The following is a 56,623-nucleotide window of genomic DNA, read 5'->3' on the forward strand; positions in this document are numbered from 1 at the left end:
CTGCGTGGCGCAGAGCACGCGCGCCTCGGTCTCGGGCAGGTCCTGCGCCACGTCCTCGATCCAGCCTGCCGCGCTCAGCGTCAGGAAACCAGCGCCATCGTCGATGATCTTGCCCAGCGCCGGTGGGGCTTCGTGGCGGCCGACCTGGTCGCCCACGGTTTCACCGGCCTTGGGCGCGAATGCGGCGACATAGACCAGCGCCTTGACCTTGGGATCGTTGCCAGCCTGGGTGATCACCGCCCCGCCCCAGCTATGCCCGACCAGCACCACTGGCCCGGCAACCGTGGCCAGCGTGCGCGCGGTGGCGGCCACGTCATCGGCCAGCGAGGTCGTCGGGTTCTGCACCGCCACCACCGGCACGTCAGCCGCCAGCAACAGGGGAATGACGCGCTGCCAGCTCGATCCATCGGCCCAGGCGCCATGGACAAGAACGACGGTCGGCATGGTGGGGGACGCGGTCATAATGGTTGGCTCCGATCAGGAGAGAGGGATGCCCGCAGGCCTGCAATGTTTTGCAAAACCACGCGTGCCGACAAACCCCCGATCGGGTGAATCTCAACGCCCCAACCGGGGCTTGGGCTGACGGCCCCAGATCATGCCCAGCTGGCGGCCAGCCGGCCCCAACTTGCCACCAGTGCCGGGTCCAGCGCCTGGCCGCCGCCCACCAGACCCAGCCGACGGCGGAAATCATAGCCGGCCAGCGGCACCGCCACCACGCCATCGCCGGCCAGGCTCACCGGCCCGGTGGTCACTGCCAGCCCTTGCCGCACCAGGTCCATGCAGCGTTCCTCGTTAGCGCTGCGCAGCAGGAAGTGCGGGCGCACGCCCTGGGCGGTGAAGAAGCGGCTGGTTTCGCCCAGGATCTCGCAGCTGCGCCGCGCCACCATGATATCGGCCGCCAGGTCCAGCGCGCTGACCATGGTGCGCGCGGCCAGCGCATGGCCCTGCGGCAGCAGCATGGCATAGCCTTCCTCGACCACCGCTCCTTCCGCTGGCGCGCCATGCAGCAGGGTGAGAATGGCATCGAGTTGCCCTTCGCCCAGCCGGCGGCGGAGATCGGCATCGCTGCCTTCCAGCAGCACCAGCGGGCGCGTGCCCTGCATATCACGCGCCAGTTGCACCAGCGCCCGGCCGGGCAACGAGGCCAGCACGCCCAGGCGCAGCGGCGCGGCCACCGGGGCCAGATCCTGCGCCGGGGTTTCGGCCAGGCGAAACTCCCGCTCGATCGTGCGGGCATGGGCGAGCAGGCGCGTGCCCGCCGCCGTCAGGCGGATCTGCTTGCGATCGCGCATCAGCAAGGGCGCCCCCACCAGCCGCTCCAGTTCGGCCAGGCCGGCCGACAGCGTCGGCTGGCTCAGGTTCAGCCGCCGCGCGGCCGCGCTGATACCGCCGGTTTCGACGATGGCCAGGAACTGGCGCAGGTGGTTGCGTTTCAACATAGGTTTTTTCTATGCAAATCCGCTGCGAAAATCAATTTCCTGCGCAGCCAGCGGCGCGGTATCATGGCCACAGAAAACAGTGGGCGGGAAGAGGAGACAAAGCCGTGCGTGCAACCCCCGAACTCGATTTCGGCCTGGATGAAAACGCCCAGATGATCCGCGAGGCCGCTGGCCGCTTTGCCGACGAGCAGATCGCGCCGCTGGCCGCCGCGATCGACACCGAAGACCGCTTCCCCCGCGAATTGTGGGAGCCGATGGGCGCGCTCGGCCTGCATGGCGTGACCGTGGAGGAGGAATTCGGCGGACTGGGCCTGGGCTATCTCCACCATGTCATCGCGGTGGAAGAAGTCAGCCGCGCCTCGGGCGCAGTGGGCCTGTCCTATGGCGCGCATTCCAACCTGTGCGTCAACCAGATCCGCCGCTGGGGCAATCCCGCGCAAAAGGCCAAGTACTTGCCCAAGCTGGTATCGGGCGAACACGTTGGCAGCCTGGCGATGTCGGAAGCCGGCGCCGGTTCGGATGTTGTGGCGATGAAGCTGCGTGCCGATGCAGTCGATGGTGGCTTCCGCCTTAACGGCACCAAGTTCTGGATCACCAACGGCACGTATGCCGATACCCTGGTGGTCTATGCGAAGACTGCGCCCGATGCCGGCGCCAAGGGCATTACCGCGTTCCTGATCGAGCGCGGCATGCCGGGCTTCTCGATCGGGCAAAAGATCGACAAGATGGGCCTGCGCGGCAGCCCCACGTGCGAGCTGGTGTTCGACGATTGCTTCGTCCCGGCCGAAAACGTCATGGGTCCCGTCAACGGCGGCGTGGGCGTGCTGATGAGCGGGCTGGATTACGAGCGCGTGGTTTTGGCGGGCATGCAGATCGGCATCATGCAGGCCTGCCTCGACACGGTGATCCCCTATGTGCGCGAACGCCAGCAGTTCGGCAAGGCGATCGGCACGTTCCAGCTGATGCAGGCCAAGGTGGCCGATATGTATGTCGCGCTGCAATCGGCGCGGGCCTATGTCTATACCGTGGCGCGCGCCTGCGATGCCGGGCAGACCACGCGGTTCGATGCCGCCGGCGCCATCCTGCTCGCCAGCGAAAGCGCATTTCGCGTCGCGGGCGAGGCGATCCAGGCGCTGGGCGGCGCCGGCTATACCAAGGATTGGCCGGTGGAACGCTATCTGCGCGATGCCAAGCTGCTCGATATCGGCGCGGGTACCAACGAAATCCGCCGCATGCTGATCGGCCGCGAACTGATTGGAATTAAGGGATGAGCGCGCCAGTCCTACCCACCGCCATCGATCTGGCCAGCCCGGACGCGCAGGCGCGCGCCGCGCACAACCGCGCCCTGGCCGAAGACTTGCGCGCCCGCGTCGCCAAGGCAGCCCTGGGCGGCGATGAACGCGCACGCGCCCGCCACACCGCGCGGGGCAAGCTCTTGCCGCGTGACCGGGTAGAGCGGCTGCTCGATCCTGGCTCGCCGTTTCTCGAAGTGGGCCAGTTGGCGGCCAATGGCCTCTATAACGACGAAGTGCCCGGCGCGGGCATCATCGCCGGCATTGGCCGCGTTTCCGGGCGGCAGTGCATGGTCTTTGCCAACGATGCCACGGTCAAGGGCGGCACCTATTTCCCGATGACGGTGAAAAAGCATCTGCGCGCCCAGGAAATCGCGCAGGAAAACCGCCTGCCCTGCGTCTATCTGGTGGACTCGGGTGGCGCCAACTTGCCCAACCAGGCAGAGGTGTTTCCCGATCGCGATCACTTTGGCCGGTTCTTCTACAATCAGGCGCGGATGAGCGCGGCCGGCATTGCCCAGATCGCCGCCGTGATGGGATCGTGCACCGCCGGCGGCGCCTATGTTCCGGCGATGAGCGACGAGACCGTGATCGTGAAGGATCAGGGCACGATCTTCCTGGCCGGCCCGCCGCTGGTGAAGGCTGCCACGGGCGAGGAAATCAGCGCCGAAGATCTCGGCGGCGGCGATCTCCACGCGCGCCAGTCGGGCGTGGTCGATCACCTTGCTGAAAACGACGAACATGCCCTGTCGATCGTGCGCGATATCGTCTCGCACCTGGGCGCGCCCGATCGCGCGCGGGTGGAACGCCGCGAGAGCCGCCCGCCGCTGCATGATCCGCAAGGGCTCTATGGCGTGATCCCGCAAGATGTGCGCGCACCCTACGATGTGCGCGAAGTGATCGCGCGGATCGTCGATGGCAGCGAATTTCACGAATTTAAGGCGCTGTTCGGCACCACGCTGGTCTGCGGCTTTGCCCACATCCACGGACTGCCGGTGGCCATCCTGGCCAACAACGGCGTGCTGTTTTCACAATCCGCGCAAAAGGGCGCGCATTTCATCGAGCTGGCCTGCCAGCGCGGCATTCCGCTGCTGTTCCTGCAGAACATCTCGGGCTTCATGGTCGGAGGCAAGTATGAAGCCGAAGGTATCGCCAAGCATGGCGCCAAGCTGGTGACGGCCGTCGCCACCGCGCAAGTGCCCAAGATCACCGTGCTGATCGGCGGCAGCTTTGGCGCGGGCAACTATGGCATGTGCGGCCGCGCCTATGGCCCACGCTTCCTGTTCACTTGGCCCAACGCGCGCATTTCGGTGATGGGCGGGGAACAGGCGGCCAGCGTGCTCGCCACCGTGCACCGCGATGCCGCAAGCTGGACGCCCGAACAGGCCGAAGCCTTCAAGGCGCCGATCCGCCAGAAATACGAAGACGAAGGCAATCCCTATTACGCCACCGCCCGCCTGTGGGACGACGGCGTGATCGATCCGGTGCAGACCCGCGACGTGGTCGGCCTGGCGCTGGAAGCCTGCCTGGAAGCCCCCTTTGCCGATCGTCCGTCCTTCGGCGTGTTTCGGATGTAAGCGCGCATGATCCAATCCATCCTTATCGCCAACCGTGGCGAAATCGCCTGCCGGATCATCCGCACCGCCCGTCGCCTGGGCCTGCGCACGGTGGCCGTCTATTCGGAAGCAGACGCCCAGGCCATGCACTTGGCCCAAGCCGACCAGGCCGTGGCCATCGGCCCGGCGGCGGCGCGCGAATCCTATCTGGTGGGTGAAAAGATCATCGCCGCCGCGCTGGAAACCGGCGCCCAGGCGATCCACCCCGGCTATGGCTTCCTTTCGGAAAACGCTGCCTTTGCGCAAGCCGTGCTCGACGCGGGCCTGGTGTGGGTCGGCCCGCCGCCCGCCGCGATTTCGGCGATGGGCCTCAAGGACGCGGCCAAGGCACTGATGCAGCAGGCCGGCGTGCCGACCACGCCGGGTTATCTGGGCGAAAACCAGGATGCCGAATTCCTGGCGGCCGAAGCGGCCAAGGTCGGCTATCCGGTCCTGATCAAGGCCGTGGCCGGCGGCGGCGGCAAGGGCATGCGCCTGGTCGAACAGCCGCAGGATTTTGCCGACGCGCTCGCCTCGTGCCAGCGCGAGGCGGCTGCCTCGTTCGGCAACGCGCATGTGCTGATCGAGAAATACATCCTCTCACCCCGCCATATCGAAGTGCAGGTGTTCGGTGATGCGCACGGCAACGTGGTCCACCTGTTTGAACGCGATTGCTCGCTGCAACGCCGCCACCAGAAGGTGATCGAGGAAGCCCCGGCGCCCGGCATGGACGAAGCGACGCGGGCCGCGGTGTGCCAGGCGGCGGTGCGCGCGGCGCAGGCCGTGGGCTATCAGGGCGCCGGCACGATCGAATTCATCGCCGATGGCTCGGAAGGCCTGCGCGCCGATCGCATCTGGTTCATGGAAATGAACACCCGGCTTCAGGTGGAACACCCGGTGACCGAGGCGACCACCGGGGTCGACTTGGTCGAATGGCAGATCCGCGTGGCCAGCGGCGAACCGCTGCCCCGCCGCCAGGACGAACTGACGATCCAGGGCTGGGCAATGGAAGCGCGGCTCTATGCCGAAGACCCGGCCAAGGGCTTCCTACCCTCGATCGGCCGGCTCGACCATCTGCAGTTCGGGATGGTTGAGGGCGGGCGCATCGATACCGGCGTGGCGCAGGGCGACACGATCAGCCCGTTCTACGATCCGATGGTCGCCAAAGTCATCGCCCATGGCCCCAGCCGCGAAGACGCGCGCCAGCGTCTCGCCAAGATGCTCGACGAGACGGCCATCTGGCCGGTGCGCACCAATGCCGCGTTCCTCGCGCGCCTGCTGCACCATCCGCAGTTTGTCGCCGGCGACGTTGATACCGGCCTGATCGGCCGTGACGGTGCCGCTCTGGCAGAGCCGCTTGCACCCTCGGCAGCGGCCCTCGCCAAGGCCGCTGCGCGGCTCGTTGTGCCCAGCCTGGCGCCAGGCCTGCGCCTCAATGCCGCGCCCGTTCGCACCGGGCATTTCCTGCTCGATGGCGCGCCCATTGAAATCGCCTTCGCTGGCGCCGCAACCAATCCGGCACCGTTCACCCTGGTCTGCGAACACGGACAGGTGTGGCGGCTCGAACCCTGGCACCACAAGCCGAGCGACGGCGCCACGGCCGGCGATGGCGCGATCCTGGCGCCCATGCCGGGCCGCGTCATCGCGGTGTCCGTGGCGCAGGGGGAAACCGTCACCAAGGGCCAAAAGCTCTTGACCCTCGAAGCGATGAAGATGGAACACACGCTGGTTGCCCCGTTCGATGGCGTGGTCGACGCGCTCGAAACCCAGGCGGGCGCGCAAGTGCAAGTCGATGCGCTGCTGGCGCGCATCACGCAGCAGGACGATTGAACCATGACCGGGCGCTTTTTCGATGCATGGGCCGTGGGTGACCGGATCGAACACCCGATCCGCCGCACCGTGACCGAGACCGACAACCTGCTGTTTTCGTGCATGACGCACAACCCCCAGCCGCTGCACCTCGACGCCGAGGCTGCGCGCGCCAGCGAGTTCGGCCAGATCCTCGTCAACGGCACTTTCACATTCGCGCTGATGGTCGGGCTGTCGGTGGGCGAAACCACGCTCGGCACGCTGGTGGCCAACCTGGGCTATGACGCAGTGGTCATGCCCAAGCCGGTGTTCATCGGCGATACGCTCCACGCCACCAGCGCAGTGCTGGAAACGCGCCCCTCCCGCTCGCGCCCGGGCGCCGGCATCGTCACGTTCGCGCATGAACTGATCAACCAGCGCGGCGAAGTGGTGTGCAAATGCACACGCAGCGCGCTGATCGCGGGAACGCCGGCATGAAGCTGCGCTCCTTGCTGTTCGTGCCGGCCGACCGGCCCGAACGCTTTTCAAAGGCAGCGGCGAGCGGCGCCGATGCGGTGATCCTTGACCTGGAAGACTCGGTCGCGCTCGCCGCCAAGGATGGGGCACGCGACGCCGTCGCCGAGTATCTGGCCGGCCCGCGCCCATGCCCGGTCTTCGTGCGGATCAATCCGGTGGACAGTGGAATGGCCGCTGCCGATCTGGCGGCGGCGCTGCCCGGCCGGCCCGACGGGATCATGCTGCCCAAGGCCGAAGGCGCGGAAACCGTCGGCACGCTTCTGGCCATGATGGGCGCGCAGGCCGTGCCGATCCTGCCGATTGCCACCGAAACGCCGGCCGCCGTGTTCGAACTGGGCAGCTATGGCGATGTGCGCGCGGCGTTGTGCGGGCTGACCTGGGGCGCGGAAGATCTGCCCGCCGCGATCGGCGCTGCCACCGCGCGTGAAGACGATGGCCGCTATACCCCGCCCTACGAACTGGTGCGCAGCCTGGCGCTGTTCGGCGCGCACAAGGCCGGCGTGGCCGCGATCGAAACGGTCTATCCCGCGCTGGCAGACCTCGACGGCCTGGCCCGCTATGCCGCGCGGGCGCGCCGCGATGGCTTTACCGGGATGATGGCGCTGCACCCCGCGCAAGTGCCGGTGATCAATCAGGCCTTCACGCCCACCCCGGCCGAGATCGACCACGCCCGCCGCGTGGTGGCGCTGTTCGCCGCCGATCCCGCGCTGGGCGTAGTGCAACTCGATGGCCGGATGATCGATCGCCCCCACCTCAAGCAGGCAGAGGCGATCCTGGCGCTGGCAGCACGCAGCCAGCGGTAGCGAAACCCTGGCGTGCCAAGTTCAGCCCACTGTCACGCCTGCCACCTGCCATGCGCCATCGACGTGTTCCAACGTGACCGTCTCCACCACCTCGCCCTTCTTGGCAAAGAGGCTGCGGAATTTCACCACTTCATAGCCGTTGGGGGGTGCGGGCAGGTTCTGTTCGCTGAGCAATTGGCGCGATTGCACCGTGCCCAGGTCGGCATGGACCTTTTCCGAAACGTTCGCCCAGACCTGCTGCGTGTTGGCCTTGCGGAAACGCATCGTGGTCATGCGATAGGTCTGGGCCCAGTCGTGCTGGTCGGCAAGCTCGAGGAAACGGCGTGCGGTGGCGATAATGGCGGGATCGCTGGTTTCGACCGTGGCGGCGGGTTGCGGATCTGACGACGCATTCATCAGCGGCAGCGCCACAAGCGCGGCCAGTCCCATCAGCAATGACATGGCGATACTTCCTGTCTTGATCCAGCCGTGACGAGACATTCGTCCGGCCAGACCAGGCTGTTCCATATCGCCGGGGTGCGGGGCTTCCCCCAATTCGCTGTCCCCTGAATTTTTGGGAGGCTCTCCCTCGGCATCGAAAAGCAGCCGCGCCGCTTCCCGGCTGCTCGAAACCGCAAGCTTTCGCCGTGCATCCCGCAGGCGCTCGTTGATCGTGTGCACCGAAAGATCGAGGCGGCAGGCGATCGATTTGGCATCGTGCCCGCGCACCATCAGACGCAACACCTGCCTTTCCTTTTCGGTCAGCGAGTCAACGGCGGGGGTGATCGGCGTGGTCATGGCCGGGCCACGACTATGGCAGGCGATCCGCGCCAACCACCCCTAAATTCTTGTACTGCCGTTCCCGCTGGCAACCAGTGGCGATCCGAGCGCGCGGGAAGGATCAGGCGAGGAACCCGCCCAGCCGCCCACGGATGACGTCCTCTGCCTCGGCCACCATGCGGCTCAGCAGCTGCGCGCAAGTCGGGATATCGTTAATCAGGCCCTGCACCTGCCCGGCCCAGACCAGCCCGGCCTCGACATTGCCGGTTTCCAGCGCCTCGCGCCCCTTAGCGCCTGACACCAGCGGGCGGATATCCTCGAAAACCGCCTCGGGCCGGGCGGAAATTTCCACCACGCGATCAGACACCGGCGTTGCCGCGACGCGCCCGGTGTTTTGAAACCGGCGGAAGATCAGGCGCGTATCGCGCTCGCTGTTGGCCACCAGCAACTGCTTGATCGCATCGTGGATCGGCGCTTCCACCGTGGCGCAGAACCGCGTGCCCATGTTCACCCCTTCGGCGCCCAGCGCCAGCGCGGCAGCCAGCCCGCGCCCGTCGCCAATGCCGCCGCTGGCCAGCATCGGAATGCTGATCTGGTCGGCCGCAGCAGGGATCAGAATCAGGCCCGGGATATCATCCTCACCGGGGTGGCCCGCGCATTCAAAGCCATCGATGCTGATCACGTCCACGCCCATCTTCTGCGCAGAAACGGCATGGCGCACGGCGGTGCACTTGTGCAGCACGGTCACGCCGTGGCTTTTGAAATCCTCGATATGCTCGCGTGGGTTGTGCCCGGCGGTTTCCACGATCTTGACCCCGCTATCGATGATCGCGCGGCGATATTCGGCATAGGGCGGCGGGCTGACCGAGGGCAGGATCGTCAGGTTCACGCCAAACGGCTTGTCGGTCATGGTGCGGCAGCGGTCGATCTCGCGCCGCAGATCATGGGGCGTCGGCTGGGTCAGCGCAGTCAGGATGCCCAGCCCCCCGGCGTTGGATACCGCGCTCGCCAGTTCGGCGCGGCCCACCCACATCATTCCCCCCTGCACAATGGGGTGGGCAATGCCCAAAAGCTGCGTAATCCGGGTCTTGATCGCCATGATTGCACCTCACATCGGAACGGCACGGCCCAGCGCCGTCCCTAACGGGACGCGCCGTGGCCAGGATTGGGGAACGGGGGCTGGGCTTCAGGTAAAGCGCGGCGGACGCCGTTCGGCAAATGCGGCAATGCCTTCGGCCGCTTCGGCCCCGGCGCCGGCATCGGCAATGCGCACCACTTCCAGATCAAGCTGCGTGGCCAGATCATTCTGCATGCTGGCCGCGAGCAGGGCGCGCGCGCCGGCAATCGCGCCAACCGGCCCCTGGGCGAGCCGCTCGGCCACGGCCAGGCCTTCGTCGAGCAGCGCCTCGGCCGCGACCACGCGGGTCACCAGGCCGATCTGCGCGGCCTCGTCGGCGCCGATGCGGCGGTTGGTCAGGATAATTTCCTGCGCGCGGCGCAGGCCCACCACGCGCGGCAGGGTCCAGCTCATCCCGCCATCGGGCGTCAGGCCCACCATGCCATAGGCGGCGGTGAAATGCGCGGAGGGCGCGGCCAAGGCCACGTCGCCCAGGATCGCCAGGCTCAACCCGGCGCCAGCGGCCGGGCCGTTGACCAGCGTGACCAAGGGCTTGCCCATGCGCGCCAAGGCCAGCACCGAACGATGCACCGAGCCGGCCAGGGCAAACAGGAACGCCGATGGCCCCTCACTCGCGCGGCCGAACGAACCCACGTCACCGCCGCCGCAAAAGAGCTTGCCCGTCCCGGTCACGACCACGCAGCGCACGCTGGCATCGCCCGCCACGCTCGCCACCACCTGCTCCAGCCGGGTGGCCGTGGGCATGTCGAGCGTGTTGCCCGCCGCCGGGCGATTGAGCGTGAGGATCGCAACGGCGCCGCGGCGCTCCACCAGAACCAGATCGTCGCTCATGCGCAGGCCTCCATCGCTTCGCGCCCCAGCCGGGCCAGGCGCGGAAAGGCTTCCGCGCGCTGCGCCGCCTGGGCATTGGCCGCCGTGCCGCGCAGCACGCGGCCCTTGATGCCGTGAAAGATCGCCGCCAGCCGAAAGAACTGGAACGCGACGTAGAAATCCCAATTGGCAATGCCATCGCGCCCGGTGCGCGCGCAATAGCGGGCGATATAGTCCGCCTCGCTCGGCAGGCCCAGCGGCTGCGGATCGGCCCCACCCAGCCCGGCAACGATATCGCCCGGCATGCGATACATCATCGCATGATAAGCAAAATCAGCGAGCGGATGCCCCAGCGTCGAAAGCTCCCAGTCGAGCACGGCCAGCACGCGCGGCTCCGTCGGGTGAAAGATCATGTTGTCACAGCGGAAATCGCCATGGACCAGGGTGGTCGTGTCATCATCGGGAATGGCCGTGGGCAGCCAGGCGACCAGCGCATCCATGTCGGGATCGCGCCCCGCCAGTTCGTCTTCCAGGTATTGCCGGGTCCAGCGGCCGATCTGCCGGGCGAAATAGTTGCCCGGCTTGCCATAATCGCCCAGCCCCACAGCCACATGATCCACCCCGTGCAGGGCGGCGATCACCCGGTTCATCTCGTCGAAATAGGCGGCGCGATCATGCTTGGCCACTTCGGCAAAGCTCGCGTCCCAGAACACGCGGCCATCCACCATGTCCATCACATAGAACGCGCTGCCGATCACGGCATCGTCATCGCACACACCCAAGATGCGCGCCACCGGCACGTCGCTGCCCGCCAGGGCCTGCTGCACGCGCGCCTCGCGCAGCACGTCGTGCGCGCCTTTCAGCACGGTGCCCGGGGGCTTGCGCCGCAAGACATAGCGCGCCGCGGGCGTTTCCAGGCGATAGGTGGGGTTGGACTGGCCGCCATTGAACTGCGCCACGCGCAGCGGCCCGGCAAAGCCCGCGACATGGGCGGAAAGCCACGCCGCCAGCGCCTGTTCGTCCAGCGCGGTCCGCACCGCGCCAACGCCGGCGTTGGCCTGGGCAATCTGCGCCGCATCAAGCTGCGCGGGCGGTGCCGATTGCTCAGTGCGCATGGGCCTGCTTCCAATCGCGCTTGATCTTCTTGGCCAGGCTCCACTTGTGCACTTCGGTCGGGCCATCATAGATGCGGAACGCGCGGATTTCGCGGAACACCTGCTCCACGATGGTCTTGTCGGTCACGCCGGTGCCGCCCATCACCTGGACGCAGCGATCGGCCACGCGCATCAGCGCCTCTGACACTGCAACCTTGCTCATGCTGCTTTCGGCCGTGCCCAGGCTGCCGGTATCGAGCACGCTGGCGCACCAGTCGATCATCAGTTCCGCCTGCTTCAGGTCGATCAGGTTTTCGGCCAGCATGAAGCCCACGCCTTCATGATCGATCAGCGGCTTGCCAAAGGCCATGCGGCGGTTGGCATAGTCGCTGGCGATCTCGTTGGCGCGCTGGCAGGCGCCCAGCCAGCGCATGCAGTGCGACAGGCGCGCGGGCGAAAGGCGGATCTGGGCATATTTGAACCCTTCGCCCGCCTGGCCCAGCATCTGGTCGGCCGGCACGCGCAGATTGTCGATCGTGACCGTGGCATGGCCGCCGGGCATCGAGCTGTCGATCGTATTGGGCACATGATCGATGCGGATCGCCGGATCGGGCAGATCGACCAGGAACATGCAGGCCCCGCCCGCGCTGTCGGCCTCTTCCGATCGCGCCATGACGATGCCCACCTGCGCGCCATCGGCGCCGGTGATGAAGCACTTGGTGCCATTGATCACCCAATGGTTGCCATCCTTGCGGCACGTGGTGATCATCATCGAGGGGTCAGACCCGGCGCCTTGCAGCTCGGCCGGCTCGGTCATGAAAAAGGCCGATCGCGCATGGCCTTCGACCATCGGCTTGAGGAAACGCTCGCGCAGCGCAGCGTCGCCCACCTTGCCCAGGAGGTACATGTTGCCCTCGTCGGGCGCGGCCGTGTTGCAGGCCAGCGGCCCCAGCGGCGAAAGACCGCTGGCCGCCAGGACCACCGCCGTCTCGCGCTGGGTCAGATGGCCGCCGTCGGGCATGATGTGCGGGGTCAGCACGCCGGCCGCACGGGCCTTTTCACGCAGTTCATGCACCAGCGCATCGGTCGGCGCGCCGTGATGGTCGCGGCGCGGGTCTTGTTCATAGGGCGCGACCACCTCGCGCACAAAGGTTTCCACCTTGCGCGCCAGGTCTTGCGCCGCTGCCATGCCGATCCCGCTCATCACCCTCTCCTTGTGCTTTTGGTCTGGTGTCTGCGCGCTCAGCGCGGGGCCATGCGGATCGCGCCGTCGAGGCGGATAACCTCGCCATTGAGCATGGAATTGCCCACGATCGCTTCCACCAGCTTGGCATATTCGGCCGGCTGGCCCAGGCGGCTGGGGAACGGCACCTGCTGCCCCAGCGAATCCTGTGCATCCTGCGGCAGGCTGGCGAGCATCGGCGTCCAGAAGATGCCCGGCGCAATGGTGTTCACGCGAATGCCAAAGCGGGCCAATTCACGCGCGATCGGCAGCGCCATGGCGGCCACGCCACCCTTGCTGGCGGCATAGGCGGGCTGGCCGATCTGGCCATCGAACGCGGCAACGCTGGCCGTGTTGACGATCACCCCGCGCGCGCCATCGGCATCGAGCGGTTCAGCGTCAAAGATGCGCGCGGCAAACTTGGACAGCACGTTGAACGTGCCGATCAGGTTGATGTTGATGATCTTGGCAAAATCAGCCAGCGGCAGCGGGCTGCCATCGCGGCTCAAGACCTTGGCTGGCGGGGCAATCCCGGCGCAGTTGACCAGGATGCGCGCCTTGCCGTGCACGGCTTCGGCCTGGGCGATAGCATCGCTCACCGATGCTTCATCGGTCACGTCCACCGTCTTGAACAGGCCGCCGATTTCGGCTGCCTTGGCCTCTCCGGCTGCCGCGTTGAGATCGAACAATGCCACCTTGGCACCGCGCGCGCTGAGCATTTCTGCTGTCGCGGCACCCAGGCCCGATGCGCCGCCGGTAACGATGGCCGCAAGGCCGTTGATATCCATGAACCTGTCTCCCGAACTCTGTCGATTTGCTGTTGTCTTTAGGATGCTTTGCCGCGCGGCCGCACTGGCCGAAACACTAGCGCGCCTATCCCGCCCCAGTCATCCAGCCAGGGCCCGCGCAATCACCATGCGCTGGATATCCGATGTGCCTTCATAGATCTGGCACACCCGCACATCGCGATAGATCTTGGCCACGCCGTATTCCTCGAGATAGCCATAGCCACCCAGCGTCTGGATCGCGCCGGAAACCACCGCCTCTGCGGTTTCAGAGGCGACCAGCTTGGCCATCGAGGCTTCCTGCAGGCAGGGTGCCCCGGTCTGTTTTACCGCAGCGGCGTGCAGCACCAGCTGGCGCGCCGCCTCCAGCCGCGCGGCCAGGTCGGCCAGGCGGTGGCCCACGGCCTGGTGGGCAATGATCGGCTGGCCAAAGCTTTTGCGGTCCTTGGCATAGGCCACGGCAATGGCCAGCGCGGCGTCGGCCATGCCGATGCACTGCGCGGCAATGCCGATCCTCCCGGCCTCCAGGTTGGACAGCGCGATGCGATAGCCCTGCCCCGGCGCGCCCAGCACCATGTCATCGGGCACGAACACATCATCGAACCGGATCGCGCAGGTATCGGATGCCCACTGCCCCAGCTTGTGCTCCACCTTGTCCACGACATAGCCGGGGCTGTCGGTGGGCACGAGGAAGGCGGTGATGCCCTTCTTGCCGGCGGCCGGATCACTGGCGGCAAAGACGATCGCCACCTTGCCGATGCGGCCGTTGGAAATGAACTGCTTGGCGCCATTGAGCGACCAGCCACCATCCACCCGCGTGGCCCGCGTGCGCAGCGCCGACGCATCCGATCCGGCATCTGCCTCGGTCAGGGCAAAGGCGCCCGTGGCGCGTCCGGCCACCAGATCGGGCAGGAAGCGGGCGCGCTGCGCGGCACTGCCATAGGCGAGGATTCCCGCCACGATCAGGCTGTTGTGGATCGACACGATCGTCGAAAGCGCGCCATCGCCCGCCGCAATCTCGATCAGCGCCAGGGCATAGGACACCGCATCGAGCCCGGCGCCGCCTTCGCTTTCCGGCGCGGTCATGCCCATCAGGCCCAGTTGCGCCATCTGCGCGAACAGTTCGGGGGGATAGCCCCCCGCTTCCTCGAACGCGCGGGTGTTCGGGCGCAGCTGCTCCTGGGCAAAGGCGCGAACCATGTCGCGCACGGCCATCTGGGTTTCGTCGAGAATCATGGATACTGACCGGACTATTGTTTACTCACGAGTAGATTGCCTTCTGTTCGGTATCATGTCAACACGTCCTCGCAGCCGATGGAGCCGAAAAGTTGCCGCCAGCCGATTCCCCGTTTCAATCCCCGCAACAGCGCAGCAAGGCGCGCGCCGCCAAGCGCGAGGCCGTGCTGCGCGCGGCGGTGCAGATGTTCAACGAACGTGGCTTTCACCAGACCTCGCTGGATGACGTGGCGGCCAGCCTGGGGATCTCCAAGCCGACGATCTATCACTACCTCGGCAACAAGGATCAGGTGCTGCTCGAATGCGTGACGATCGGCCTGTCGCAACTGCTCGAAGCGGCAGAGCAGGCGCGCCAGACCGACGGCAACGGGGCCCAACGGCTGCGCCTGTTCCTGACGCGCTATGCCCAGGTCAACATGGACGATTTCGGCCGCTGCGTGGTGCGCACCGGGGCCGAGGCGCTGGGCCCTGACAGCCGCGCCCAGTTCCAGGCACTCAAGCGCAAGATCGACAGCGCCATGCGCGAACTGATCGAGGAAGGCGTGGCTGATGGCTCGCTGGCGCCGACCAATACCAAGCTGCTGGGCTTTGCCCTGGCCGGCGCGCTCAACTGGCCGGGCCGCTGGCACGATCCCCAGGGCGAACTGCCCCCGGCGCGCATTGCCGAAGAACTTGTCACCATGCTCGCGCAGGGTTTTCTGCCGCGCTAGGCGCTCGGCCGTTCCGCTTCCCGGCGCCACAGGCGCGGATCAGCCAGGTGGATCGGCAGCGATAGTGCCAGCGGCAGCGCGATCCACGGCCAAGGCGCGCCCACCAGTGCAGCGCGCAGCCCCAACACGATAAGCGCGGCGGGCCCCAGCATGATCATCACCAGGCCCAACCCCCGCCCGCGCGCCAGCAGCCAGGCCGCCTCGATCACCAGCGCCGCCAGCATCACATCGGCAGCATGGCCACTGGCGAAATAGGTGCCCATCTTGCCTGCCCTAGAACGGGCCGTTCAATTGAACGACCTGCCAGTTGAGCATACCCGCGACGCTCACCCACGCTAGGTAAGGCAGCAGCAGCACGGCCGCCAGGCGCGAGATGCGCAGGCAATAAAGGATCAGCACCGCGATCGAGCACCATAGCGCGACCAGCTCGAAAAAGGCCCAGTCCGGCCGCTGGACGCGAAAGAACAGCAGGCTCCACAAGATGTTGAGAAAACCGTTGAGGGCAAAGAGCCCGATCACCGTGTCAGACGTGCGCACATCACGCGCGGCGCGCCAAGCATTGACCCCGGCGGTGGCCGCCAAGGCAAAGATCACTGTCCAGGCGATCGGAAACACCGGGCGCGGCGGGGTGAACGCCGGCTTGTGCAGCGCTTCATACCATGGCCCAAGGTCGGTGATCGTGCCGCCCAGCAGCGCGACCACCAGCGCCGCGACCACGGCGATGCCCACGGGCATGGCCCAGGGCCGGCTCATGGCGCGGGACTTTCGGTGGCGGGCCGGGCCAGGCCGAGCAGGTGTGCGCAATCTTTCAGGAAAATGCGCAAGTGCGCCATGGGTCGCTGCCGCACCAGTCGCTTGTTCATATAGGCCTGCCAGGTCAGCTGTTGCACATCGCGATCGGCGCACATCGCCACAAAGCGCTCGCGGCGCTTGTCGCTGGAATACCAGAAATACTGCATCATCCCGAGAATCCAGAACACACGGCCATGCGCGCGCAGGAACGTGCGCCGCGCCTGGCGCAAGACCGCAGGATTGCCACAGGCGAGGAATTCCAGCGCGGTCTGCGCGGCAATGCGCCCACCGGCCATGGCGTAATAGATGCCCTCGCCCGAAGCCGGCGCCACCACCCCGGCGGCGTCGCCCGCCAAGAGCACATCGCGCCCGTTGTCCCACCGCCGCAGCGGCTTGAGCGGGATCGGCGCGCCTTCGCGGCGGATCGTCTCGCAGCGGGAAAGGCCCATGTCCTGGCGCATCAATGCCACCGACTGGCGCAGCGAAAAGCCCTTGCGCGCCGAGCCCACGCCAATGCTGGCGGTTTCACCATGGGGAAAGACCCAGCCATAGAAATCGGGCGAGACGCGGCCCTGATAGAGCACGTCGCAACGCGTGGCGTCGAAATCCTGCCCACCAGCGACGCCTTGCGCGGTGGCCGGCGCGCGGATCACCTCGTGATAGGCAAAGACGCAAGGGTTGCGTTCCGCTCCCGGCACATGCGCGCGGGCCACGGCAGAGCGGGCGCCGTCGGCCCCGATCACCAGCCGGGCGCGCACCCGTTGCATCGCGCCGCCGCGCGTGGCGCGATAGCGCACGATCGCCCCGCCGTCCGCGTCGCGCTCCAGGCTGTCATAGGTACCGGTACGCCGCACCGCACCGGCCGTGGCGGCACGCGCGCGCAGCCATTCGTCAAATACCTCACGGTCGACCATGCCGACATAGCCGATCTCGCCCACCGGCATGTCCACCGCGCGGCGCGAGGGCGCCACCATGCGCGCGGCGCGCGCCCGCGCCACCAGCAGCGATTGCGGCACCTCGAACTCTTCCAGCAGGCGCGGCGGCACCGCCCCGCCACACGGCTTGATCCGCCCGCCACGATCGAGCAGCAGTACCGAACGCCCGGCGCGCGCCAGATCCCAGGCCGTGGTGGCGCCGCACGGGCCGCCGCCGATCACCACGACATCGAACTGTTCGTCCTGGTTCATATCGCCACAGACCTCAGGCTGGCGACCGGCCGGGCCACGCCGCGCGTGCGCATGGCCAGGAGCGCGGAATAGAGAAACAGTCCCGCCTCGGCGGCAAAGATCAGGGCAAAGGCCTTGCCCGGCGTGCCAAAGGCGCCGCGCGCCACATCGACGCCCAGCGCCCCGATCAGCCCACCCAGGCCAAAGGCAATGGCCTGCGCAGTGCCCCACACCCCCATACGCACGCCTTCACCCTGGCGGCGGCCGGCGCCGGCCAGGCCCATCATCGATCCGATGGCGGACACCGCAAAGGCGCCGTTGCACAGACCCAGGAGGGCAATATTGGCCGCAATCGGCCAGCCCGGGCCAACCCAGGCAGCCATGGCCAGCCCGGCCAGCGCCACGGCCGAACCCAGGCAGCCGACCATGGTCCAGGTGCGCAGCTCGATCGGCAGGCGCCCGCGAAACGCGCTGCCGCCCACGCCGGTTGCGATCATGCCGATCAGCACGCCGCCGTTCTGCAATCCCGACAGGCTGGTCGATTGCCCCGGCGTCATCGCAAAGACCAGGCCGGTGAACGGCTCCAGGATCAGATCCTGCATGCTGTAAGCGAGCATCGATACGAAGATGAACAGCGTGAAGCGCCGCGCTTCATCGTCGGCGAAAATCTCGGCCAGTGCCTCCTTGAGCGAGAGCGGCGGTCCGGCCACTGGCGCCGCGCTGGCGGGCAGCAGCGGACCGCGCCCCTCCAGGCGGAACGTGGCCAAGACCGTGACCAGCAGCGCCGCGCCCACCACGCCGGCGGAAACGGCGGTCAGCCGCTGTTCGGAATAGGGATCGAGCAGCGCCCCGGCCGTACCCGCTGCCACCACGATGCCAAAGACCATCATGATCCAGGTCACGGCAGCGGCCGCCGCGCGCCGTTCGGGCGCCACGCCCGTGGCCAGCAGCGCCAACACCGAGGTGCCCGCCGCGCCCACGCCGGCGCCGATCAGGGTAAAGGCAAAGACCGACAGGGCAATACCCTTGAAGCGCGATTCATCGAGCATGGTCACGCCATGCACCGCCAACAGCGCGCCCAGCCCCAGCGTAACCATGCCGGCCAGTATCCACGGCGTGCGCCGCCGGCCAATATCCGATCCATGGCCCCACAGCGGGCGCGACAGTTGCACGCCATAGTGCCAGGCCACCAGCCCAGCCGGAATGCCGGCGGCGAGGCCATATTCCAGCACCATCAGGCGGTTGAGCAACGAGGTTGCCAACATGGTGATCGCCCCGATCGCCGCCTGCACCGCGCCCAGGCGCAGGATGGACCACCAGCCGAACGCGTGCTGTCTCACAGGTATCCTCCCAGGCCGAGCGCGGCGGCCATCATGCCAAAGACATAAAGCGACACGCCGGTGGCATTGTACCAGGGCGCGCGCGCCGCGGGATCGGCCACCAGCCGGGGCATCAGCGCCAGTTGCGCGGCCAGCAGCACCGCCACGGCCAGCGCCGGCACCGCCAGATGCCAGCGCCACAGCAACAGCACGACCACTCCCTGCGGCACGGCCATCACCGCGCTGGCCAGCAGCGCCGCGCGGCGTTCCCCCAGAACCACCGGCAAAGAGCGCAGCCCGGTCAGGCGATCACCCACCACGGCCTTGAAATCGTTGAGCGTCATGATGCCATGCGCGCCCAGGCTATAGAGCGCCAGGACAGCCAGCACCCGACCCGAGGGCAGCGCCCCGGCCATCACCGCCGCCCCGGTGAACCAGCTCAACCCTTCATAGCTGAGCGCCACAACTGCCGGGCCAATCCAGCCGCTGGTCTTGAAGCGCAAGGGCGGCGCGCTGTAGGCCCAGGCGCAGGCGAGGCCCAATGTCGTGGCGGCCAGCACCCATGGCCCGGTGAGCGCCGCCACCAGCAGCGAAACGCCGCTCCAGATGATCGCGATGGCCAGGCCCCAGCGTCCGGCGATGCGGCCGGAGGGGATCGGGCGGTGCGGCTCGTTGATGGCATCGACATGGCGATCGAACCAGTCGTTCACCGCCTGGCTGGTGCCACATACCAGCGGGCCGGCCAGCGCAATGCCGGCGATCAGGAAAGACCAGCGCGAGGCAACCGGCACGCCCGATGACAGCACGCCGCACACCATCGCCCACATCGGCGGAAACCAGGTGATCGGCTTGAGCAGGGTGACAACGTCCCGGAGCGCCGGAAGTGGCGCCATCGCGGGAAAGGCAGCAGAGCGAGCCATGCCCGAAGACTACGCCCATGGCGCGCCATGCGTCAAATTAAATTGACAGAATTTATGTCAATCTTCCGCGTCAGCCATGTTGCCCAAGCCATAGCGATGCAGCTTGGAATAGAGGCTCTGGCGGCTCAGCCCGAGGATCTCGGCGGCCGAGGCGCGGTTGTTCGAGGTATATTCCAGCGCCGCCTCGATACACAGCCGCTCGATCAGGTCGGTACTCTCGCGCACGATGTCGCGCAAAGACATGCGGCCGACCAGTTCGGTCAGCTGCTCGACCGAGCGCGGCGAGTCGCTGGTGGTCGGCAGATCGCGCAGGCGGCGGCCGATCGGGCGGATGACAAAGCCATAGCAGATCTGCTCGCTGCCGGTACGCACGGCCGAAAGCTCGACCGGCTCGCCTTCAAAGCCATCGCTGGCGCCCACCACGGTCACCACGTTGCGGGCGCTGTCATGCTTGGTCAGCTGGCCCTCGATCAGATCGAGATCGATGCCCGGACGGCCCACGTAATCGCCCAGCGGCTGGCCGCGCAGCTGTTCGGCACTGGCGGCAGCCACCAGTTCGACAAACGCGGCATTGGCCTCGCGGATGATCATCGTCGCGTCGGTCAGGACAAAGGCATCGGGCATGGCCTCGATCACCCGCACCGTCACCCCGGCATCCGGCCGTGCCGCGCCGACCGGGCTGGACAGCCGCACCAGAATGAACTGGCCGCCGCGTTCGCGGAAACCGCTGGCGGAAATCTGCACCTTTTCGCCATCATGGGCGAGCGCGGCATCGAGCGGCTGCAGCCCGTGCGACACCATCGCCGATCCCAGGAAGGCAATGATGTGTTCGCGCGCGGCATTGGCAAACAGCGCGGTCAGCTTGCCACCCTGCAACGATCCGGGACGGCTGTGGAACGCGCGATGCGCGGCCTGGTTGGCCTCGCGGATGCGGAACCCGTCGGCATCGACGATCAGCACCGGCTCTACCGACTGTTCGAACAGCAGGCGATAGCGCGCCTCGATCTGGCGCAGGCGGATATAATCGCGTTCAAGCGACTGCTGCGCCTGCAACAGGCGCTGCTGCAGCGCGGCTTCGTCGCGCATGTCGCGGCCGATGGCGATGCAGCCTTGGCCGCCCGCGCCCAGGCTGACCGTGACGAAGCGCACGGGAATGTCCCCCTCGCCCGACAGCAGGTTGACCTGGCGCCAGTGCTGGGTCACGCCCTTGCGCATCCCGGCGAGCATTTCCATCACCTTGGGCCGGCTTTCGATAGTCACCGTGTCCAGCCATTCGCGGCCAACCCAGCTGCCTGCTTCGGGAAATTCGCGGGGATCGGCCGAGACGTCAACGATGCGGCCATCCGCGTCCAGGATCAGCGCAATCTCGCCAGAGACCATCGCCAGGCGGGCAGCGGCATCACCGGTCAGCGCGGCAAAATGCCGGGTGGCAGAGGTGAAAGGCAGTTTGCCTTCGATGCTGTTCCTGCGGCTGGACATGGGCGTGGCCAGCTATGCGCCGAAGCGGGCGGGCAACGCCTGCATCGGCACCAGGCGCTCGGCCAGATCAAGCGCGCCACAGGCATCCTGTGCGCTGCCATCGGCACCGACCTCGTCGACGAGCGCGGGATTGGCGTTCACCATTCTTCCACCAATGAGAATCTTCAGATCGGGCGATCGCGATACACTGCGCATGGCGGAAATCAGGCTCGCAAGCTTTGCGTTAGGACAATCACAACTGATGGTCAAGCCGACCAGATCCACGCTGTGATCGGCAATATTCTGGAGCAATTCCTTGCGTTCCGGGTCGATCAGAACCTCTGTCTGCCAGCCGGCACGGGCAAATACTTCTTCCACCATCAGCGCGCCAAAGCTGTGCGGATCGCCAGGCATCGGCGCAAACAGGGCCGAGCGCGTGCGAAACGGCACGGCGCGCGGCGGGGGATAGCGCATGGTCACCTCGCGCATCACTTCCTGCAGCCGCCACAGGCCCATCGTCACATCGACGAAATCGCAGTCATCGTCTTCCCAGTGCTTTCCCAGGCGCCGCGCCGAGGGCGCCAGCAGATCGACGAACACGGATTCGACGCAGGCCCCGCGCGCCAGGATGCTTTCCACCAAGGCCAGCAATTCATCGGCTTCGAGTTGCAGCGGCAGCGAGGCAAAGCGCGCCGCCTCGGCCGCGTCCACCGTGGCCGTACCTTGTGCGGCGATGCGCGGCACCGGGCCATGGGACTGGGCCATGAGCAGGCGGGGAATGATATGTTCGCTGATCAGGGCGTCAACGGCGGCGGGGGGGAAGGCCCGCGCACTATCGCGCGCCTTGGCCATGGTTCGGCCGGATGCGGCGTTGCGGCCGTCCTTGGCGCGCGGGGCCCCTTCCCCACGACCGGCCCGCTTTGCCGCGCCTGCACCTAAAACAGTAGCCATGTCAGACCCCTCCGGTCCGGTTTGGCGCAGATCGCGCCTTGCCCGGACTGCGGGATCGATACGGCCACTGCTGTTCGGGACCATGAGCGTACGCCCTTTTCGGCGATCTGACAAACGGCAAAGTGTCATATTTTCTTGTCGTCAAGTTTGATTGACACTTGTGCGAAGTGAGGCGTAGTCTCCCCTCAACAACAAAGGTGAGCATCGACACATGAGAGGGGATGCGATCAGTTCCGGCACCACAAGTGCGAACGGTCAGGGCCGCCAGCCACGGCGCATGCTCTACACCGCGCAAGAGCGGGCGCGCCGCGACTCGACTCGCTGGACCCTGGTGCAAGGCCTGCTCGCCCCGTTCCAGTTCTTCGTCTTCCTCACCAGCCTCGCCCTCGTCCTGCACAGCCTGGTGACGCACACCGGCACGGCCGCCGCCGATACCTCGGTCGTGGTCAAGACGCTGACGCTCTATGCCATCATGATCACTGGCTCGATCTGGGAAAAGGTCGTGTTCGGGCGCTGGCTGTTTGCTCCGGCATTCTTCTGGGAAGACGTGTTCTCGATGCTGGTGATCGGCCTGCACACCGCCTACCTGGCGATGCTGCTGGGCGGCAGCGGCACGTTCGAACAGCGCATGTACGTCGCTCTTGCCGGCTATGCCGCATACCTCGTCAATGCCGGACAATTCCTGCTCAAACTGCGCGCCGCCCGGCTCGATGCAGAGCGCGACGGTCAGCCCGGCCTGGCCCATTCTCCGATGGCCACATCATGAGCGGCGAAACCGGCCTTGCCCCCGCAATCGCCCCGACCGACACCGGCTGCGCCGATGCACCCGTGCTGCGCGAACGCGGACAGCGCGCGGTGTTCTGCGGGTTGACCGGGATCGTGTGGCTGCACCGCAAGATGCAGGATGCGTTCTTCCTGGTGGTCGGCTCGCGCACCTGCGCCCATCTGCTGCAATCGGCCGCTGGCGTGATGATCTTTGCCGAGCCGCGCTTTGCCACCGCGATCATCGAGGAACGCGACCTGGCCGGCATGGCCGATTGCCATGACGAACTCGATCGCATCGTCGCGCAATTGCTCGCGCGGCGCCCGGAAATCCGCACCCTGTTCCTGGTCGGCTCGTGCCCGTCCGAAGTCATCAAGCTCGATCTGGGCAAGGCGGCGCAACGGCTCGACCGCACGCTCGGCACGCACAGCGGCGCCGCGATGGGCACCCGCGTGCTGCACTATTCGGGCAGCGGGATCGAAACGACTTTTACCGAGGGCGAAGACGCCTGCCTCGCCGCCCTGGTGCCGCATATGCCGGCCGCCAGCGCCGGGACCGCACCTGCGCTGCTGGTCGTCGGCACGCTGCCCGATGTGGTGGAAGACCAGTTCCGCCGCCTGTTTACCGAACTCGGCATCGATCAGGTCGGCTGGCTGCCCGCACGCCAACTGGCCGATCTGCCCGCCGTGGGCGCCCATACCCGTTTCCTGCTGGCCCAGCCGTTCCTGGGCGAAACCGTGCGCGCTCTGCAGAATCGCGGCGCGCGCCACCTGCCCGCACTGTTCCCGTTCGGGGCCGAGGGCACGACCGAGTGGCTGCGCGCCGCCGCCGATGCCTTTGGCTTGTGCCCGATGCAGTTCAACCGCGTGGTGGCGCCGGGCCGCGAACGCGCCAAGCGCGCCATTGCCCACAGCCAGGATCGCCTGCGCGGCAAGCGCATCACGTTCCTGCCGGATTCGCAGCTGGAAGTGCCGCTCGCGCGGTTCCTCTCGACCGAACTCGGCATGGTACCGGTGGAAGTGGGCACGCCCTATCTGCATCGCGAGCTGATGGCGCGCGAGCTGCCGCTGCTGCCCAGCGCCACGCGGATCAGCGAAGGCCAGCATCTCGATCGCCAGCTTGACCGCGTGCGCGCCGATCGCCCCGATCTCACCGTCTGCGGCCTGGGCCTGGCCAATCCGCTCGAAGCCGAAGGGCTGTCCACCAAGTGGGCCATCGAACTGGTCTTCTCGCCCATCCACGGGTTCGACCAGGCCGGAGACCTTGCCGATCTTTTCGCCCGGCCGCTGCGCCGCCGCGACGTGTTGAGGGTATAGCGCCATGCAGCTCGCCGTCTGGACATACGAAGGCCCGCCCCATGTGGGGGCCATGCGGGTGGCCACGGCGATGGACGGGGTGCACTATGTGCTGCACGCGCCCCAGGGCGATACCTACGCCGATCTGCTGTTCACCATGATCGAGCGGCGCGATCGCCGCCCGCCGGTTACCTATACCACGTTCCAGGCGCGCGACCTGGGCAAGGATACCGCCGCCCTGCTGCAGGATGCGATCCGCGAGGCGGCCGTCCGCTTTGCCCCGCAGGCCCTGCTGGTGGGCGCATCGTGCACGGCCGAGCTGATCCAGGACGATCCGGCGGGCCTCGCCGAAGCGCTGGACCTGCCCTGCCCGGTCATCCCGCTGGAACTGCCGAGCTATCAGCGCAAGGAAAACTGGGGCGCCGCCGAAACGTTCTATCGCATGGTGCGCCAACTGGCTGATCCGGCCGTGCGCCCTGCCCCGCGCGATGGGTGCCGGCCGCTGGCCAACCTGCTCGGGCCCTGCGCGCTGGGCTTTCGCCATCGCGACGATGTCGTCGAAGTGGTCAAGCTGCTCGACAGCATGGGCATCGGCGTCAATTGCGTGGCCCCGCTCGGCGCTTCGCCCACGGACCTGCGCACATTGGGCCGGGCCGATTTCAACGTGGTGCTCTATCCCGAAATCGGTATGGAAGCCGCGCGCTGGCTGGGCCGCACATTCGGCCAGCCAATGATCGACGTGGTGCCGATCGGCATGGGCGCCACGCGCGATTTCGTCCAGGCGGTGGCCGCGCTCACCGGCATCGATCCCGCTCCCGCGCTCGCCAATCCCACCGCGCGCCTACCGTGGTGGAGCCGCTCGGTCGATTCGACCTATCTCACTGGCAAGCGCGTCTTCATTTTTGGCGATGCCACCCATGCCATTGCCGCCGCCCGTATCGCGCGCGACGAGCTGGGCTTCACTGTCTGCGGGCTGGGTTGCTACAATCGCGAATTCGCCCGCGAGATGCGCGCCGCTGCTGCCGACCACGGCCTCGATCCGCTGATTACCGACGACCACCTGGCGGTCGAAGCGGCGATCCACGCCGCCGCGCCCGAACTCGTGCTCGGCACGCAGATGGAACGCCATATCGCCAAGCGCATGGGCCTGCCCTGCGCGGTGATTTCCGCGCCGGTCCACGTCCAGGATTTCCCCGCGCGCCACAGCCCGCAGATGGGCTTTGAAGGCGCCAACGTGATCTTCGACACCTGGGTGCATCCCTTGGTCATGGGGCTGGAAGAGCATCTGCTCGCCATGTTCCGCGACGATTTCGAGTTTTCCGACGCGGCCGGCCCTTCGCACCTTCATGCCCAGCCCGCCCCGGCCCAGGCGGCGATGGCACCGGCGCCCGCCATCGTCTCGCAGGCCGATATTCCCTGGACCAGCGATGCAGAGCGCGAGTTGCGCAAGGTGCCGTTCTTCGTGCGTGGCAAGGCTCGCACCAACACCGAACGCTATGCCTCCCTGGAAGGCCGTGTGCAGATCGATATCGCCACGCTCTATGATGCCAAGGCGCACTATGCCCGCTAGCGCCGCCCCGCCCGTGCGCGTCGCCATCGTGACGCTGGACAACCACCTCAAGGGCGCGGTGGAACGCGCCGGCGTGCGCCTGGGCGATAGCAACATCGCCATCACCCTCCACGCCGCCGCCGATTGGGACCGTGAGGCCGGCGCGCTCGATCGCGCCAAGGCCGCCGTTGATCGCGCCGATATCGTCATCGCCACAATGCTGTTCCTTGATGACCATATCCGCGCGATCATGCCCACGCTGGTCGAGCGGCGCGAAAGCTGCGACGCGATGGTCTGCCTGATGTCGGCCGGGGAGCTGACCCGGCTGACGCGGATGGGCGCTTATCGCATGGATGCCCCGGCCAAGGGGCCGCTCGCCCTGCTCAAGCGGCTGCGCGGCTCGACCAAACCAGGTGGCAAACCGGGCAGCAATTCGGGCGCCGGGCAGATGCGCATGCTGCGCCGCCTGCCCAAGATTCTGCGCTTCATCCCCGGCACCGCGCAAGATGTGCGCGCCTATTTCCTCACGCTGCAATACTGGCTCGCCGGGTCGGACGACAACGTCGTGGCGATGGTGAGCAGCCTGATCGACCGCTATGCCGCCGGCCCGCGCATCGGCCGGCGCGGCACCATGGCCGCAGCGCCGCCGCGCGACTATCCCGATCTGGGCGTCTATCACCCGCGCACCGCGCAAAAGATGTCGGAAAGCCTGGCGCTGCTACCCCCGCCGGCCAAGGGCACGCGCGGCACGGTGGGGCTGCTGCTGCTGCGTTCCTATCTGCTGGGCAACGATGCCGGGCATTATGACGGGCTGATCGCCGCGATGGAGGCCACTGGCCTGCGGGTGATCCCGGCGTTTTTCAGCGGGCTAGACGCACGCGCCGCGATGGAGCGCTTCTTCCTGCGCGATGGCGCGGTGACGGTCGATGCCATCGTCAACTGCACCGGCTTTTCGCTGGTCGGCGGGCCAGCCTATAACGACGCTGGCGCGGCGGTGGAAACGCTCTCGCGCTTTGACGTGCCTTATATCGCCGCCCACGCGGTGGAATTCCAGACGATCGAGGAATGGCGCGAGCGGCGCACCGGCCTGGTCCCGCTGGAAGCGACGATGATGGTTGCCCTGCCCGAACTCGATGGCGCGATCTGCCCCAGCGTGTTTGGCGGGCGCAGCGCGGGCAAGGCCCAAATCCAGGCCATGCGCGGCGACGAGGAACGCGCCGCGGCGCTGGCGGCCAAGGTCGCCAAGCTGATCGCGCTGCGCCAGGCCGCGCGGCGCGAACGCCGCCTGGCGATCACCATCTTCAACTTCCCGCCCAATTCCGGCGCCACCGGATCGGCCGCGCATCTGGCGGTGTTCGAATCGCTGCACGCCACGCTCCAGCGCCTGGCCGATGAAGGCTATGCCGTCGCCGTGCCCGAAAGCGTCGCCGCGCTGCGGGACGCGATCCTGCACGGCAATGCCGCCCGCTATGGCAGTGATGCCAATGTCGCCGCGCGGATCAGCGCCGATGAACACGTCCGCCGCGAGCCGCATCTCGCCCAGATCGAGGCGCAATGGGGCCCCGCGCCGGGCAAGCTGCAAAGCGATGGCGGCCATATCCAGATCCTCGGCGCGCATTTCGGCAATGTCTTTGTCGGAGTGCAACCCGCGTTCGGCTATGAAGGCGATCCGATGCGCCTGCTGTTCGAGGGCGGCTTTGCCCCGACCCATGCCTTTGCCGCGTTCTACAGCTATATCCGCCACGATTTTGCCGCTCATGCCGTGCTCCATTTCGGCACCCATGGCGCGCTGGAATTCATGCCGGGCAAGCAGGCGGGCCTGAGCGGCGAATGCTGGCCCGAACGCCTGATCGGTGATCTGCCCAATTTCTACCTCTACGCGTCCAACAATCCATCCGAAGGCATCCTGGCCAAGCGCCGTTCGGCCGCCACGCTGATCAGCTATCTCACCCCGGCCCTGGCGCGCGCCGGGCTCTATCGCGGGTTTGCCGAACTCAAGTGCAGCGTCGAACGCTGGCGCTGGTCGACGCCGGGAGCAGAGCAGGACGCCCTGGAAGCGCTGATCCGCGAACAGTGCGCCACGCTCGATCTGGATTGCGGCGCCATCGCCGATCTGGCGCCCGCGCTCTATGAACTGGAACGCACGCTGATCCCCACCGGGCTGCACGTGCTGGGCCAGGCGCCGCAAGGGGCAGAGCGCGCCGAACTGGTCGACGCCATGGTCGAGGCCGATGCCCAGGCAGACCGCGCCGGCATCGAAAGCGCGCTCGATCGCAGTGACGAGATCGGCGCGGTGATCCACGCGCTGGACGGTGGCTATATCCACCCGGCGCCGGGCGGTGACATCCTCGCCAATCCGCAAGTGCTGCCCACCGGCCGCAACATCCACGGCTTTGATCCCTTTGCCATGCCCAGCCGGTTTGCCTGCATCCAGGGCCGTGAACAGGCCGAGTGCATCATCGCCCGCCATGTCGAAGGTGGCCAGCCGTTCCCCGAAAGCCTGGCCATGGTGCTGTGGGGCACCGACAACATGAAAAGCGAAGGGCTGCAGATCGCCCAGGCGATGAGCCTGATCGGCGCGCGCCCGCGGATCGACAGCTATGGGCGCGTCGTCGGCGCTGAACTGGTGCCGCTGGCCGAACTCGGCCGCCCGCGCGTCGATGTGGTGATCACCCTCTCGGGCATTTTCCGCGATCTCCTGCCGATGCAGACGCGCATGCTGGCCGAAGCCTCGCTCTTGGCGGCCAGCGCCGACGAGCCGCTGGAGCAGAACTTCGTGCGCAAGCGCAGCCTGGCCCACCAGGCGCAGCATGATTGCGACCTGGAAACGGCGGCGCTCCGCGTGTTCTCCAATGCCGAAGGCGCCTATGGCGCCAACGTCAACCAGATGATCGACGGCGGCGTGTGGACCAGCCCCGATGACCTCGCCAATGCCTTCGAAACGCACAAGGGCTATGCCTATGGCGTCAAAGGCCCGCCCACGCAGCGGCGCGAACTGCTGCACAGCGCGCTGCGCGATGTCGATTTCGTCTATCAGAACCTCGAAAGCGTCGAAGTCGGCATCACCGATCTCGATCAATATGTCGATGGCCTGGGCGGGGTCAGCCGCTCGGTGGCGCGGGCCAAGGGCAGCGAGGCGCTCGTCTATATCGTCGATGCCACGCAGGGCGCGGCCAAGGTGCGTACCTTGGCGGAACAGATCGATCTGGAAACCCGCACCCGCACGCTCAATCCCAAGTGGTTCGAAGGCATGCTCAAGCACGGCTTTGAAGGCGTGCGCAGCATCGAACAGCATGTGACCAACACCGTCGGCTGGTCGGCCACCACCGGCCAGGTCGCGCCGTGGGTCTATCAGCGCATCAGCGAAACTTTCGTGCTCGATCCGCAGATGCGGGCGCGGCTTTCACAGCTCAATCCCAACAGTTCCGCCCGCGTGGCCGGCCGCCTGCTCGAAGCCTGCGAACGCCACCTGTGGGAACCCGATCAACAGACGCTCGAGGCCCTGCGCATGGCCAGCGACGAGTTGGAGGACCGCCTCGAAGGCGTGTTCGCGGCGCAATGAGGAAACCGGCATGACCTTGATCGACACCCCCACTCGCTTCACGCCGTCAGATGGCGAAGGATCGGTGCAGGTCCGCCTCGATCCGCAAGACCGCATCGGCACGGCCAAGGTCTTTGCCGTCTATGGCAAGGGCGGGATCGGCAAATCCACCACCTCGTCCAATCTTTCGGCCGCGTTTTCCAAGCTAGGGCACCGCGTGCTGCAGATCGGCTGCGATCCCAAGCATGATTCCACGTTCACTCTCACCAAGAAGCTGATGCCCACGGTCATCGACGTGCTCGAACAGGTGGAGTTCCATTCCGAGGAACTGCGCCCCGAAGACTATATGTTCGAAGGCTATAACGGCGTGATGTGCGTGGAGGCCGGCGGCCCCCCGGCGGGCACGGGCTGCGGTGGCTATGTCGTCGGGCAGACGGTCAAGCTGCTCAAGCAGCACCACCTGCTCGATGATACCGACGTGGTGATCTTCGATGTGCTGGGCGATGTCGTCTGCGGCGGCTTTGCCGCGCCGCTGCAGCATGCCGAGCGGGCTCTGGTCGTGGCCGCCAACGATTTCGACTCGATCTTTGCGATGAACCGCATCGTTGCCGCCATCGGCGCCAAGGCCAAGAACTACAACGTGCGCCTCGCGGGCGTCATCGCCAATCGCTCTGCCGCCACCGACGAGATCGACCGCTTCAGCCAGGCCATCGGCATGCGCCGCCTCGCCCATTTCCGCGATCTCGACGCCATCCGCCGCAGCCGCCTCAAAAAGTGCACGCTGTTTGAAATGGAACCCTCGCCCGAGGTCATCGCCGCGCAGCAGGAATACCTGCGCCTGGCGCAGATGCTGTGGGACGGGGTGGACCCGATCGCGGCGGCACCGATGAAAGACCGCGATATCTTCGATTTTCTGGGGTTCGAATGATGAGCACGCACCCAACCTCTCCCTATGAACTGCAACGCGAACGCCTGGCGCACTATTTCGATGGCAGCGCGCGCAAGGCGTGGATCGACCTGACCTCCAACGCCAAGGTCAGCGGCATCCGCGCCACGGTGCGCGCCGGGCGTGATGCCATGCGCGCGCAGTTGCTCGGCTGGCTGCCGCAAGACCTGCGCCGCTGTGCCGTGCTCGATGCCGGCTGCGGCACTGGCGCGCTCAGCGTGGAAGCGGCCTGGCGCGGCGCGGCGGTGACGGCGGTGGACGTCGCCGGCGGGCTGGTCGATATCGCGCGCCAGCGGGCCCCGGCGTTCCTTGGCCATGGCCGGATCGACTGGCACGTGGGCGACATGCTCGATCCGCCGCAGGCCTGGTCAGACACCGGCACGTTCGATCACATCGTCGCGATGGATTCGCTGATCCATTACAAGCTCGATGACATGGCCTGGGCGCTCGAACGGCTGGCGGCGCGCTGCACCGGCTCGATCGTCTTCACCTTTGCCCCGCACACGCGCCTGTTGGGCATGATGCATGCCGTGGGCCAGGCTTTCCCCCGCGCCAATCGCTCGCCTGCGATCGTGCCGATTGCCGAAGCCGCGCTGCGCGCCCGGCTGGCCCGGCTCGATGGCTGGCGCGTGGGGCGCAGCGGGCGCATTTCCAGCGGCTTCTACATTTCCAACGGCATGGAACTGGTGCGCCGGTGATGGCCCGCCGCACGCCCCTTGCCAGCAGGTGGAGCCGGGTGGCGCTGACCTGGCTGCCGTTTGCCGATGCGGCCAGCGTCGACATTCCGCTGTCACGGCTGCTGCGCCTGTCGCTGTTCCAGGTCAGCGTGGGCATGATGACCGTACTGCTCAACGGCACGCTCAACCGCGTGTTGATCGTGGAACTGGGCATCCATGCCTGGCTCGTCTCGCTGATGATCGCCATTCCCCTGCTCGCCGCGCCGTTCCGCGCGCTGATCGGCCACCGTTCCGATGTGCACCGCTCGGTGCTGGGCTGGCGCCGCGTGCCGTTCATCTGGTTTGGCACGCTGATGCAGTTCGGCGGGCTGGCGATCATGCCCTTTGCCCTGCTGCTGATGCGCGATCCGCATCTGTTCGCTGTCGGTCTGGCCGCCAGTGCGCTTGCGTTCCTGCTGGCCGGCATCGGCATGCACACCACGCAGACCGCCGGCCTTGCCCTGGTCGGCGATCTCCTGCCCGATGATCGCCGCGCCCGCGCCGTCGCGCTGCTCTACCTCTCCCTGCTCGCCGGGATGATGGTCTGCTCCACCATCCTCGGCGGGCTGCTCAACCATTTCACCCCCACCCGGCTGGTCCAGGTGATCCAGGCCTGCGCCGTGACCACCTTCGTGCTCAACGTTGTGGCACTGTGGAAGCAGGAAGCGCGCAGCCCCGCGATCGCCTCTCCCGAAACGCCGCGCCCGCCCTTTGCCCAGGTATGGCGCCAGTTCGCCGCCCAGCCGCTGACCATGCGCCTGCTCGCCACGGTAGGCCTGGGCGCAGCCGCCTTTGCCATGCAGGACCCGCTGCTCGAACCCTATGGCGGCGAAGTGCTGCGCCTGTCGGTGGGCGCCACCACCAGCCTGTCGGGTGCCTGGGCACTGGGCGCGCTGGCCGGCTTTGCGCTGTCGGCGCGGTGGCTGGGCCATGGCATCGATGCGCTGCGCATCGCCGGCTATGGCGTGGTGCTGGGCATTGCCGCGTTCATGCTGGTGATCTTCGCCGCCCCGCTGCAAAGCCCGCTCACGCTGGGCCTCGGCGCGCTGGTGATCGGCGCGGGCGCCGGGCTGTTTTCGGTGGGCACGCTGACGGCGGCGATGGGCCAGGCCGGCAGCGATACCGCCGGTCTCGCGCTAGGCGCCTGGGGCGCGGTGCAGACCACTGCCGCGGGCCTGGCCATCGCGTTTGGCGGGGTCTTGCGCGATCTGGTGTCGAGCTTTGCCGTGGCCGATGGCCTGGGCCTGACGCTCGCCCACCACGCCACCGGCTATGGCGTGATCTACGCGATCGAGATCGCCCTCTTGCTGGTCACGCTGGTCCTGATGGGGCCGCTCGTGGGCCAGTTGTCGGGCGCACGCGCCACGCTTTCACCTGCCGGAGCGCGTCGCTTTGGCCTGACCGAGTTTCCGACATGAGCAGCCGGGAAGGAGAACTCCCATGAGACACGGCAATATCGTCGGCACAGTGGATGCCGCGCAACTCGCGCTGATCGCTTTCGTCCTGTTCTTTATCTGCCTGATCTTCTGGCTCAGGCGCGAAGACCGACGCGAGGGCTATCCGCTGGAAGACGCGCTGACCGGCCGTGTCGATAGCGACGGCGGCCCGCTGTCCACCGCCAGCGCCAAAACCTTTGTCCTGCCCTTCGGCATGGGCACGGTTACCGTGCCGCTGCCCGCCAGCGAAAACCGCGAGCCGGTGGAAATCAAGGCAGCGCGCCGCGAAAACTTCGGCGGCGCGCCCTATTCCCCGGTGGGCGATGTCTTTGCCGCTGGCGTCGGGCCGGGCGCCTATGCCAATCGCGCGCGCTTTCCCGATCGCGATGCCCATGGCAACGCGCGCATCGTGCCGATCGGCAGCGTGCCGCAGATCACCGTGGCCAGCGCCAGCACTGATCCGCGCGGGCTGTCGGTCTATGGCGCCGATGGCGCGCGGGCCGGGACGGTGGCCGATCTGTGGATCGACCGCGCCGAACACATGATCCGCTACCTGGCGGTCGATACCGGCACGCGCATCGTGCTGGCGCCGATGGCCATGGCCGTGATCCGCCGCGAAGGTGTGATCATCAGCGCGATCAACGCTGCCGATTTCGCCAATGCCCCCTTCCCCGAAAACCCTGGTGAAATCACCCGGTACGAGGAAGAGCGCGTCGTCGCCTATTTCGGCACCGGCTATCTCTATGCCAATGCCGACCGGCTGGAGCCGTTGCTGTGAGCGAATATGATTTCGAGCCGGTGCGCGGCCTTCCCGGCGATCTGCCGGCGGGCGAATGGATCGTGTGGCAGGCCGCACCGCACTGGCAGACGTTCAAGCGCAGCGCGCTGTTCGCGCCATGGCTGGCCGGCTATTTCGCGGTACTGGCGCTGCTGGCGCTGGCCAGCGGCAACCTGATCGGCGCAGGCGCGATTCTGGCGGCCGGCGCCGTGCTGCAAGGCTTGCTCACCCTGTTTGCCGTGCTGGTGGCGCGCACCACGGTCTATACCCTGACCAACCGCCGCGTCGTGCTGCGCGTCGGCATTGCACTGGGCAAGTGCATCAATCTGCCGCTTTCGCTGATCGCCTCGGCCGATCTGCGCGGCCATGGCCGGGGCCATGGCGATATTGCCCTGACGCTCAAGGGGCAGCACCGCCTGGGCTATGCCATGCTCTGGCCCCATGCGCGGCCTTGGCGCCTGGCCCAGCCGCAGCCGATGCTGCGCGCCCTGGCCGATGCGCCGCGCCTGGCAGCAGCGCTGGCCCAGGCCTGCGCCCAGGCCGCGCCGCATGGCATCGTCCGCGCCGATACCACCGAGCCCGCGCAGCCGATCAGCGGCCCGATTGCGGGAGCTGCCGCATGAGCCACGCCCACTCCCACGAAAACACCGTGCCGCGCCCGGCGCTGGCCATGGCCGGGGCGCTGGTGGCGATTACCCTGGCACTGACCACCCTGGTCCGCGTCGGCGTGCTCGATCGCGAGGCGGTGCCAGCGGTGGAGCGCGCGCAGGACAAGGTTGCCGCCGTCGAAGTGCGCCACCTGGTCTTTGCCGATCGTGCCGATGGCGCCGTGGTGGTGGACGATACCGACAGCAACCGCACCCTGGCCGTGCTGGTGGGTGAAAACGATGGTGGCGGCTTTGTACGCGGGGTGATGCGCGGCATGGCGCGCGACCGCCGCATGCACGGCATCGGCCCGGCCGCGCCGTTCGAGCTGACGCAGTGGGCCAATGGCGCACTGACCCTGCGCGATCCGACGACCGGCCGCGCGGTGGAACTCGGCTCGTTCGGCGCCACCAACCGCGCCGCCTTTGCCCGTTTCCTGAAAGGCAGCCAGGCATGATCCGCGCCCGCGCCTTTACCGTGCCCTGCCGCATCGCCATCGAACAGAGCGCCGCCCATTTCCACGCCCATGTGGAGCTTGATGGCGATCTGGCGGTGCATCCCGGTGACCGCGTGCGCGTGCATGGTGATCCGGTGCGGGTGCTGTTCGGGCAAAGCGTGGTGTTCGAACGCACCGCCACCGTGGTGCGCGCCGGCCCGCTGCTGCGCGCCTGGACCCGCCTTGCCGCCTATCTTGGCCTGACCGAGCTTTACGAAGTCAGCTTCACACCTGGGAGCCTCAGATGAACGCCCACACCGCCAAACATCCTGCGGTGGCCGCCAAGGCCGATGTTCATGCCATGGTGAGCCACGAAACCGTGCTCAGCCCGCGGTTCTACACCACCGATTTCAAGGCGCTCGACGCGATCGACGTGTCGCTGGTGCGGCGCGAATGGGATGCGCTGATCGCCGAGATGGTGAGCGACCCCAACAAGCACCACTTCAAGCGCGAGCAGGACTTTTCCGGTATCATCGCCGCACTCGAACCCGAACTGCGCGCCGAATTTACCGATTTCCTGGTCAGCTCGCTCACCTCGGAATTTTCCGGCTGCATCCTTTATGCCGAAATGGCGCGGCGCACCAGCAACCCCGATATGAAGACGCTGTTCAAGCTGCTGGCCCGCGATGAAAGCCGCCATGCCGGTTTCATCAACGAGGCCTTGAAGGACGAAGGCATCGGGATTGACTTGAGCTTCCTGACCAAGGCCAAGAAATACCATTATTTCAAGCCGAAGTTCATTTTCTATTCGGTCTATCTGTCGGAAAAGATCGGCTACGCCCGCTATATCACGATCTATCGCCAGCTGGCCGCCAAGCCGGAATTGCGCTTCCACCCGATCTTCGCCTGGTTCGAGGAATGGTGCAACGACGAGTTCCGCCACGGCGAAGCCTTTGCTCTGCTGCTGCGCGCCGATCCCAAGCTGCTGCGCGGCGCCAACACGCTGTGGGTGCGTTTCTTCCTTCTGGCGGTCTATGCTACGATGTATGTGCGCGATCATGCCCGCCCGGTGTTCCACCAGGCGCTGGGCCTCGATCCCACCGATTACGATTATCGCGTCTTCACCATCTGCTCGCAGATCGCGCGCCAGGTCTTTCCGGTGGAACTCGATACCGATGATCCCCGCTTTCGCCGCGCGATGGACCGCCTGCTGGTGGCCAGCAACCGCATCGCCGCCGGCAAGGCGCGCGGCGGCCTGGCCGGCGCATGGCTGCGCGCCACCGGGGCGATCGGCGCGGGCGCCAACTTTGCGCGCATGTTCCTGCTTCGCCCGCGCCGCAATCGGCTGCCCGCCACGGTCCGGCTGCAACCGGCATGGTAAGCTGGACCGGCCACGTCCTGCCTGTCCTGGCAACGATCCTGATCTGGTTCTTTGCAACCGGGCTGGTCGCGTGGCTGGATAATCGCGCGCGGCACACTTTTGCCCACAGCCTGCTGCTGGCCGGCTGTGCCGCGATTGGCGGCATAGTGATCATCGCCCTGGCGATGCAGCATGCTACGCTGCTGGGCGTCTATGCCTCACTCGCCGGGGCGATCCTGATCTGGGCCTGGCACGAGATCAGCTTCCTGACCGGCGTGGTCACCGGCCCCCGCCGCGAGCCATGCCCGCCCGGTGCGCGCGGCTGGCAGCGCTTTTCCCATGCCGTGGCAGCCGTCGCCTGGCACGAAGTGGCCCTGGCGCTGAGCGCGGCAGGCCTGATCTGGATGAGCCGCGATGCACCCAACCAGGTCGGCGCCATGGCCTTTGCCCTGCTGCTGGCCATGCGGCTCAGCACCAAGATCGCCATTTTCCTGGGCGTGCCCAACATGAGCACCGATATCCTGCCGCCGCACCTGGGCTATCTCAAAAGCTATTTCGGCAAGCCGCGCCTGGGGCTTGAGCTTTACGCCGCGATTGCCGCCTGCCTGGCGCTGGCCGCCTGGCTGGCCGCCATTGCCCTGGCCGCGCCGGCCAACAGCGCCGATGCTGCCGGCGCCAGCCTGCTCTTTGCGCTCGCCGCCCTGGGCGCACTCGAACACCTGTTTCTGGCCCTGCCGCTGCGCGACGGGGCCTTGTGGGGCTGGGCCTTGCCCAGCCGCCATCCTGCCAATTGAACGCACAAGAACCAAGAACACGGACGAGAGGACCGAGCGCGATGGATTTTGAAACCTATTTCCAGGGGGAACTGGCAAACGTTCGCGAGGAAGGCCGCTATCGCATCTTTACCGAGATCGAGCGCCACTGCGGCCGTTTCCCCCACGCCACGCGCTATGTCGATGAAACCACCCATCCGATCACGGTGTGGTGCTCCAACGATTATCTCGGCATGGGGCAGCATCCGCTGGTGCTCGATGCCATGCACGCCGTGCTGGATGAATGCGGCGCCGGCGCTGGCGGCACGCGCAACATTTCGGGCACCAACCATCACCACGTCGTGCTCGAACATGAACTGGCCGATCTTCACGGCAAGGAAGCCGCCCTGCTGTTCACCAGCGGCTATGTTTCCAACTGGGCGGGCCTGGGCACGCTGGCGGCCAAGATCCCAGGCTGCGTGGTGTTTTCCGATGCGCTCAACCACGCCTCGATGATCGAGGGCATTCGCCATTCGCGCGCCAAGTGCCATATCTGGCGCCACAACGATGCCGCCCATCTCGATGAACTGCTGAGCCAATATGGGCCCGACGTGCCCAAGCTGGTCGCGTTCGAAAGCGTCTATTCAATGGATGGCGATATCGCCCCGATCGCCGAGATTCTCGACGTGTGCGAAGCGCACGGCGCGATGAGCTATATCGACGAAGTCCACGCGGTGGGCCTCTATGGCCCGCGCGGCGGCGGCGTGGCCGAACGCGAAGGGCTGATGGACCGCATCACCGTGATCGAAGGCACGCTGGGCAAGGCCTTCGGGGTGATGGGCGGCTATATCGCCGCGTCGGAAAGCCTGTGCGATTTCGTGCGCACCTTTTCCAGCGGCTTCATCTTCACCACGGCCCTGCCCCCCGCGCTCGCAGCTGGCGCAGCGGCCAGCATCCGCCATCTCAAAGGCAGCGAGATGGAGCGCGCACGCCACAAGGAACGCGTCGCCACCGTGCGCCGCCGGCTCGATGCCATGGGCATTCCGCACCTGCCCAACCCCAGCCACATCATCCCGGTGATGGTGGGCGACGCGCGCAAGTGCAAGCGCATCAGCGACTGGCTGATGGACAACCACGGCATCTATGTGCAGCCGATCAACTATCCCACCGTGCCGCGCGGCACCGAACGCCTGCGCATCACGCCTTCGCCGGTGCACAGCGACGGCGATATCGATCGTTTGATCGATGCCTTGAGCGACATCTGGTCGCAATGCGAACTGGCCCGCCGCTCCGCCGCAGCGTGACGAGAATGCAGGAAAGGGGCCCGCAACCAAGTGGTTGGCGGGCCCTGCGACCTTGCTATCCTGCCAGCACGTAGCGCGCGCCAGCCAACCCCTTTATCGGCTCGTCGCAAAGCGGCAAAACCGTCAGCATCCGTTCACGCGCCCGGCCATAGCCACGACGCATCACAGTGAGTGGATCAAGCCGATGGCACAGCCTCTTTCCCGCATCATTCTTGCAACCGGCGCCGCTGCCATGGCGGTCTTGCCGCTGATGGCTGGCAGCGCCTCTGCCCAGCAGGCCGGTAGCTATTCCGATTATCCGCCCCCGCCGCCCCAGCAGGGCTATGGCGCGCCGCCGCCTCCGGGCGATCAGGAGGGAGAGGATCAGGGCCCGCCGCCGGGCTATTACGATCAGAACGCGCCCCAGGGGTACAACCAGCAGGGATACAACCAGCAGGGCTATCAGCAGGGCTACACCCAACAGGGGTATGACCAGCGCGGTTATAACCAGCAACCGCCCCAGGGCTATGCCCCCAATGGCACCACCACGACGCTGTCGGTGCAGGTGCAAAGCTATGACCAGGGCCCGCCGCCCGGATACGATGGCACGCGCCCGCCGCCACCGCCACCTGGCTACAGCCCCGCCGCGATCGACCAGGCACAGGCAGAGCGTGACGCGCGCTATGCCGCCGATGCCGAGGCCTGGGCCCGCGACAACTGCGTCAAGGCACGCAGCAATGCCACCGCCGGCGCGGTGATCGGCGGGATTTTCGGCGCGCTGGTGGGCAATGGCCTGTCGAGCCGCCACGATGGTGGCTTTGGCACGCTGGCCGGCGCGGCCGTGGGTGCCGTGGGCGGCGCCGCGATCGGTGGCAGCACGGCCAACCAGACCAGCCCAGGCTGCCCGCCGGGCTTTGTCGTGCGCTCGGGCGCGGCGCCCTACAGCTATGACACGGTATATTTTTCCAACTATTACTATGCCGCGCCGGGCTGGTATCGCCCGTGGGTCTATGTCGGCGATCGCTGGACCTATCGCCCGTATCCCTACCACGATTACTATTACCGGGCCTATCGCCCCTACCATCCCTATGGCTGGGGCAATCGCGGCTATTATGGCCGGCCGGGTTACTACGGCCGCCCCTATGGCCGTCCCTATGGTCATCAGGGCTACCGCCACTTCTGACGGCGCCACTCATGAAACCGGTGCGTGAGCCACGCACCGGTTTCAGCTCATGCAGTATCCCCCGTCCATCATGAACTCGCTGCAGGTGACAAAGCTTGCCGCGTCAGAGCAGAGATAGACCACGCCCCCGGCCATCTCCTCGGGCCGGCCCAGCCGCCCGATCGGGTGGGCGGCGACAACGCCCTGCATCGAAACCTCGAGCGAGGGCACCGCACCCAGATCGACATAGCGCTGCATGATCGATTGCAGCATCGGCGTGTCGATCCCGCCGGGATGCACGCTGTTGGCGCGGATGTTGTAGCCGAGCGCAGCAAATTCGGCGCCCATGCATTTCGACAGCATCTTCACCGCCGCCTTGCTGGTGCAATAGGCGCCGTTGAACGGCGCGCCCTTGATGCCGCCCACGCTGGAAAAGTTGACGATCGAAGCACCGCTGGCGCGCGCCTTGCCACCCGCCTTCAACAGCGGCAGCAGGGTCTGCACCCCGATCACCACGCTTTCCACGTTGACCGCATTGATCCGCCGCCATTCTTCCAGCGGGGTTTCCTCGATGCTGGCCACCACGCTGATGCCGGCCACGTTGACCAGAGCATCGATGCGGCCATAGGTTTCCGCCGCCAGAGCGGCCACGGCCTGCCAATCGGCCTGGCTGGTCACGTCATGCGCCAGGGCATGATCGGCCACACCGTCATCAGGCGCCGCCACGTCGGTGGCGATGACCGTGGCGCCGGCCGCCTTCATCGCGCACACCACCTCGCGGCCAATGCCGCCACGCGCGCCGGTCACCACGGCGACCACGTTGTCGAGTTCAAATGCCATGGCGTCTTTCCCTATTGCGCGGTCCAGCCGCCATCGATGACGAGTTCGGCCCCGGTCATGTAGCTGGCGTCAGCACTCGCCAGGAACGCGGCGGGGCCGGCGAGTTCTTCCGGTTCGGCCAGGCGGCCATTGGGCGTGGCCGCTTCCATCGCCGCGACCAAGTCTTCGGGCTTTTCGGCAAAGCCCTTGTCCACCCAGCGCTGGAACCCGGCATTGAGCAGCGGTGTGCGGACAAAGCCGGGATGCAGCGAATTGGCGCGGATCGGCATGCGCTTTTGCGCAAATTCCACCGCGATGCCTTTGGTGAACAGGCGCACCGCGCCCTTGCTGGCGTTATAGGCGGATACTTCCGAATAGCCGACCAGCCCCATGATCGAGCTGACGTTGATGATGCTCGCCCCGCCGGCCACATCGGCGCCGCTGCGCGCCATCAGCGGCACCAGCGCCCGCGTGCCCAGGAACACGCCATCGACGTTGATCGCCATGATCTTGCGCCAGGCGTCCAGGCTCAAGGACTCCACCGCGCCGGTCAGATCGGTGCCGGCATTGTTGACCAGGATATGGCAAGCCCCCTTGGCCTCCATCTGCGCGGCGATGCTGGCCCAATCCGCTTCGCTGGTAACATCGGCCCGCAGATAGGCCGCATCGCTGCCCAGCGCGGCGAGGGCCTGCGCCACCGCCGCGCTGTCGGGCGCGTCGAGATCGCTGATCGTCACTGCCGCGCCTTCGCTGGCCAGGCGCGTGGCAATCGCCAGGCCAATGCCGCGCAGGCCGCCGGTGACCAGGGCCATGCGCCCATGCAGACGGGCCATCGTCATACCCCCATCATCCCGGCCGTGGTGGCGCCGTCGATCGTCAGTTCCGCGCCCGAAATGAAGCTCGCCTCATCGCTCGCCAGATAGGCGACCAGGCCCGCCACTTCCTCCACCTGCGCCATGCGATTCATCGGCGCCATGCCTTCATAGATGGCGCGCACGGCGGCCGGATCGGGCTGGCTTTCCATGATGGCGCGGATCAGGTCGGTTTCCACCACGCCAGGCAGGATCGCGTTGACGCGGATGCGATAGCGCTTTTGCCCGCAATAGACCGCAGCCGACTTGGCCAGCGCCACGACAGCGGCCTTGGTGGTGGAATAGGTGACGTAATTGCCCAGCGGGCGCGCCGCATTCATCGACGAATTGATGATGATCGACCCCGTGGCGCCCTGGTTGCGGGCCATGGCGCGGATTGCGTGCTGCACGGTCAGCATCACGCCGGTCTGATTGATGCCCACGATCTTGGACCAGCCTTCGATCGTCACATCTTCGATATTGGCATCGCCCTGTTCGGTGCCGGCATTGGCGAACGCGATATCCAGCCGGCCATGCTCGGCCAGCACGCTCTCGATCAGGCCCGGCCAGGCGCCTGCATCTTCCACGCGGTGGCTGGCAAAGCGGCCGCCCACCTCCTGCGCCAGTGCCTCGCCCAGTTCGGCGCGCGATCCGGTAAACACCACCTTGGCGCCTTCGGCCGCGAGGCGGCGCACCGCGCCTGCGCCGATCCCGCTGGTGCCGCCGGTTACCAGCGCCACTTTTCCTTCCAGCCTCCTGGACACGGCCATTCTCTCCCGCATTTTGGTCTTGATGGGTGATCATGCCGCGATCCGGGCGCGCGCGAAACCTATGCTTTCAGCAAGGTGACTTGCGCGCCATCGACGTCCTAGACCATGCTGGCATGCAGGCCGGGCAGTCACGATCCGGCGCGAGAGGACAGGATGGCACCCACCATGGCAGCACCCGATACCGCAAGCGCAGACACCGTGGCCCAGCGCCCCACGCCCGAAAGCTGCGGCCTGCCGGTCAGCGAGGGGATCAGCTGGCTGGAACTGATGGCCGCCGATTCGCGGCCTGCGCCCGAGGTGCTGACCACGCCCAGCTATCAGAACCGCGGCAGCACGCCGATCGCCGCCGCGCGCTATACCAGCGAGCATTTCGCCCAGCTGGAACGCGAGCGGATGTGGCCGCGCGTGTGGCAGTTCGCCGCGCGCGAGGAAGACCTGCCCGAGCCGGGCGATTATGTCGTTTATGAAAACGCCGGGCGTAGTTTCCTCATCTCGCGCCAGGACGATGGATCGGTGCGCGCCATGCACAACGTGTGCCTCCATCGCGGCCGCAAGCTGCGCACCGAAGATGGCACGGCCGATCGCTTCGTCTGCCCGTTCCATGGCTTTGCCTGGAACAAGGACGGCAGTTTCAACCACATGCCATGCAAGTGGGATTTCGCCCACCTCGATGAAAACAAGCTGGCGCTGCCGGCGGTAGAGGTGGGCCAGTGGGGCGGCTACATCTTCCTGCGGGAAGAGCCCGGCGGGCCGAGCCTGGAGGAGTTCCTTGCCCCCCTGCCCGATCACTTCAAGCGCTGGCGCCATGAAGAATGCGTGACGGTGATGTGGGTGGGCAAGGAAGTGCCGGCCAACTGGAAAGTCACGGCCGAAGCCTTCATGGAAGCCTGGCACACCGTGGTCACCCACCCGCAGCTGCTGCCTTTCACCGGTGATTGCAACAGCGCCTACTGGACCTGGGGCGATCATGTGAACGTCAACCTCGTGCCGTTCGGCACGATGTCTCCGCACCTCGATCCGGCGGGCAAGAGCGAGCAGTGGATCGTTGACCAGTTCGTGAAATACAACGGCCGCAGCGGCGACAACTATGATACCGCCGCCGATCCCTATGCTGTTGAAGTGCCCGAAGGCATGACCGCACGCGAGGCGCTGGGCGCCAAGATGCGCGCCGCCTATACCGCGCAGACCGGCTATGACCACGATCACGCCACCGATGCCGAACTGCTCGATGCGCTGGTCTATAACGTGTTCCCCAACTTCGCCCCGTGGGGCGGGTTCATGCCCAACATCGTCTATCGCTGGCGCCCCGGAAAAACGCCCGATACCTGCATCATGGAAGTGCGCATCCTGATGCGCGTGAAAAAGGGCGAAAAGCATCCGCGCGGCGTGCCGATGAAGTTCCTGCGCCTCGACCAGAAATGGACCGAGGCACCCGAACTGGGCATCCTGGGCGACGTGTTCGAACAGGACATGGATAACCTGCCCTATGTGCAGGAAGGCCTCCACGCCTCCAAGACCGGCAAGGTGCAGCTGGGCAACTACCAGGAAATCCGCCTGCGCCAGTTCCAGCAGACGCTCGATCAATACCTCGGCATTCCCGAAGGCAGCGACGGAGCCGGTGCGTGAGCGAACCCGGGCAGAGCCACCCGCGCCGCATCGACTGCGTGCTCATCTGCGGCGGGGTGTGGCACGACATGGATTTCGCCCGGCTGGAACTGCTGAAACTGCTGGCCGACGATCCCGCCGTGCGCACCCGCGTGTTCGAGGATTACGAGAACATCGCCGCGATCGAGGCGGCCGATATCCTCATCACCTATACCTGCGACGTGACGCCCTCGCTGCCCGCGCAGGAAGCGCTGCGCGCTTGGCTGGCGCACGGCGGGCGGTGGTATGCGCTGCACGGCACCAATTCGGTGCTGCGCCTGCTCGACCAGGGCCCCTACGCCGGGCTGTGGGATGCGCCACGCTGGGCGCCGCTGTTCATGGACATGCTGGGCAGCCAGTTCATCAGCCACCCGCCGATCGCGCCCTATCGCGTCGAAGTGGCCGATCCTGATCACCCGCTGGTTGCCGGGGTGGAACCGTTCGACACCACGGACGAGCTTTATCACCTCGAAACCCACGGCAACCTGCACGTCCTGCTCGATACCTGCTGCACCGAGCCGGGCACCGGCTTTGTCGAGGCCGCTGCCGCCCCCGGCCGCCATCCAGTGTTCTATATCAAGGAGCACGGCCAGGGCGCGGTGCTCTACCTCACCCTGGGCCACTGCCGCGGGCACTATGATCTGCAACCGATGCTTGACTGGTGGCCCAGCGTGGACCGCTGCGCCTGGGATTTGCCGGTATTCCACGATCTGCTGCGCCGTGGCGTGGCCTGGCTGAAAGAACCGCTGGGCTGAGGCAGCGGGACCCCGGATCAAGTCCGGGGTGACGGTAAGATTTTAGGATAGCTATATTTTCTCGTCACCCCGGACTTGATCCGGGGTCCCGCTGTAATTATCAAAACCGCAACCAGCCTACACCTCGACCATCGTCCCCATTGCCGGGTCAGACCAGCTCGGCTTGCCGGTCTCGACATGGCCGGCAAAACGGCGTTGGAAGCCGTCGGGGCCGTCCACGGCCAGATCATACCAGTGGTGGCTGGCAGCAATCGCCACCCGCACCGTGCGCGCCTGCCCGGGCGCCAGCACGATGCGCTGCGGCGCAGCCGCACCATAGGCCAGGTGCCGCAGCGACAGCGTCACCGGCGCCGCGCCAGGATTGGCCAGTGCCACCAGCAGCGTATCGCCCGCCTCCTGCACCGATACACGCGCGGGCGGCGGCAGTGGCCCGGCCAGATCGCGCACAAAGCCATTGGGCCCGCGCACCGTCAGGCGGCATGGCCCGGCAGCAAGGCCGGGCGGCCGATCGCGCAAGGTGGCGCCGGCCGCCACGGTATAGGTCCACGGGCCTGCAGTGCCGCCGCGATCATAGACCTGGAACACCGCGCCCTGGCGGCCGGTGTTGGCAAATTCCAGCTGCCAATCGGCGCCGCTGCCCACCTCGCCCACCGCCAGGCGATAGGGCAGCGCGCGCGCCGGGCGCTGGCCGGGTTCCTGCTGGGGCATGGCCTGCTCGGCCGGCGGATGCGGTTGCGGCAGGGCGGCCTGCGCGGCCACGCGGGCGCGATAGTCGCCGATCGCGGGCAGTGCCTGCAAGGCATGCAGCGCCGATCCATCGGGATCGGCAAAATCGAACATGTCGACCAGATCGCCGGTGACCGCGCGGCGCCAGGGCGAAATGTTGGGCTCCATCACGCCAAAGCGCCGCTCCAGGAAGCGGATCACCGAGGTGTGATCATTGACCCCGGAATGGACAAAGCCGCCGCGCGTCCAGGGCGAAACGATCATCAGCGGCACGCGGATGCCCAGTCCCACCGGCTCGCCCTTGTAGGCCTCGCCATGCGTGTCCACGCTGCTCAAGCCCTGGGCCCGGTTCACCGCCGGCACCGGGCCGGGCACATGGTCGAAAAAGCCGTCGTTTTCATCATAGTTGATGATCAGCGCGGTCTTGGCCCAGACCTTGGGATTGGCCACCAGCGCTTCGATCAGGCGCGCGGTCAGGCTTTCGCCAAAGGCCGGCGTCGCCTCGGGATGCTCGGAATAGCGCGCCGGCGCGACAATCCACGAAACCTGCGGCAGGGTATCGGCGGCCACGTCCTTGGCAAAGGCAGAGACCAGATATTGCGCCTGCGAGGTTTCGGCCGTTTCTGCGCTCGATCCCGCCACCCACGCCCGCCCGCGCCGATAGAGCGACGACGCACGATCGAGCCCGCGGAAATTGGCGAAGTACGGCAGCGAGTTGTCGCCGAAATTCTCGTATTCCTGATAGACCTGCCAGCTTACCCCGGCCTGTTCCAGCCGCTCGGCATAAGTCGTCCAGCGCGCCGCGCCGGGGAAATCGGCCTTGTCGCGCGCCATGTCGGCCGTCCAGTTGCCATCGTCGGCATTGTCCACCGCCTGGGCGCGATCGTCGCCTGCGCTCAGCCCGCTGGTGCCGGAAAACAGGAACATGCGGTTGGGATTGGTCGGCCCGTGGATCGAGCAGAAATACTGATCGTTGATGGTAAAGGCATCGGCCAGCGCGTGGTAGAACGGGATGTCCTCGCGCACGAAATGGCCCATCGATTGTGGCGTCTTGTGCTTGATCCAGCTGTCGTATTCCGCCCAATCGGCAAAGGCGCCCTTCCAGCTGTGGTCCAGGCTTTTCAGGCCCTGGGCATTGCTGATCCGGCCATCCATGCGAAACGGCAGCACCACGCCCTGGCGATCGGGCGTGGGTTGGTGAAACACGCTTTGCCCATTGCGCAGCAGCAGCGGGCGCGGATCGCCATAGCCGCGCACCCCGCGCAGGGTGCCGTAATAGTGATCGAACGAGCGGTTTTCCTGCATCAGGATCACCACATGTTCGACATCGGCCAGCGTGCCGGTGCGCCGTGCGGCCGGCAGCGCCAGGGCCGTGGCAATGGATTGCGGCAAGGTTCCGGCCGCCCCGGCCGCCGCCATCGCTTTCAGGAAACTGCGGCGCGCCGGCCGATACGTCATCATGCTTGCCTCAATAAACAGGCGGATGCCGGCGCTGCGCTCGCCGGCATCCGTACTCTGTCAAAACCGCTTGCGCAGCGTGATCGAGGCCTGGCGCGGCGCCCCCACCAGCATCGACTGCAGCGTACCACCGGGGTCGGTGAAGGCCAGACCGTTCTCACCGAGCGTCGCGATATACTTCTTGTCGAACAGATTTGTGACGTTCCCCTGGATTTCCAGATTATGCAGCGGGCCGTCGGCGGCATCGAAGTGATAGCCCAGCGAGACATCGACCAGCACGCGGCCGGGCACGCTGGCATCGTTGGTATAGGTGTAATAGCGCTTGGACTGGTAATTGGCGCCGATCCGGCCGCTGATCACGCCATCGTCATAGGCGATTTCGGCGTTGGCGAGGTGCGCCGGAACCGTCGCCACCTGCTTGTTCTTGGTGGGGTAGAGCACGCCGCTCAGCACGTCGTCGTCATACCGCGCATCGGTATAGGAATACGAGCCATAGAGCGACAGCGCCCGGGTCAGGTGATAGGTGCCGGCCAGTTCCACCCCGTTGGTGGTGACCGAACCCACGTTGGACAGCACCGTGGCGCAGCCCACGATGATGGCGCAGGGCTGCACCGAGAGCAGCCGGTTCTCGAACTTGACGTGATAGCCCGCGATCGAGCCTTCGAAGTGATCGAGATGGAAGCGCAGGCCGCCTTCCACCGTCTTCGAGGTTTCCGGCTTGATCGTGTTCTTGATGGCCTGGAAACCGGCCTGGTTCGTCATGAACGGATCGGTGGTAAAGGCGCGCATGTTCTCGGCATAGCTGAGGAACGCCTCGACCTGGGGATTGAACGTATAGTTCACGCCCGCCTGCGGCAGGAACAGGTCACGCGCCTTGAGCCGGCCCGAGGTATCGCGCGCGGCAGCGCTGGATTGGCTGGCGGGATCGTACTGGTTGTCGACGATCACGCTGAGGCCCTTGAAGCCGGCGTTGATCTTGAGGCTGTCGGTGGCCTGGAAGGTATCCTGGACAAAGAACTGCGCGGTGGTGATCTTGAAGTTGTACTTATACTGCGTGTAGAACGGATTTTGCGGCCACTCGCGGTTGTCGATGCTCGACGTGGTCGAGTCCGCCAGCGGGAAGAACTGCCGCGCCGTGGTATACTTGTTGGATTCGTACCAACCGCCCAGTTCCAGTTCGTTGGTGCCGATCTTGTAGGTCAGCGCCCCGGTCAGGCCGCCGCGCGCAATCTTGTACGAGGTGGAACGGATCGACAGCGCCGCGCCGCCCGGCGTTGGGGTATAGGGCGTCCACCAGGTGCCGATGCCTTTGTTATGGTGATAATAGGGCGAAATGCGCAGCGACAGGCCACTGCCGAGGTCCGCCGTCAGGCTGGCGCCGGCCAGGAAGTCCTTACGCAGACCATAGCCGTTGTAATAGGTATCATCGGCGCAGATCGTCTGGCTATACCCGGCGTAATTGGCGCAATACTTGGAATAGTTCACCAGATCCGATTGCAGGTTCTTGGCAATCGCCAGGGCGGTCTTGTAATCGTTGCGGATGTAATCCCAGTTCCAGCCGTATTTCTGGATCAAAGCCGGCGACATATCCATGTAGTCGTCGTCCTTGAAATCGGAATAGTTGGCAAAGGCCGTCAGCTTGGCACTGGTGCCCAGCGGCACCACGATCTTGCTGTTGACCGACCAGGCCTGCTGCTTGCCCTCGCCCTTCCACTTGGGCGCATCGAGCCACGATCCGCTGACATAGGCCTTGACCCCGCCGCCCAGATCGCCGGTGTTGAGCCGGCCGAACAGGCGATAGGCATTTTCGCTGCCATAGCTGGCCTGGGTATCGACGCCGAAATCGTCGGTCGGCGTCTGGCTGAAGAATTGCACGGTGCCGCCCAGGTTGGAACTCGACGGCGTATCGAGCGCGCCTGAACCCTGCGCCAGGGTGGAACTGCCGATGTTTTCCGAGGCGATGGCGCGGCTGATGTGCAGGCCGTTGAAATTGCCATAGCTCATGTCGCCCAGCGGCACGCCATCGAGCGTGAAGCCAAGCTGGTTCTGGCTGAAGCTGCGCACCGAAAAGCGCGTGGACCATTCGTTGGTGCCGAGCGCATTGGCCGATTGCACCGAAACGCTGGGCAGCTTTTCCAGCACCTTGAGCGGGCTGGTACCGGGCGTGGCGGCCTTGATATCAACCGCGGTAACGGTCTGGACCTGGCGGGTTTCGCCACGGCCATAGACAACGATGGGACTGCCTTCGTCATCGCCCCCGGCAGCAGACGCCGGCGTTGCCGCATCGGGTGCTGATTGCGCGAGGACGGGTGAAGCGGCGCCGGCGAGCGCAAGCAGGGCAACGCCGGATAGATGCTTATAACGCATATGAATTCCCCCATGTGTTGTACTGAATGATCACGGGAACGCGGGCGTTATGCGCTTGTGCGGACTCACCGGATCAATTCAGCCAGGTCCTCCTGTCAAAAAAGTTATGCAAAGCGCAACTTATGGTCAACAAACGCTTTGCTTATGCTGCGGCACCTCCATCTGTTGCGTTGCCGAAACGTTTCTGCACAAGACGAGATAGGCCAGCGCCGAGACCGGCAAGCCGATCAGCATCGAGATGTCTGCCCCGCCCAGGGCGCGCGCGACCGGCCCTGTAAAAACATGCGTGCTGAAGAACGGCACCATGGCCAGGAACCCGGCAAGATAGGCGATCAGCCCGCGCGCATTCCACCTCCCATAGATGCCGTCTGGATCAAATATCGCCGCAATCGAATAATGCCCTTTTCGCACGATGTAGAAATCGACCAGATTGATCGCCGTCCATGGCGTGAAGATATACAGCAGCACCGACAGCAGCAGTTCGTAATCGTGCATGAAATCCTTCGACGCGGAAAACGATAGCGCCGAGGCCAGCACGGTCACGATCACCAACGAGACCACGCGTTCGCGGACCGTGCTGCGCAGGGTCATGAAGGAATCCGCAATCGACAGCAGCGTCAGTGACGCCCCGTAGAAATTTAGCGAAGTGGCCGTGATCAGCCCGGCAAAGGCCACGACCAGCAGCACCATGCCGAACCCGGGTACGATCTGGTCACCCACCATGCGCGCGGCGGCAATCACGCCATCCTGCGGCAGCGCGGCAGCGGCGATCGCGCCCACCGCCATCATCCACACCCCGCCCAGCATGGCGCCGCCAAAGGTCCACCAGAACGCCGCGCGCACGCCTACTTCGGGTGGAAGATAGCGCGAATAATCAGAAACATAGATCGACCAGCTGAGCTGATACGCGGCCGCGGCAAAGAACTGCAGCAGGAACGGGATCATCACGAAGCGATGCGGATCGAACTGCCCGGCGGGCAGTGGCACCAGCCAGGCCGCACCGGCGGTAAACACCGCCAGGATCGCGATCAGGGCAAAGGCCAGCGTGCGCTGCGCCCGGTGGATCAGGTCGTAGCCGATCAACGCCACGCCCATCGCCAGAATGGTGAAAACCGCCATCGTCGGCCGGGGTGGCAGGCCTGCCAGTTCCTGCACCGTCTGCGCCGCCAGCACCTGGTTGAACGCGTTGTAGCCAACGTAGGTGATCAGCGCGACCACCCACACCAGCAGCGCGCCGCGATAGCCGAACTGCGGGCGCGACTGGATCATCTGCGGCAGGCCCAGCTGCGGCCCTTGCGCCGCATGAAACGCCATGAAGAATGTGCCCAGCGCGCAGCCGCCCACGATCGCCACCAGCGACCAGAACAGGTTGAGGCCCATGGCAATCCCCAGCGCGCCGGTGGCCAGCGTGGCCAGGTGCGCATCGCCGGCAAACCACACCGGCCACAGATGCCAGACTTTGCCGTGCCGCTCGGCCAGCGGCACGAAATCGATCGAATGCGCCTCTATCCGCGAGCGCGTAACCGGTTGGCTGGACATGGCCCATTTCCCCCGTCTTGGCGGGTCGTGCCTGTGCACGCCCGTGTGTACACGCGATGCTGGGGGGCTTGGCCGAGGGCCGCAAGGGGGGAAATGCGCAAGGCTCAATCGGCCGTGGCGGCGCGGGCAAAGCGAGTGCCGCGGCGGGCGGCGGTGGCGGTGATGCCAAACGCGCGGCGCAGATCGCGGGTCAGCGCCGATGCCGAATCAAAGCCCGTGGCCAGCGCCACGTCGAGCACGCGCAGGTCGGTGGTTTCGAGCAGCACCCGCGCCCGCTCCAGCCGCAGCCGGCGGTAGTGGCGCTGCGGCGAAACGCCCAGATGCGCCAGGAACAGCCGCTCCAGCCGGCGCACGCCCACGCCTGCCTGGCGGGCAAGGTCGGCCGAGCGCAACGGCAGGTCGAGATGAGCCTCCATCGCGGTGATCGCGCGCAGCAGGTGCGGATCGCGGATCGCCAGGCGCTGGTCCGCCGCCATGCGCTGCCCTTCGCCGGCCGGGCGGATGCGGTCGTGGATGAACTGTTCAGCCACGGCATTGGCAAAGGCCAGGCCATGAGCGCGGGCGATGCGTTCGAGCATCATGTCGAGCGCGGCGGTGCCACCGGCACAGCTGAACAGCCGCTCGCTCAGCGTGTAGAGCGCGTCGGCCACGGCGATCTGCGGCCAGGCCTCGCGAAACCCGCTTTCCGCCTCCCAGTGGATCGCCACCGGCCCCGGCCCGGCCACCCCGGCCTGGGCCAGCAGCACGATGCCGGTGTCGATCGCGCCAAACCGCCCGCCACCGCGCCCAAAGCGGCGCAGCGCAGCCAGCCCGGCGCGCCCCAGGCCGCGTTCGGGATGAAACCCGGCGCACACGATCAGCGTGCCCGGCGGATCGAGCGCAGCCAGCGGCGCATCGACCACCACACGCATCCCGCTTGATGCCGCCACCGGCTCGCCATCGGCGGAATGCAGGCGCCAGGCAAACAGCGGCTGGGCGGCCAAGCGATTGGCCACGCGCAGCGGCTCCACCGTGGAAAAGAACGCCAGGGCGGAAAACCCCTCCACCAGCAGGAAATCGATTCGTTCAGGCAAGGGGATCGCGGGTTCGGTCATCGCCGCGCAGGAAAACACACCGCGCCGCAAATTGCATCATCTGTGTCGTTTTCAGCGTCAAATTTTCGCGGCACCTGCCGCATGCTGGCATCATCAGCACGGGGGAGTTGCGATGCAGAGCGACGTGTTCATCACTTGCGCGGTTACCGGTTCGGGCGACACCGCCAGCCGTCATCCCGACCTGCCGATCACACCGGCGCAGATCGCGCAGGCCTCGATCGAGGCGGCCAAGGCCGGCGCCGCGATTGCCCACATCCATGTGCGTGATCCGCAAACCGGGCAGGCCAGCCGCGATGTCGCGCTCTATCGCGAAGTGGTGGAGCGCATCCGCGAGTCCGATACCGACGTGATCATCAACCTGACCGCCGGCATGGGCGGCGACGTGGTGTTCGGCGCGGGCGAAAATCCTCTGCCGCTCAATCCGGTGGGCACCGACATGGTCGGCCCGATGGAACGGCTGGCCCATGTGGTGGAACTGCTGCCCGAAATCTGCACGCTCGATTGCGGCACGATGAACTTTTCGCTGGGCGACTATGTGATGACCAACACGCCCAGCCACCTGCGCGCCATGGCGGCCAAAGTGCAGGAACTGGGCGTGCGGCCCGAACTGGAAGTGTTCGATTTCGGCCACCTGGTCTTTGTCAAAGACCTGATCAAGGAAGGCCTGCTCGATGATCCGGTGATGATCCAGCTGTGCCTGGGCATTCCCTATGGCGCGCCGGACGATCCCGGCACGACCATGGCCATGGTCAACCAGCTGCCGCCAGGCGCCACGTTCTCGGCCTTTTCGATCGGCGCGCGGCAGCTGCCGTTCGTGGCCATGGCCGTGCTGGCCGGCGGCAATGTGCGCGTCGGCTTGGAAGACAACCTCTATCTCTCGCGCGGGGTCAAGGCCTCCAACGCCGATCTGGTCACCCGCGCGCGCACCATCATCGAGGCAATGAACGTGCGCGTGATGGGCCCGGCCGAAGTGCGCGAAAAGCTCAAGCTGCGGAAGGTGGCGTAATGGCGGCGCACTCCATCGCCCGGGCGGGGCTGGTCGGCGGCGGCGTGATCGGCGCCGGCTGGGCCGCGCGCATGCTGCTCAACGGCATCGACGTGGCGATCTTCGATCCCGACCCGGAAATCGAACGCAAGGTGACGACCGTGCTCGCCGCCGCGCGCCGCGCCTGGGACAAGCTGGTGCCCGGCGCCCTGCCCGCGCAAGGCCACCTGCGCCTGGCCAGCAGCGTGGAAGACGCCGTAGCCGATGCCGATTTCGTGCAGGAAAGCCTGCCCGAACGCGAAGACCTCAAGATCGCGATCCTGGCCCGCATCGACGCCGCCACGCGGCCCGACGTGGTGATCGGCTCGTCCACCTCGGGCCTTTTGCCCACACGCCTGCAATCGGGCATGGCCCATCCCGAGCGGATGGTCGTGGGTCATCCCTTCAACCCGGTATACCTCCTGCCGCTGGTTGAAATCTGCGGCGGCGCCCAGACCTCAACCCAAACCAGGGACCGCGCCGCCGCCTTCTATTCGGCCATCGGCATGCACCCGCTGCATGTGCGCAAGGAAATCGACGGGTTCATCGCCGATCGCCTGCTCGAAGCCCTGTGGCGCGAGGCGCTGTGGCTGGTGAACGACGGCGTGGCGACGACCGAGGAAATCGACGACGCCATCCGCTTTGGCGCCGGGCTGCGCTGGTCGTTCATGGGCACGTTCCTGATCTATCGCATGGCCGGCGGCGAGGCTGGGATGCGCCATTTCCTGGCGCAGTTCGGCCCCGCGCTGAAACTGCCGTGGACCAAGCTGGAAGCGCCCGAACTGACCCAGGAGCTGATCGACGCGGTTGCCGCGCAGTCTGACGACCAGGCCGGCGACATGACGATCCGCGCGCTGGAGCGCCAGCGCGACGATTGCCTGATCGCCGTGCTTTCGGGCCTGCGCGGGCAGGATTACGGCGCTGGGCAAACCCTCGCCAGCTATGCCCGCCGCCTGATGGAGCAGGCCCCCGCCCCGCTCGCCAGCAGCATAGATGAGCGCCGGCCCCTGGCCCTGCACGCCACCGACGTGGCGGCGGAATGGATCGACTACAACGGCCACATGACCGAGCATCGCTACCTCCAGGTGTTTGGCGATACCACCGATGCGCTGCTGCGGCACATCGGCGTGGATGCGGCCTACCTGGCGCAGGCCGGCAGCTGGTTCACCGTGGAAACCCACATCCGCCATCTGGGCGAAACCCATGCCGGGGATCGCCTGGTGGCCGCCACGCAGATTCTGGGCGCCGATGCCAAGCGCGCCCACGTGTTCCACAGCCTGTTTCGCGGCAGCGACGGGCAACTGGTGGCCACGGCCGAACAGATGCTGTTGCATGTCAGCAAGGACACCGGCCGGGCCGGGCCGGCCACCGGCGTGCCGGCGGCGCGCATGGCGGAACTGGCAACGGCGCAGGCCGATCTGCCGGTTCCCGATGGCGCCGGCCGCCGGATATCGCTGGGCTGAACAGAAAGGAAAGACCGATGCGCCGCCTGATGATCGCGTTTCTTCTGGCGGCCACGGCCGCAACCCCGGGCCTTGCCAAAGCACCAGCCCAGCCCGCCGCAATGGTCCCGCCGCTGCCCGATCGCTTCGACGATTTCGGGCCGGCGGTCCAGGCATTGACCCTGCCCAGCGGGCGCGTGGTCCATTTCACCGACAGCGGTGACCTTGGCGGGCGCAGCGTGGTGTTCATCGGCGGCACCGGCACCAGCGCGCGGGCCAGCGGGATGACCGATTTCCTCAAGAGCATGCGCGTGGCGCTGAAGCTGCGGTTCATCACGGTGGAGCGCAACGGCTTTGGCGATACTGTCTATCAGCCGGGGTGGACCTATGCCGATTATGCCAGCGAGGTGCGCGCCGTGCTCGATCACCTGGCGGTGCAGCGCTTTGCCGGCGTGGCGATTTCGGGCGGTGGCCCCTATATGGCCGCCGTGGCCGGGGCGATGCCCGATCGCGTGATCAGCCTGCACATGCTGGCCACCGCCGCCACCAATCCGCAGGGGCGGCAATGCGGGGTGCCGCTCGCCACGCTGGCGCAATCCCTTGCCGGGCAAGTGCAGAACCCGCAAAGCTGGTGGGCCTTTCCCGCCACCAGCCCGACGCGGCGCATCCCCGGCTTTGCCGATCGCGCGTTCGAGGAAGGCGCGCGCACGTTCTTCATTCGCGGGCAAATGGGCGATCCCCTGCCCGAAGCGGCCGAGATGCAGCGCTATTGCGGCCCGGCGCCCGATGTTTCCAAGGTTACCGCGCCGGTGCACATCTACCAGGGCGGTGCCGATCCGCTGGTCACGCTGGACCAGGCGGAATACTGGCACCACCATTTCCCCAACGTGGTCGCCTTCCGCGTCTATCCCGGCGAAGCGCACGACGTGCAATATCGCCACTGGGACCAGGTGCTGATCGAACTGGCCGGGATCACCGGGCAAACCGTGGTGTGCCAGGGCGGACACAGCGCAGCCCTGGCCGATGCCAAGGTGCCCGCCGCGCTGGCCAAGGGTGCCAGCCTGGGATTGTGCGCATGGCAGGCAAGAAATTGAAGGCCAAGAGCATTTTCAAGGCAGGTGGAATCACCTGCCGACTCGGAAAATGCGGCAAATAAAAATGCTAGAGCGCCGGCTTTGACGCAGTCAAAGTCGATCGCGCTCTAGCGCCAGGAACTGTCGTCGCGCGGCAGGCGGCCATGGTCGTCCACCACGCGCACCTGGTGGGGCGGCGCCTCGGCCCAGGTCCAGAACACCACGTTGCGATCGTCTGCCTGGGCGCGGTGGGCAAAGCTGGGAACGATCACGCCCGCCGCACCCTGCGCCACCAGCCGCGTTGCCAGGTGCCAGGTGGGTGGGGTGTGCCCGCGATCGGCCAGGTCTTCCCAGGCGCAGGCCAGATCCGCCGGGGCCACGCCCAGGGCAGCCAGCGTGGCCGTGTCGGTCAGGTCCACCAGATCGGCGCAATCCACGTCATAGGAACACAGCGTCAGCGGCTGCGCCTTGAAGGCAAAGCCCTGCTGCGCTTCCAGCCAGGCGGTTTCCGGCCGTAGCGCGGTATAGAGCGCGGGCATGCCCACGGGATTGAAGCGCCCGCCATGGCGCGCCGCGCCTTCTCCCGAAACCGGATCAAACGCCCAGCGCGGATGATGCGCGCGATAGACGGCGCCGCTCAGGCGGCTGAACGGCAACGGATCGGCCACGATCAGGCAAAGCCGCCCTCGGCCATGCGGCTGAGATAGCGCTTCACCGCTTCCCCCCGCCCGGCGTGGACCAGATCCTCTGCCGTCTGATCCCCGAACGAAGGCAGCGGCTGCGACCGATACCAGGCAAAGGCGGCCAGTTCCGAACCGGCCCAGGGGATCACGCGGTTGACGATCTCCACCATGTCACGCAGCCGCTTCTGCGTGGCGGGCGATGCCACGCGGCTGGCTTTGGACACACTGTCGCGCGACAGGCCCAGCGCATGGGCCAGTTCGGTCTTGGTGATGCGCAGACGGCCCGAGACGACATCGGGCGAAACCGCCCCGCCTTGCCCCACCACATCCACCAGAAACGCCGTAGCCACGCGTGCCTCACCAATTGCCGCGATACAGGGGCAATATACGCGGCAATGGCGGATTTGCAAGATGGGGGTTGGCTTAGGTTTCCACCACCCCCAACCCCCTCTGAAGAGGAGGGGGCTTTAGGATCAGCGCTTTAACTCCCCCTCCTCTTCAGAGGAGGGGGTCGGGGGGTGGTGCGAACCCTAGCCCTTCGGCTCATATCGTTCCAAAAACACCCGCGTCACCCCGTTGGTCCAGCCAAAGCCATCCTGCAGCGGATATTCCCCGCCGCCGCCCGGCGCGTGGGCTTCCACGTCATACTTTTCCAGCATCTTGCCGGTGCTGTCATAGGCGGCCTGCACCGTGCCCAGCCACGCGCGCGCGATCTGGGCGGCAAGATCGCCCTCGCCATAGCGCAGCAGGCCTTCGTGGGCGATCCATTGCAGCGGCGCCCAGCCGTTGGGATCGTCCCATTGCTGCCCGGTGCGCAGCGGCGTGGTGCGCAACCCGCCCGGTGCCAGCAATTGCGCGCGCACCAGCCGCGCCACGGCCTGCGCCTGATCGGGCCGGGCCAGGCCGACGAACAGCGGATAGAGCGTGGCAGCCGAAACGCGCGGGCTGGCCTGGCGGCTTTCGCGATCCCAATCGGCAAAGCGCCCCTGCGCCGGCAGCCACAGCCAGCGCTGGATGGCGCGGGCGCGGGCATCGGCCTGGGCGGCAAAGTCGGCCGCGCAGGCGCGGTCTCCCGCCTCGGCACAGCGGCGGGCGATGGCCTTTTCCTGCGCCCATAGCAGGCTGTTGAGATCGACCGGGACGATCTGCGTGGTACGGATCGTTTCCAGTCGCGCCGGATCGCCCAGCCAGCGCGAGGAATAGTCCCACCCGCTTTCCGCCCCGGCGCGCAGATCGGTACAGACCTGATCAGCCGGGCGGCCCGACGCGCGCGCCGTTGCCACATCCTCGCGCCAGGATTCATCGCGCGGGCCGGGGGCATCGTCCCAATAGCGGTTGAGCAGGCTGCCATCAGGCATGCGCACCACGCGCGCCGATGCGCCGCTTTTGCGCGCGGCGGCGGCGCCTTTCATCCAGAACGCATGCTCGGCCCGCAGCGCCGCCAGATGCCGCGCTGCCGTGGCGGCATCGTGGCGGGGGTCAAGATCGGCCATCAGCGCCAGGAACGGCGGCTGCGAGCGGCCGAGGTAATAGGTGCGCGTGCCGTTGGGCACAAAGCCATAGCGCGCCACCAGGCTGTCGAAATCATCGAGCATGCCGGCGATCAGCGCATCCTGGCCATCGGCCTTGAGGCCGAGCATGGTGAAATAGCTGTCCCAGTAATAGATTTCGCGAAAGCGCCCGCCCGGCACGACATAAGGCTGCGGCATGGCCAAGGCGGATGAACCGGGCGGCGGGGTGAGCGCCGGGCGGGTCAGCTGCGGCCACAGCGCGGCGATATGCTCGCGCAGCGACGGCCGCGCCCCCGGCTCGGCCGGCACCACGAAGTGCCGGTTCACAAAGGCGCGCAGCGCCGCCGGGCCCTGCGGCTGCTCCGCCCGCCACGCAGCCATCACCGCATCG

General features: G+C 66.7%; 52 protein-coding genes (2 of these 52 cut by a window edge). 26 read left to right on the forward strand and 26 right to left on the reverse strand.

Going from position 1 to position 56,623, the window contains the following annotated elements; all coding sequences use genetic code 11:
* Nucleotides 1-462: the 5' portion of an alpha/beta fold hydrolase gene (locus SCA01S_RS06390; protein ID WP_022678320.1), read on the reverse strand. Its footprint begins 246 nt before the window's first position; the window shows 462 of its 708 coding nt (coding positions 1-462); the start codon lies at nt 460-462; its stop codon lies off the left edge, out of view.
* A gap of 131 nt (nt 463-593) precedes the next feature.
* On the reverse strand, nt 594-1,439 hold the full coding sequence (locus SCA01S_RS06395) for a LysR family transcriptional regulator (protein WP_062784093.1): 846 nt from the start codon (nt 1,437-1,439) through the stop codon (nt 594-596).
* A gap of 104 nt (nt 1,440-1,543) precedes the next feature.
* Here SCA01S_RS06395 and SCA01S_RS06400 point away from each other — a divergent pair, with 104 nt between their 5' ends.
* From SCA01S_RS06400 to SCA01S_RS06420, 5 genes are read left to right on the forward strand one after another with little or no spacing between them, the layout of a single operon-like run.
* The gene (locus SCA01S_RS06400) at nt 1,544-2,710 is read left to right on the forward strand and encodes an isovaleryl-CoA dehydrogenase (protein WP_062784095.1); all 1,167 of its coding nucleotides are present in this window, start codon (nt 1,544-1,546) and stop codon (nt 2,708-2,710) included.
* A complete protein-coding gene (locus SCA01S_RS06405) occupies nt 2,707-4,308 on the forward strand; it encodes a carboxyl transferase domain-containing protein (RefSeq protein WP_062784097.1) in 1,602 nt (533 codons plus the stop codon). Before SCA01S_RS06400 ends, SCA01S_RS06405 begins: the two co-directional genes overlap by 4 nt.
* 6 nt (nt 4,309-4,314) lie before the next feature.
* Nucleotides 4,315-6,156, forward strand: a complete 1,842-nt coding sequence (locus tag SCA01S_RS06410) for an acetyl/propionyl/methylcrotonyl-CoA carboxylase subunit alpha (RefSeq protein WP_062784099.1) — start codon at nt 4,315-4,317, stop codon at nt 6,154-6,156.
* Between the two features lie 3 nt (nt 6,157-6,159).
* Nucleotides 6,160-6,612, forward strand: coding sequence for a MaoC family dehydratase (locus SCA01S_RS06415; protein WP_062784101.1), 453 nt, complete (start codon nt 6,160-6,162; stop codon nt 6,610-6,612).
* A complete protein-coding gene (locus tag SCA01S_RS06420; protein ID WP_062784103.1) occupies nt 6,609-7,454 on the forward strand; it encodes an HpcH/HpaI aldolase/citrate lyase family protein in 846 nt (281 codons plus the stop codon). Before SCA01S_RS06415 ends, SCA01S_RS06420 begins: the two co-directional genes overlap by 4 nt.
* Nucleotides 7,455-7,475: 21 nt before the next feature.
* On the opposite strand, the gene SCA01S_RS06425 is transcribed toward SCA01S_RS06420, so the two are convergent.
* From SCA01S_RS06425 to SCA01S_RS06455, 7 genes are all read right to left on the reverse strand, one after another.
* Nucleotides 7,476-8,231 carry a helix-turn-helix domain-containing protein gene (locus SCA01S_RS06425; RefSeq protein WP_062784105.1) on the reverse strand — a complete coding sequence of 252 codons (756 nt, stop codon included), beginning with the start codon at nt 8,229-8,231 and terminating at the stop codon, nt 7,476-7,478.
* A gap of 103 nt (nt 8,232-8,334) precedes the next feature.
* A complete protein-coding gene (locus tag SCA01S_RS06430) occupies nt 8,335-9,312 on the reverse strand; it encodes an NAD(P)H-dependent flavin oxidoreductase (RefSeq protein ID WP_062784107.1) in 978 nt (325 codons plus the stop codon).
* Nucleotides 9,313-9,399: 87 nt separating this feature from the next.
* Nucleotides 9,400-10,182 carry an enoyl-CoA hydratase/isomerase family protein gene (locus SCA01S_RS06435; protein ID WP_062784109.1) on the reverse strand — a complete coding sequence of 261 codons (783 nt, stop codon included), beginning with the start codon at nt 10,180-10,182 and terminating at the stop codon, nt 9,400-9,402.
* Complete coding sequence (locus SCA01S_RS06440; protein ID WP_062784111.1) at nt 10,179-11,276, reverse strand: phosphotransferase family protein; 1,098 nt, start codon at nt 11,274-11,276, stop codon at nt 10,179-10,181. The genes SCA01S_RS06435 and SCA01S_RS06440 overlap by 4 nt, the downstream gene beginning before the upstream one ends.
* Nucleotides 11,266-12,459: an acyl-CoA dehydrogenase family protein gene (locus SCA01S_RS06445; RefSeq protein WP_062784113.1), complete on the reverse strand. Its 1,194-nt coding sequence runs from the start codon at nt 12,457-12,459 to the stop codon at nt 11,266-11,268. The genes SCA01S_RS06440 and SCA01S_RS06445 overlap by 11 nt, the downstream gene beginning before the upstream one ends.
* Before the next feature lie 38 nt (nt 12,460-12,497).
* Complete coding sequence (locus tag SCA01S_RS06450; protein WP_022678332.1) at nt 12,498-13,265, reverse strand: SDR family NAD(P)-dependent oxidoreductase; 768 nt, start codon at nt 13,263-13,265, stop codon at nt 12,498-12,500.
* 99 nt (nt 13,266-13,364) lie between these two features.
* Nucleotides 13,365-14,498 (reverse strand): acyl-CoA dehydrogenase family protein, encoded by a 1,134-nt coding sequence (locus SCA01S_RS06455; RefSeq protein WP_062784115.1) that lies wholly within the window; start codon nt 14,496-14,498, stop codon nt 13,365-13,367.
* A 92-nt stretch (nt 14,499-14,590) separates the two neighbouring features.
* Here SCA01S_RS06455 and SCA01S_RS06460 point away from each other — a divergent pair, with 92 nt between their 5' ends.
* A complete protein-coding gene (locus SCA01S_RS06460) occupies nt 14,591-15,208 on the forward strand; it encodes a TetR/AcrR family transcriptional regulator (protein WP_062784117.1) in 618 nt (205 codons plus the stop codon).
* Here SCA01S_RS06460 and SCA01S_RS06465 read toward each other — a convergent pair.
* The 7 genes from SCA01S_RS06465 to SCA01S_RS06495 are packed head-to-tail and all read right to left on the reverse strand — an operon-like array spanning nt 15,205 to nt 21,814.
* Nucleotides 15,205-15,471, reverse strand: coding sequence for a hypothetical protein (locus SCA01S_RS06465; protein WP_062784119.1), 267 nt, complete (start codon nt 15,469-15,471; stop codon nt 15,205-15,207). The genes SCA01S_RS06460 and SCA01S_RS06465 overlap by 4 nt on opposite strands.
* Before the next feature lie 10 nt (nt 15,472-15,481).
* Nucleotides 15,482-15,961 (reverse strand): TspO/MBR family protein, encoded by a 480-nt coding sequence (locus SCA01S_RS06470; protein WP_084390818.1) that lies wholly within the window; start codon nt 15,959-15,961, stop codon nt 15,482-15,484.
* Nucleotides 15,958-17,187, reverse strand: coding sequence for a geranylgeranyl diphosphate reductase (locus tag SCA01S_RS06475; RefSeq protein ID WP_062784121.1), 1,230 nt, complete (start codon nt 17,185-17,187; stop codon nt 15,958-15,960). The genes SCA01S_RS06470 and SCA01S_RS06475 overlap by 4 nt, the downstream gene beginning before the upstream one ends.
* A complete protein-coding gene (locus SCA01S_RS06480) occupies nt 17,184-18,506 on the reverse strand; it encodes a BCD family MFS transporter (protein WP_062784123.1) in 1,323 nt (440 codons plus the stop codon). The genes SCA01S_RS06475 and SCA01S_RS06480 overlap by 4 nt, the downstream gene beginning before the upstream one ends.
* Entirely contained in the window at nt 18,503-19,405 is a 903-nt protein-coding gene (chlG, locus tag SCA01S_RS06485) for a chlorophyll synthase ChlG (RefSeq protein ID WP_062784125.1), read from the reverse strand. Before chlG ends, SCA01S_RS06480 begins: the two co-directional genes overlap by 4 nt.
* A gap of 57 nt (nt 19,406-19,462) precedes the next feature.
* Nucleotides 19,463-20,884: a transcriptional regulator PpsR gene (ppsR, locus tag SCA01S_RS06490; RefSeq protein WP_062784127.1), complete on the reverse strand. Its 1,422-nt coding sequence runs from the start codon at nt 20,882-20,884 to the stop codon at nt 19,463-19,465.
* Between the two features lie 12 nt (nt 20,885-20,896).
* Entirely contained in the window at nt 20,897-21,814 is a 918-nt protein-coding gene (locus SCA01S_RS06495) for a cobalamin B12-binding domain-containing protein (protein ID WP_084390835.1), read from the reverse strand.
* A gap of 211 nt (nt 21,815-22,025) precedes the next feature.
* Between SCA01S_RS06495 and bchF the strand changes: the two genes are divergently transcribed.
* From bchF to SCA01S_RS22710, 15 genes are all read left to right on the forward strand, one after another.
* On the forward strand, nt 22,026-22,580 hold the full coding sequence (gene bchF / locus SCA01S_RS06500) for a 2-vinyl bacteriochlorophyllide hydratase (protein ID WP_062784129.1): 555 nt from the start codon (nt 22,026-22,028) through the stop codon (nt 22,578-22,580).
* Entirely contained in the window at nt 22,577-23,893 is a 1,317-nt protein-coding gene (locus tag SCA01S_RS06505) for a ferredoxin:protochlorophyllide reductase (ATP-dependent) subunit N (RefSeq protein ID WP_084390819.1), read from the forward strand. The genes bchF and SCA01S_RS06505 overlap by 4 nt, the downstream gene beginning before the upstream one ends.
* A gap of 4 nt (nt 23,894-23,897) precedes the next feature.
* Entirely contained in the window at nt 23,898-25,442 is a 1,545-nt protein-coding gene (bchB, locus tag SCA01S_RS06510) for a ferredoxin:protochlorophyllide reductase (ATP-dependent) subunit B (RefSeq protein ID WP_062784131.1), read from the forward strand.
* A complete protein-coding gene (locus SCA01S_RS06515; protein ID WP_062784132.1) occupies nt 25,432-28,983 on the forward strand; it encodes a cobaltochelatase subunit CobN in 3,552 nt (1,183 codons plus the stop codon). Before bchB ends, SCA01S_RS06515 begins: the two co-directional genes overlap by 11 nt.
* Before the next feature lie 10 nt (nt 28,984-28,993).
* A complete protein-coding gene (gene bchL / locus SCA01S_RS06520) occupies nt 28,994-29,890 on the forward strand; it encodes a ferredoxin:protochlorophyllide reductase (ATP-dependent) iron-sulfur ATP-binding protein (RefSeq protein WP_054131400.1) in 897 nt (298 codons plus the stop codon).
* Nucleotides 29,890-30,606 carry a magnesium protoporphyrin IX methyltransferase gene (bchM, locus tag SCA01S_RS06525; RefSeq protein WP_062784134.1) on the forward strand — a complete coding sequence of 239 codons (717 nt, stop codon included), beginning with the start codon at nt 29,890-29,892 and terminating at the stop codon, nt 30,604-30,606. The genes bchL and bchM overlap by 1 nt, the downstream gene beginning before the upstream one ends.
* Nucleotides 30,606-32,042, forward strand: coding sequence for a BCD family MFS transporter (locus SCA01S_RS06530; RefSeq protein WP_054131402.1), 1,437 nt, complete (start codon nt 30,606-30,608; stop codon nt 32,040-32,042). Before bchM ends, SCA01S_RS06530 begins: the two co-directional genes overlap by 1 nt.
* Nucleotides 32,043-32,064: 22 nt before the next feature.
* Nucleotides 32,065-32,838, forward strand: a complete 774-nt coding sequence (gene puhA / locus SCA01S_RS06535) for a photosynthetic reaction center subunit H (RefSeq protein WP_062784136.1) — start codon at nt 32,065-32,067, stop codon at nt 32,836-32,838.
* A complete protein-coding gene (puhB, locus tag SCA01S_RS06540) occupies nt 32,835-33,461 on the forward strand; it encodes a photosynthetic complex putative assembly protein PuhB (RefSeq protein ID WP_062784138.1) in 627 nt (208 codons plus the stop codon). Before puhA ends, puhB begins: the two co-directional genes overlap by 4 nt.
* Nucleotides 33,458-33,940: a photosynthetic complex assembly protein PuhC gene (puhC, locus tag SCA01S_RS06545; protein ID WP_062784140.1), complete on the forward strand. Its 483-nt coding sequence runs from the start codon at nt 33,458-33,460 to the stop codon at nt 33,938-33,940. The genes puhB and puhC overlap by 4 nt, the downstream gene beginning before the upstream one ends.
* Nucleotides 33,937-34,227, forward strand: a complete 291-nt coding sequence (locus tag SCA01S_RS06550) for an O2-dependent cyclase accessory protein (RefSeq protein ID WP_062784142.1) — start codon at nt 33,937-33,939, stop codon at nt 34,225-34,227. The genes puhC and SCA01S_RS06550 overlap by 4 nt, the downstream gene beginning before the upstream one ends.
* A complete protein-coding gene (gene acsF, locus SCA01S_RS06555) occupies nt 34,224-35,300 on the forward strand; it encodes a magnesium-protoporphyrin IX monomethyl ester (oxidative) cyclase (RefSeq protein WP_062784144.1) in 1,077 nt (358 codons plus the stop codon). The genes SCA01S_RS06550 and acsF overlap by 4 nt, the downstream gene beginning before the upstream one ends.
* The gene (gene puhE / locus SCA01S_RS06560; RefSeq protein ID WP_062784146.1) at nt 35,294-36,073 is read left to right on the forward strand and encodes a putative photosynthetic complex assembly protein PuhE; all 780 of its coding nucleotides are present in this window, start codon (nt 35,294-35,296) and stop codon (nt 36,071-36,073) included. Before acsF ends, puhE begins: the two co-directional genes overlap by 7 nt.
* 41 nt (nt 36,074-36,114) lie before the next feature.
* Nucleotides 36,115-37,335 carry a 5-aminolevulinate synthase gene (gene hemA, locus SCA01S_RS06565; protein ID WP_062784148.1) on the forward strand — a complete coding sequence of 407 codons (1,221 nt, stop codon included), beginning with the start codon at nt 36,115-36,117 and terminating at the stop codon, nt 37,333-37,335.
* Nucleotides 37,336-37,519: 184 nt separating this feature from the next.
* Nucleotides 37,520-38,497, forward strand: coding sequence for a hypothetical protein (locus SCA01S_RS22710; protein ID WP_218016389.1), 978 nt, complete (start codon nt 37,520-37,522; stop codon nt 38,495-38,497).
* A 42-nt stretch (nt 38,498-38,539) separates the two neighbouring features.
* On the opposite strand, the gene SCA01S_RS06575 is transcribed toward SCA01S_RS22710, so the two are convergent.
* From SCA01S_RS06575 to SCA01S_RS06585, 3 genes are read right to left on the reverse strand one after another with little or no spacing between them, the layout of a single operon-like run.
* Nucleotides 38,540-39,316 (reverse strand): SDR family oxidoreductase, encoded by a 777-nt coding sequence (locus SCA01S_RS06575; protein ID WP_062784152.1) that lies wholly within the window; start codon nt 39,314-39,316, stop codon nt 38,540-38,542.
* 11 nt (nt 39,317-39,327) lie between these two features.
* Nucleotides 39,328-40,128 carry an SDR family NAD(P)-dependent oxidoreductase gene (locus tag SCA01S_RS06580; RefSeq protein ID WP_062784154.1) on the reverse strand — a complete coding sequence of 267 codons (801 nt, stop codon included), beginning with the start codon at nt 40,126-40,128 and terminating at the stop codon, nt 39,328-39,330.
* A gap of 2 nt (nt 40,129-40,130) precedes the next feature.
* On the reverse strand, nt 40,131-40,910 hold the full coding sequence (locus tag SCA01S_RS06585) for an SDR family NAD(P)-dependent oxidoreductase (RefSeq protein WP_218016390.1): 780 nt from the start codon (nt 40,908-40,910) through the stop codon (nt 40,131-40,133).
* 171 nt (nt 40,911-41,081) lie between these two features.
* Between SCA01S_RS06585 and SCA01S_RS06590 the strand changes: the two genes are divergently transcribed.
* Both SCA01S_RS06590 and SCA01S_RS06595 read left to right on the forward strand, forming a co-directional pair.
* Complete coding sequence (locus SCA01S_RS06590) at nt 41,082-42,542, forward strand: aromatic ring-hydroxylating oxygenase subunit alpha (RefSeq protein WP_082349958.1); 1,461 nt, start codon at nt 41,082-41,084, stop codon at nt 42,540-42,542.
* 68 nt (nt 42,543-42,610) lie between these two features.
* The gene (locus SCA01S_RS06595) at nt 42,611-43,315 is read left to right on the forward strand and encodes a ThuA domain-containing protein (protein WP_439646869.1); all 705 of its coding nucleotides are present in this window, start codon (nt 42,611-42,613) and stop codon (nt 43,313-43,315) included.
* Between the two features lie 117 nt (nt 43,316-43,432).
* Here SCA01S_RS06595 and SCA01S_RS06600 read toward each other — a convergent pair whose 3' ends face one another.
* The 4 genes from SCA01S_RS06600 to SCA01S_RS06615 form a co-directional block, all read right to left on the reverse strand.
* Nucleotides 43,433-45,502: a phosphocholine-specific phospholipase C gene (locus SCA01S_RS06600; protein WP_245652470.1), complete on the reverse strand. Its 2,070-nt coding sequence runs from the start codon at nt 45,500-45,502 to the stop codon at nt 43,433-43,435.
* Nucleotides 45,503-45,559: 57 nt separating this feature from the next.
* Complete coding sequence (locus SCA01S_RS06605; protein ID WP_054131408.1) at nt 45,560-47,866, reverse strand: TonB-dependent receptor; 2,307 nt, start codon at nt 47,864-47,866, stop codon at nt 45,560-45,562.
* 126 nt (nt 47,867-47,992) lie between these two features.
* Complete coding sequence (locus tag SCA01S_RS06610) at nt 47,993-49,405, reverse strand: purine-cytosine permease family protein (RefSeq protein WP_062784160.1); 1,413 nt, start codon at nt 49,403-49,405, stop codon at nt 47,993-47,995.
* Between the two features lie 104 nt (nt 49,406-49,509).
* The gene (locus tag SCA01S_RS06615; protein ID WP_062784162.1) at nt 49,510-50,499 is read right to left on the reverse strand and encodes a GlxA family transcriptional regulator; all 990 of its coding nucleotides are present in this window, start codon (nt 50,497-50,499) and stop codon (nt 49,510-49,512) included.
* 112 nt (nt 50,500-50,611) lie between these two features.
* Here SCA01S_RS06615 and SCA01S_RS06620 point away from each other — a divergent pair, with 112 nt between their 5' ends.
* The 3 genes from SCA01S_RS06620 to SCA01S_RS06630 are packed head-to-tail and all read left to right on the forward strand — an operon-like array spanning nt 50,612 to nt 54,059.
* Entirely contained in the window at nt 50,612-51,505 is an 894-nt protein-coding gene (locus tag SCA01S_RS06620) for a beta-keto acid cleavage family enzyme (protein ID WP_022675654.1), read from the forward strand.
* Entirely contained in the window at nt 51,505-52,986 is a 1,482-nt protein-coding gene (locus SCA01S_RS06625; protein WP_062784164.1) for a carnitine 3-dehydrogenase, read from the forward strand. The genes SCA01S_RS06620 and SCA01S_RS06625 overlap by 1 nt, the downstream gene beginning before the upstream one ends.
* A 17-nt stretch (nt 52,987-53,003) precedes the next feature.
* A complete protein-coding gene (locus SCA01S_RS06630) occupies nt 53,004-54,059 on the forward strand; it encodes an alpha/beta fold hydrolase (RefSeq protein ID WP_245652471.1) in 1,056 nt (351 codons plus the stop codon).
* Between the two features lie 107 nt (nt 54,060-54,166).
* Here SCA01S_RS06630 and SCA01S_RS06635 read toward each other — a convergent pair whose 3' ends face one another.
* The 3 genes from SCA01S_RS06635 to treA form a co-directional block, all read right to left on the reverse strand.
* A complete protein-coding gene (locus SCA01S_RS06635; RefSeq protein WP_245652472.1) occupies nt 54,167-54,706 on the reverse strand; it encodes an RES family NAD+ phosphorylase in 540 nt (179 codons plus the stop codon).
* Nucleotides 54,707-54,708: 2 nt separating this feature from the next.
* Nucleotides 54,709-55,071 (reverse strand): antitoxin Xre/MbcA/ParS toxin-binding domain-containing protein, encoded by a 363-nt coding sequence (locus SCA01S_RS06640; protein ID WP_054131413.1) that lies wholly within the window; start codon nt 55,069-55,071, stop codon nt 54,709-54,711.
* Nucleotides 55,072-55,251: 180 nt separating this feature from the next.
* Nucleotides 55,252-56,623: the 3' portion of an alpha,alpha-trehalase TreA gene (treA, locus tag SCA01S_RS06645; RefSeq protein WP_062784166.1), read on the reverse strand. The gene runs 176 nt beyond the window's last position; only the last 1,372 of its 1,548 coding nucleotides appear in the window; the start codon falls outside the window, past its right edge — the gene reads right to left on this strand; it ends in the stop codon at nt 55,252-55,254.

Source organism: Novosphingobium capsulatum NBRC 12533, assembly GCF_001598375.1.
Taxonomy (GTDB): domain Bacteria; phylum Pseudomonadota; class Alphaproteobacteria; order Sphingomonadales; family Sphingomonadaceae; genus Novosphingobium; species Novosphingobium capsulatum.

Bases quoted from the DNA above. Each gene is read 5' to 3' on its own strand.
- SCA01S_RS06455 (WP_062784115.1), bottom strand. From the start codon at position 14,498: ATGATTCTCGACGAAACCCAGATGGCCGTGCGCGACATGGTTCGCGCC.
- SCA01S_RS06430 (WP_062784107.1), bottom strand. From the start codon at position 9,312: ATGGCGATCAAGACCCGGATTACGCAGCTTTTGGGCATTGCCCACCCC.
- SCA01S_RS06410 (WP_062784099.1), top strand. From the start codon at position 4,315: ATGATCCAATCCATCCTTATCGCCAACCGTGGCGAAATCGCCTGCCGG.
- acsF (WP_062784144.1), top strand. From the start codon at position 34,224: ATGAACGCCCACACCGCCAAACATCCTGCGGTGGCCGCCAAGGCCGAT.
- chlG (WP_062784125.1), bottom strand. From the start codon at position 19,405: ATGGCTCGCTCTGCTGCCTTTCCCGCGATGGCGCCACTTCCGGCGCTC.
- SCA01S_RS06420 (WP_062784103.1), top strand. From the start codon at position 6,609: ATGAAGCTGCGCTCCTTGCTGTTCGTGCCGGCCGACCGGCCCGAACGC.
- SCA01S_RS06445 (WP_062784113.1), bottom strand. From the start codon at position 12,459: ATGAGCGGGATCGGCATGGCAGCGGCGCAAGACCTGGCGCGCAAGGTG.
- SCA01S_RS06425 (WP_062784105.1), bottom strand. From the start codon at position 8,231: ATGACCACGCCGATCACCCCCGCCGTTGACTCGCTGACCGAAAAGGAA.
- SCA01S_RS06620 (WP_022675654.1), top strand. From the start codon at position 50,612: ATGCAGAGCGACGTGTTCATCACTTGCGCGGTTACCGGTTCGGGCGAC.
- SCA01S_RS06470 (WP_084390818.1), bottom strand. From the start codon at position 15,961: ATGAGCCGGCCCTGGGCCATGCCCGTGGGCATCGCCGTGGTCGCGGCG.
- puhE (WP_062784146.1), top strand. From the start codon at position 35,294: ATGGTAAGCTGGACCGGCCACGTCCTGCCTGTCCTGGCAACGATCCTG.
- SCA01S_RS06505 (WP_084390819.1), top strand. From the start codon at position 22,577: ATGAGCGGCGAAACCGGCCTTGCCCCCGCAATCGCCCCGACCGACACC.
- SCA01S_RS06630 (WP_245652471.1), top strand. From the start codon at position 53,004: ATGCGCCGCCTGATGATCGCGTTTCTTCTGGCGGCCACGGCCGCAACC.
- ppsR (WP_062784127.1), bottom strand. From the start codon at position 20,884: ATGTCCAGCCGCAGGAACAGCATCGAAGGCAAACTGCCTTTCACCTCT.
- SCA01S_RS06440 (WP_062784111.1), bottom strand. From the start codon at position 11,276: ATGCGCACTGAGCAATCGGCACCGCCCGCGCAGCTTGATGCGGCGCAG.
- bchM (WP_062784134.1), top strand. From the start codon at position 29,890: ATGAGCACGCACCCAACCTCTCCCTATGAACTGCAACGCGAACGCCTG.
- bchF (WP_062784129.1), top strand. From the start codon at position 22,026: ATGAGAGGGGATGCGATCAGTTCCGGCACCACAAGTGCGAACGGTCAG.
- SCA01S_RS06495 (WP_084390835.1), bottom strand. From the start codon at position 21,814: ATGGCTACTGTTTTAGGTGCAGGCGCGGCAAAGCGGGCCGGTCGTGGG.
- SCA01S_RS06515 (WP_062784132.1), top strand. From the start codon at position 25,432: ATGCCCGCTAGCGCCGCCCCGCCCGTGCGCGTCGCCATCGTGACGCTG.
- SCA01S_RS06610 (WP_062784160.1), bottom strand. From the start codon at position 49,405: ATGTCCAGCCAACCGGTTACGCGCTCGCGGATAGAGGCGCATTCGATC.
- bchL (WP_054131400.1), top strand. From the start codon at position 28,994: ATGACCTTGATCGACACCCCCACTCGCTTCACGCCGTCAGATGGCGAA.
- SCA01S_RS06575 (WP_062784152.1), bottom strand. From the start codon at position 39,316: ATGGCATTTGAACTCGACAACGTGGTCGCCGTGGTGACCGGCGCGCGT.
- SCA01S_RS06530 (WP_054131402.1), top strand. From the start codon at position 30,606: ATGGCCCGCCGCACGCCCCTTGCCAGCAGGTGGAGCCGGGTGGCGCTG.
- SCA01S_RS06395 (WP_062784093.1), bottom strand. From the start codon at position 1,439: ATGTTGAAACGCAACCACCTGCGCCAGTTCCTGGCCATCGTCGAAACC.
- SCA01S_RS06595 (WP_439646869.1), top strand. From the start codon at position 42,611: ATGGATTTCGCCCGGCTGGAACTGCTGAAACTGCTGGCCGACGATCCC.
- SCA01S_RS06615 (WP_062784162.1), bottom strand. From the start codon at position 50,499: ATGACCGAACCCGCGATCCCCTTGCCTGAACGAATCGATTTCCTGCTG.
- SCA01S_RS06405 (WP_062784097.1), top strand. From the start codon at position 2,707: ATGAGCGCGCCAGTCCTACCCACCGCCATCGATCTGGCCAGCCCGGAC.
- bchB (WP_062784131.1), top strand. From the start codon at position 23,898: ATGCAGCTCGCCGTCTGGACATACGAAGGCCCGCCCCATGTGGGGGCC.
- puhC (WP_062784140.1), top strand. From the start codon at position 33,458: ATGAGCCACGCCCACTCCCACGAAAACACCGTGCCGCGCCCGGCGCTG.
- hemA (WP_062784148.1), top strand. From the start codon at position 36,115: ATGGATTTTGAAACCTATTTCCAGGGGGAACTGGCAAACGTTCGCGAG.
- SCA01S_RS06625 (WP_062784164.1), top strand. From the start codon at position 51,505: ATGGCGGCGCACTCCATCGCCCGGGCGGGGCTGGTCGGCGGCGGCGTG.
- SCA01S_RS06415 (WP_062784101.1), top strand. From the start codon at position 6,160: ATGACCGGGCGCTTTTTCGATGCATGGGCCGTGGGTGACCGGATCGAA.
- SCA01S_RS06450 (WP_022678332.1), bottom strand. From the start codon at position 13,265: ATGGATATCAACGGCCTTGCGGCCATCGTTACCGGCGGCGCATCGGGC.
- SCA01S_RS06475 (WP_062784121.1), bottom strand. From the start codon at position 17,187: ATGAACCAGGACGAACAGTTCGATGTCGTGGTGATCGGCGGCGGCCCG.
- SCA01S_RS06600 (WP_245652470.1), bottom strand. From the start codon at position 45,502: ATGATGACGTATCGGCCGGCGCGCCGCAGTTTCCTGAAAGCGATGGCG.
- SCA01S_RS06590 (WP_082349958.1), top strand. From the start codon at position 41,082: ATGGCAGCACCCGATACCGCAAGCGCAGACACCGTGGCCCAGCGCCCC.
- SCA01S_RS06435 (WP_062784109.1), bottom strand. From the start codon at position 10,182: ATGAGCGACGATCTGGTTCTGGTGGAGCGCCGCGGCGCCGTTGCGATC.
- SCA01S_RS06605 (WP_054131408.1), bottom strand. From the start codon at position 47,866: ATGCGTTATAAGCATCTATCCGGCGTTGCCCTGCTTGCGCTCGCCGGC.
- SCA01S_RS06465 (WP_062784119.1), bottom strand. From the start codon at position 15,471: ATGGGCACCTATTTCGCCAGTGGCCATGCTGCCGATGTGATGCTGGCG.
- SCA01S_RS06550 (WP_062784142.1), top strand. From the start codon at position 33,937: ATGATCCGCGCCCGCGCCTTTACCGTGCCCTGCCGCATCGCCATCGAA.
- SCA01S_RS06580 (WP_062784154.1), bottom strand. From the start codon at position 40,128: ATGGCCCGTCTGCATGGGCGCATGGCCCTGGTCACCGGCGGCCTGCGC.
- puhA (WP_062784136.1), top strand. From the start codon at position 32,065: ATGAGACACGGCAATATCGTCGGCACAGTGGATGCCGCGCAACTCGCG.
- SCA01S_RS22710 (WP_218016389.1), top strand. From the start codon at position 37,520: ATGGCACAGCCTCTTTCCCGCATCATTCTTGCAACCGGCGCCGCTGCC.